43 protein-coding genes (1 of these 43 running past the window's edge) are annotated in these 46778 nt (G+C 56.5%); 28 read left to right on the forward strand and 15 right to left on the reverse strand.

Annotated features, from left to right (window positions below):
- Window positions 1-294: the start of an OapA family protein gene (locus USH94_RS18510; protein WP_111965383.1), read on the reverse strand. Its footprint begins 351 nt before the window's first position; the window shows 294 of its 645 coding nt (coding positions 1-294); the start codon lies at window positions 292-294; the stop codon falls past the left edge of the window.
- Window positions 295-527: 233 nt separating this feature from the next.
- Here USH94_RS18510 and fklB point away from each other — a divergent pair, with 233 nt between their 5' ends.
- Together fklB and cycA are read left to right on the forward strand one after the other, a co-directional pair.
- Complete coding sequence (gene fklB / locus USH94_RS18515) at window positions 528-1148, forward strand: FKBP-type peptidyl-prolyl cis-trans isomerase (protein WP_008502892.1); 621 nt, start codon at window positions 528-530, stop codon at window positions 1146-1148.
- 311 nt (window positions 1149-1459) lie between these two features.
- Window positions 1460-2869, forward strand: coding sequence for a D-serine/D-alanine/glycine transporter (cycA, locus tag USH94_RS18520; RefSeq protein WP_111965382.1), 1410 nt, complete (start codon window positions 1460-1462; stop codon window positions 2867-2869).
- A 95-nt stretch (window positions 2870-2964) separates the two neighbouring features.
- Here the strand turns inward: cycA and ytfE are convergent, their stop codons facing one another.
- Complete coding sequence (ytfE, locus tag USH94_RS18525) at window positions 2965-3627, reverse strand: iron-sulfur cluster repair protein YtfE (protein WP_111965381.1); 663 nt, start codon at window positions 3625-3627, stop codon at window positions 2965-2967.
- Window positions 3628-3871: 244 nt separating this feature from the next.
- On the opposite strand from ytfE, the gene USH94_RS18530 reads away from it, so the two are divergent.
- Window positions 3872-5521: a methyl-accepting chemotaxis protein gene (locus USH94_RS18530; protein ID WP_111965380.1), complete on the forward strand. Its 1650-nt coding sequence runs from the start codon at window positions 3872-3874 to the stop codon at window positions 5519-5521.
- A gap of 79 nt (window positions 5522-5600) precedes the next feature.
- Here USH94_RS18530 and USH94_RS18535 read toward each other — a convergent pair whose 3' ends face one another.
- The 3 genes from USH94_RS18535 to USH94_RS18545 all read right to left on the reverse strand — a co-directional run bounded on the left by USH94_RS18535 (window position 5601) and on the right by USH94_RS18545 (window position 8558).
- On the reverse strand, window positions 5601-6566 hold the full coding sequence (locus tag USH94_RS18535; RefSeq protein WP_111965379.1) for a DMT family transporter: 966 nt from the start codon (window positions 6564-6566) through the stop codon (window positions 5601-5603).
- 75 nt (window positions 6567-6641) lie between these two features.
- Window positions 6642-7466, reverse strand: a complete 825-nt coding sequence (locus USH94_RS18540; protein ID WP_111965378.1) for an AraC family transcriptional regulator — start codon at window positions 7464-7466, stop codon at window positions 6642-6644.
- A gap of 48 nt (window positions 7467-7514) precedes the next feature.
- A complete protein-coding gene (locus USH94_RS18545) occupies window positions 7515-8558 on the reverse strand; it encodes a GlxA family transcriptional regulator (protein ID WP_258525057.1) in 1044 nt (347 codons plus the stop codon).
- Between the two features lie 254 nt (window positions 8559-8812).
- On the opposite strand from USH94_RS18545, the gene USH94_RS18550 reads away from it, so the two are divergent.
- Window positions 8813-10630 carry a beta-ketoacyl synthase gene (locus USH94_RS18550; protein WP_258525056.1) on the forward strand — a complete coding sequence of 606 codons (1818 nt, stop codon included), beginning with the start codon at window positions 8813-8815 and terminating at the stop codon, window positions 10628-10630.
- An 85-nt stretch (window positions 10631-10715) separates the two neighbouring features.
- On the opposite strand, the gene USH94_RS18555 is transcribed toward USH94_RS18550, so the two are convergent.
- Entirely contained in the window at window positions 10716-11564 is an 849-nt protein-coding gene (locus tag USH94_RS18555; RefSeq protein ID WP_111965376.1) for an SDR family oxidoreductase, read from the reverse strand.
- An 84-nt stretch (window positions 11565-11648) separates the two neighbouring features.
- On the opposite strand from USH94_RS18555, the gene USH94_RS18560 reads away from it, so the two are divergent.
- The gene (locus USH94_RS18560) at window positions 11649-12035 is read left to right on the forward strand and encodes a winged helix-turn-helix transcriptional regulator (protein ID WP_111965375.1); all 387 of its coding nucleotides are present in this window, start codon (window positions 11649-11651) and stop codon (window positions 12033-12035) included.
- A gap of 97 nt (window positions 12036-12132) precedes the next feature.
- Here the strand turns inward: USH94_RS18560 and USH94_RS18565 are convergent, their stop codons facing one another.
- A complete protein-coding gene (locus tag USH94_RS18565) occupies window positions 12133-14076 on the reverse strand; it encodes a bifunctional 2',3'-cyclic-nucleotide 2'-phosphodiesterase/3'-nucleotidase (protein WP_111965374.1) in 1944 nt (647 codons plus the stop codon).
- 190 nt (window positions 14077-14266) lie between these two features.
- Between USH94_RS18565 and cysQ the strand changes: the two genes are divergently transcribed.
- Window positions 14267-15007 (forward strand): 3'(2'),5'-bisphosphate nucleotidase CysQ, encoded by a 741-nt coding sequence (cysQ, locus tag USH94_RS18570; protein ID WP_111965373.1) that lies wholly within the window; start codon window positions 14267-14269, stop codon window positions 15005-15007.
- Here cysQ and USH94_RS18575 read toward each other — a convergent pair.
- The gene (locus tag USH94_RS18575; RefSeq protein ID WP_111965372.1) at window positions 15001-15558 is read right to left on the reverse strand and encodes a YtfJ family protein; all 558 of its coding nucleotides are present in this window, start codon (window positions 15556-15558) and stop codon (window positions 15001-15003) included. The genes cysQ and USH94_RS18575 overlap by 7 nt on opposite strands.
- A 323-nt stretch (window positions 15559-15881) precedes the next feature.
- Here USH94_RS18575 and USH94_RS18580 point away from each other — a divergent pair, with 323 nt between their 5' ends.
- On the forward strand, window positions 15882-16088 hold the full coding sequence (locus USH94_RS18580) for a DUF1107 domain-containing protein (protein WP_008501430.1): 207 nt from the start codon (window positions 15882-15884) through the stop codon (window positions 16086-16088).
- Between the two features lie 71 nt (window positions 16089-16159).
- On the opposite strand, the gene USH94_RS18585 is transcribed toward USH94_RS18580, so the two are convergent.
- On the reverse strand, window positions 16160-17497 hold the full coding sequence (locus USH94_RS18585) for a hemolysin family protein (RefSeq protein ID WP_023310162.1): 1338 nt from the start codon (window positions 17495-17497) through the stop codon (window positions 16160-16162).
- A gap of 254 nt (window positions 17498-17751) precedes the next feature.
- Window positions 17752-18393 carry a peptide-methionine (S)-S-oxide reductase MsrA gene (gene msrA, locus USH94_RS18590; RefSeq protein WP_023310171.1) on the reverse strand — a complete coding sequence of 214 codons (642 nt, stop codon included), beginning with the start codon at window positions 18391-18393 and terminating at the stop codon, window positions 17752-17754.
- A gap of 223 nt (window positions 18394-18616) precedes the next feature.
- Here msrA and tamA point away from each other — a divergent pair, with 223 nt between their 5' ends.
- The 3 genes from tamA to USH94_RS18605 are packed head-to-tail and all read left to right on the forward strand — an operon-like array spanning window position 18617 to window position 24470.
- Entirely contained in the window at window positions 18617-20350 is a 1734-nt protein-coding gene (gene tamA, locus USH94_RS18595; protein WP_111965371.1) for an autotransporter assembly complex protein TamA, read from the forward strand.
- The gene (gene tamB, locus USH94_RS18600; protein ID WP_111965370.1) at window positions 20347-24123 is read left to right on the forward strand and encodes an autotransporter assembly complex protein TamB; all 3777 of its coding nucleotides are present in this window, start codon (window positions 20347-20349) and stop codon (window positions 24121-24123) included. The genes tamA and tamB overlap by 4 nt, the downstream gene beginning before the upstream one ends.
- Before the next feature lie 2 nt (window positions 24124-24125).
- Window positions 24126-24470, forward strand: coding sequence for a gamma-glutamylcyclotransferase (locus USH94_RS18605; RefSeq protein WP_111965369.1), 345 nt, complete (start codon window positions 24126-24128; stop codon window positions 24468-24470).
- A 157-nt stretch (window positions 24471-24627) separates the two neighbouring features.
- Here USH94_RS18605 and ppa read toward each other — a convergent pair whose 3' ends face one another.
- Entirely contained in the window at window positions 24628-25158 is a 531-nt protein-coding gene (gene ppa / locus USH94_RS18610; protein ID WP_111965368.1) for an inorganic diphosphatase, read from the reverse strand.
- 309 nt (window positions 25159-25467) lie between these two features.
- Between ppa and ytfQ the strand changes: the two genes are divergently transcribed.
- The 5 genes from ytfQ to USH94_RS18635 all read left to right on the forward strand — a co-directional run bounded on the left by ytfQ (window position 25468) and on the right by USH94_RS18635 (window position 31733).
- The gene (ytfQ, locus tag USH94_RS18615) at window positions 25468-26424 is read left to right on the forward strand and encodes a galactofuranose ABC transporter substrate-binding protein YtfQ (RefSeq protein ID WP_014882271.1); all 957 of its coding nucleotides are present in this window, start codon (window positions 25468-25470) and stop codon (window positions 26422-26424) included.
- Between the two features lie 117 nt (window positions 26425-26541).
- Complete coding sequence (ytfR, locus tag USH94_RS18620; protein WP_008501421.1) at window positions 26542-28044, forward strand: galactofuranose ABC transporter, ATP-binding protein YtfR; 1503 nt, start codon at window positions 26542-26544, stop codon at window positions 28042-28044.
- A 10-nt stretch (window positions 28045-28054) separates the two neighbouring features.
- Entirely contained in the window at window positions 28055-29080 is a 1026-nt protein-coding gene (gene ytfT / locus USH94_RS18625; protein WP_181574041.1) for a galactofuranose ABC transporter, ATP-binding protein YtfT, read from the forward strand.
- Entirely contained in the window at window positions 29067-30068 is a 1002-nt protein-coding gene (gene yjfF, locus USH94_RS18630) for a galactofuranose ABC transporter, permease protein YjfF (RefSeq protein WP_023293434.1), read from the forward strand. The genes ytfT and yjfF overlap by 14 nt, the downstream gene beginning before the upstream one ends.
- A 93-nt stretch (window positions 30069-30161) precedes the next feature.
- Window positions 30162-31733: a methyl-accepting chemotaxis protein gene (locus USH94_RS18635; protein ID WP_111965366.1), complete on the forward strand. Its 1572-nt coding sequence runs from the start codon at window positions 30162-30164 to the stop codon at window positions 31731-31733.
- Here the strand turns inward: USH94_RS18635 and USH94_RS18640 are convergent.
- Both USH94_RS18640 and fbp read right to left on the reverse strand, forming a co-directional pair.
- Window positions 31705-32061 (reverse strand): helix-turn-helix domain-containing protein, encoded by a 357-nt coding sequence (locus USH94_RS18640; protein WP_111965365.1) that lies wholly within the window; start codon window positions 32059-32061, stop codon window positions 31705-31707. The genes USH94_RS18635 and USH94_RS18640 overlap by 29 nt on opposite strands.
- A gap of 149 nt (window positions 32062-32210) precedes the next feature.
- Window positions 32211-33209: a class 1 fructose-bisphosphatase gene (fbp, locus tag USH94_RS18645; protein WP_023310178.1), complete on the reverse strand. Its 999-nt coding sequence runs from the start codon at window positions 33207-33209 to the stop codon at window positions 32211-32213.
- Between the two features lie 197 nt (window positions 33210-33406).
- Between fbp and mpl the strand changes: the two genes are divergently transcribed.
- Complete coding sequence (gene mpl, locus USH94_RS18650; RefSeq protein ID WP_111965364.1) at window positions 33407-34786, forward strand: UDP-N-acetylmuramate:L-alanyl-gamma-D-glutamyl-meso-diaminopimelate ligase; 1380 nt, start codon at window positions 33407-33409, stop codon at window positions 34784-34786.
- Between the two features lie 77 nt (window positions 34787-34863).
- Here mpl and yjgA read toward each other — a convergent pair whose 3' ends face one another.
- A complete protein-coding gene (yjgA, locus tag USH94_RS18655) occupies window positions 34864-35415 on the reverse strand; it encodes a ribosome biogenesis factor YjgA (RefSeq protein WP_008501414.1) in 552 nt (183 codons plus the stop codon).
- 95 nt (window positions 35416-35510) lie between these two features.
- On the opposite strand from yjgA, the gene pmbA reads away from it, so the two are divergent.
- The 12 genes from pmbA to USH94_RS18715 all read left to right on the forward strand — a co-directional run bounded on the left by pmbA (window position 35511) and on the right by USH94_RS18715 (window position 46189).
- Window positions 35511-36863 carry a metalloprotease PmbA gene (gene pmbA, locus USH94_RS18660; RefSeq protein WP_111965363.1) on the forward strand — a complete coding sequence of 451 codons (1353 nt, stop codon included), beginning with the start codon at window positions 35511-35513 and terminating at the stop codon, window positions 36861-36863.
- A 38-nt stretch (window positions 36864-36901) separates the two neighbouring features.
- Window positions 36902-37288, forward strand: coding sequence for a cytochrome b562 (gene cybC, locus USH94_RS18665; protein ID WP_008501412.1), 387 nt, complete (start codon window positions 36902-36904; stop codon window positions 37286-37288).
- 315 nt (window positions 37289-37603) lie between these two features.
- Entirely contained in the window at window positions 37604-37942 is a 339-nt protein-coding gene (locus USH94_RS18670) for a glycine dehydrogenase (RefSeq protein ID WP_111965362.1), read from the forward strand.
- A 10-nt stretch (window positions 37943-37952) separates the two neighbouring features.
- Window positions 37953-38315 (forward strand): SFCGS family glycine-rich protein, encoded by a 363-nt coding sequence (locus USH94_RS18675; RefSeq protein ID WP_010427372.1) that lies wholly within the window; start codon window positions 37953-37955, stop codon window positions 38313-38315.
- A gap of 2 nt (window positions 38316-38317) precedes the next feature.
- Entirely contained in the window at window positions 38318-38617 is a 300-nt protein-coding gene (locus USH94_RS18680; RefSeq protein ID WP_006810338.1) for a DUF4312 family protein, read from the forward strand.
- Window positions 38618-38639: 22 nt separating this feature from the next.
- Window positions 38640-39416 (forward strand): DUF4311 domain-containing protein, encoded by a 777-nt coding sequence (locus USH94_RS18685; protein WP_024907277.1) that lies wholly within the window; start codon window positions 38640-38642, stop codon window positions 39414-39416.
- 13 nt (window positions 39417-39429) lie between these two features.
- The gene (locus tag USH94_RS18690; RefSeq protein WP_003856081.1) at window positions 39430-40071 is read left to right on the forward strand and encodes a DUF4310 family protein; all 642 of its coding nucleotides are present in this window, start codon (window positions 39430-39432) and stop codon (window positions 40069-40071) included.
- Window positions 40072-40113: 42 nt separating this feature from the next.
- Entirely contained in the window at window positions 40114-41247 is a 1134-nt protein-coding gene (locus tag USH94_RS18695) for an amidohydrolase/deacetylase family metallohydrolase (RefSeq protein WP_111965361.1), read from the forward strand.
- On the forward strand, window positions 41231-42349 hold the full coding sequence (locus USH94_RS18700; RefSeq protein WP_111965360.1) for a DgaE family pyridoxal phosphate-dependent ammonia lyase: 1119 nt from the start codon (window positions 41231-41233) through the stop codon (window positions 42347-42349). The genes USH94_RS18695 and USH94_RS18700 overlap by 17 nt, the downstream gene beginning before the upstream one ends.
- Window positions 42346-43086 (forward strand): 2-dehydro-3-deoxy-phosphogluconate aldolase, encoded by a 741-nt coding sequence (dagF, locus tag USH94_RS18705; protein ID WP_111965359.1) that lies wholly within the window; start codon window positions 42346-42348, stop codon window positions 43084-43086. The genes USH94_RS18700 and dagF overlap by 4 nt, the downstream gene beginning before the upstream one ends.
- A 36-nt stretch (window positions 43087-43122) precedes the next feature.
- The gene (locus tag USH94_RS18710) at window positions 43123-44259 is read left to right on the forward strand and encodes a lactonase family protein (protein ID WP_111965358.1); all 1137 of its coding nucleotides are present in this window, start codon (window positions 43123-43125) and stop codon (window positions 44257-44259) included.
- Window positions 44260-44278: 19 nt separating this feature from the next.
- Window positions 44279-46189 carry a BglG family transcription antiterminator gene (locus USH94_RS18715; protein ID WP_111965357.1) on the forward strand — a complete coding sequence of 637 codons (1911 nt, stop codon included), beginning with the start codon at window positions 44279-44281 and terminating at the stop codon, window positions 46187-46189.
- A gap of 32 nt (window positions 46190-46221) precedes the next feature.
- Here the strand turns inward: USH94_RS18715 and nrdG are convergent, their stop codons facing one another.
- A complete protein-coding gene (nrdG, locus tag USH94_RS18720; protein ID WP_111965356.1) occupies window positions 46222-46686 on the reverse strand; it encodes an anaerobic ribonucleoside-triphosphate reductase-activating protein in 465 nt (154 codons plus the stop codon).
- Window positions 46687-46778: the final 92 nt, after the last annotated feature.

The raw sequence follows: 46778 nt of genomic DNA on the forward strand, positions 1-46778 counted from the left end.
AACCGGTGCAACCTGACCCGGATCGTTAGACGGGGTGACAAGCTGCGTTTGCATCGGCTGTGCGTCAGGCTGCGGTCGCGTCTGCGACTGAATGTCCAGTTGGGCATTCCGGGTAACGGGTACGGTATCGACATCATCGCTCCCGGAAGGAAGCAGGAAGCCCACGATCACCATCAGCGCGCCAATGATGATCCCTCTGCGATGCAGAGGAGGCAGCGGGTCCATGATGCGAAAATTGTCCGGCGCCTGCCAGATTTTCGCCAGGGTAGGTTTCAGTTCAAATCGCCCGGGCATGGCACTCCTCCTGCTCCGCGTCTTTTTTATCCTGTGTTCCGAAGTATAGTTTGCTAACTGCCTGAACGGCGTAGCAAACCCGACATCCGTGACATCAGTTCGGGATTAATCCTGGTTATCTCTATTGTTTCTGTTTCGTCGCGGTTTGTCACCTTAACTTCAGACAAAGTTTTACCCATAAGGGCATGGCTGATATGCTGCCCGCTACTTTAAATGTGATGGAAGGAAAACCCATGACCACCCCGACTTTTGACACTATCGAAGCGCAGGCAAGTTACGGTATCGGCTTGCAGGTAGGACAGCAGCTGAGCGAATCCGGCCTGGAAGGTCTGTTACCAGAAGCGCTGGTGGCGGGTATCGCTGACGCACTGGAAGGCAAACAGCCTGCCGTTCCGGTTGACGTTGTGCACCGTGCGCTGCGTGAAATCCACGAACGTGCTGACGCCGTGCGTCGTGCGCGCTTCGAAGAGATGGCCGCCGAAGGTGTGAAATATCTGGAAGAGAACCGTGAGCGTGAAGGCGTGAACAGCACCGAGTCTGGTCTGCAGTTCCGCGTGATCAATCAGGGTGACGGCGCAATCCCGGCGCGTACCGACCACGTTCGCGTACACTACACCGGTAAGCTGATCGACGGTACCGTGTTCGACAGCTCCGTGGCGCGCGGCGAACCGGCTGAGTTCCCGGTGAACGGCGTTATCGCAGGCTGGATTGAAGCGCTGACCCTGATGCCAGTCGGTTCCAAATGGGAACTGACTATTCCGCATAACCTGGCCTACGGCGAGCGCGGCGCTGGCGCGTCCATCCCTCCATTCAGCACCCTGGTCTTTGAAGTCGAGCTGCTGGAAATTCTGTAATCGACTTTTCTTATTTCCTCTCTCCGGTTGGGGAGAGGAAAATAGTGTTAAAACCTATAGTTATGGTGCAATCAACATTTTATCTTGCAAACGAAACTGTTGCGTGTATTTTTGTGAGCTGTTTCGCGCTGCATGAGTGATATGACACTCACTTTCAACATATTATTAACATAATATCTAAATCATAGTATTCATCCCGCCGATTCTTACCTAATATCGATTAGCCCTTACAAGGGAACGTCATCTTTTGACGTATTTAAAGGCCAGAAGAGCCTTAACAACACAGACAGGCATAAACAGGAAAATATCACATGGTAGATCAGGTTAAAGTCGTCGCCGACGAAGGGGCGTCGTCTGAACAGTCGCTACGACGCAATCTCACAAACCGTCATATTCAGCTCATTGCCATCGGGGGTGCCATCGGTACCGGGCTGTTTATGGGGTCAGGCAAAACTATTAGTCTCGCCGGGCCGTCAATCATATTCGTTTATATGATTATCGGTTTTATGCTGTTCTTCGTGATGCGTGCAATGGGTGAACTGCTGCTCTCGAACCTCGAATACAAATCCTTTAGCGACTTCGCTTCTGACCTGCTCGGGCCGTGGGCGGGCTATTTCACCGGCTGGACCTACTGGTTCTGCTGGGTTGTCACCGGTATGGCGGACGTCGTGGCGATTACCGCCTACGCGCAGTTCTGGTTCCCGGGTCTGTCGGACTGGGTCGCCTCGCTGGCGGTTATTGTTCTGCTGCTGAGCCTGAACCTCGCCACCGTTAAAATGTTCGGTGAGATGGAGTTCTGGTTCGCGATGATCAAAATCGTGGCCATTGTCGGGCTCATCGTGGTGGGCCTGGTGATGGTGCTCACCCACTTCCAGTCACCAACGGGCGTTCAGGCGTCGTTTACCCATCTGTGGAATGACGGCGGCTGGTTCCCGAAAGGCATCAGCGGCTTCTTTGCCGGCTTCCAGATCGCGGTGTTCGCGTTTGTGGGAATTGAGCTGGTCGGAACGACCGCTGCGGAAACCAAAGATCCGGAGAAGTCCCTGCCGCGCGCCATCAACTCCATTCCGGTGCGTATCATCATGTTCTACGTCTTCGCGCTGATCATCATTATGTCCGTGACGCCATGGAGCTCGGTGGTGCCAAGCAAGAGCCCGTTCGTTGAGCTGTTCGTGCTGGTAGGCCTGCCTGCTGCCGCGAGCCTGATTAACTTCGTGGTGCTGACCTCTGCGGCATCTTCCGCGAACAGCGGCGTGTTCTCCACCAGCCGTATGCTGTTTGGCCTGGCGCAGGAAGGCGTGGCGCCGAGCGCGTTCGCCAAGCTCTCTAAGCGTGCCGTACCGGCAAAAGGGCTGACCTTCTCCTGCATGTGCCTGCTGGGCGGCGTGGTGATGCTCTACGTGAACCCAAGCGTGATTGGCGCGTTCACCATGATCACCACAGTCTCAGCGATCCTGTTTATGTTCGTCTGGACCATCATCCTCTGTTCATATCTGGTGTACCGCAAGCAGCGCCCACATCTGCATGAGAAATCGATCTACAAGATGCCGCTGGGCAAGCTGATGTGCTGGGTGTGCATGGCGTTCTTCGTCTTCGTGCTGGTTCTGCTGACGCTGGAAGATGATACCCGTCAGGCACTCATCGTCACGCCGCTGTGGTTTATCGCGCTGGGGCTGGGCTGGGTGTTTATCGGTAAGAAACGTATGGCAGGCGTACGGTAAAAGCAAAACGGCAACTTCGGTTGCCGTTTTTAGTTTTTGCACCCTCTCCCGTGGCAGAGGGGCGGGGTGGGGGCATCAGGCCGCAGCGGCCTTTTTTATTCCCCCGCTAATGCCCGCGGGAACAGAACGTTGTTCTCGAGACTGATGTGTTCCATCAGGTCGTCAATCATCTCGTTAATGCCGTTGTACATCGCTTTCCACGTTGTGCACGCTTCTGGCGGCGGCGTAACGTTGTGGGTGGTGTGTTTGATCACTTCCAGCAGTTCGCCCGCGTCATCATGCTCGCTTTCCATCACGTTGATGGGCCCCATCGCCTGGCTTCCCATACCCTGTTTAATCATCGGGAAGAGGATCTGCTCTTCCTTCATCATGTGGCTTGAAAGCTCTTCGTGCAGCAGGGTCAGGTACTTTGCCAGACCGCGCGGTACGGAAGGTTTGTCGGCATGGACGCGCTCGACTTTGGTCGCCTGAAGAATCAGTTCCGGCAGTTGCTCACGGTGACGGTCATGATAACGCACGATGATATGGTCGATGATTTCCGCGAGCGGAGCGGTTCGCCAGTCTTTGTCGACGGGCTGCTCGGCCAGCTGCGCCAGCTCTGCTTCAATAACCTCAACGTCCAGCTCTTTGCGTGAGGCCGCCCGCTCCAGTGTTTGCTTACCGCCGCAGCAGTAGTCCATATCGTATTTACGGAACAGCGCAGAAGCGCGAGGAATGGAGAGCGCCAGCTCGCCAAGGGGTTGGTCGCGAAAGGCCATAGCAGTTACCTCGTCATCAATAATATAAAGTGCATATTAAATGCATCTTTAGGCCAGCGCTATAACCCTTTAGAGGGAAGGGGTAAAGTGAGATGTGGATCACAAAAAAATCCCACTTTTAACTCTCTGAATGGGCTCAGGAAAGTGGTTTCGAAACTTTTTAAAGGTGGAGGAACAGTAAACAACCCGCCGCGCCTGCCGATATATCCACGTCAGACAAACCTGCATAAAACAAAGGCAACGCATGTTTAAACGTATAAAAGTCATTACCCTTCTGATTTCGGTGCTGCTTGTGCTCGGCATCATGCAAGTGATTTCCGCCGGTATCTTTATCAACGCCCTGAATAACGATAAAGACAACTTCACCGTGTCGCAGCTCTCCAGCAAGAACGTGGCGGAGTTTACCGATGCGTGGATCAGTCTGAACCAGGCTCGCGTCACCCTGAACCGCGGGATGCTGCGCCTGCAAAGCAGCATGGCCTCTCAAATTAACGGCGGTCAGCTGAATGAGCTGGTGACCACGGCGAAAAATCTGCTGACTGAAGCGCAGGTTCATTACGATAAATACTATGCCCTGCCGAACACGCCAGGCCTGGATGAGAACCTGACCAACCAACTCGAAGAGCAGTACCGCATTTACTCTGCAACGCTGACGCAAATGAACGTTCTGCTGAGCCAGGGCAATCTGGAAGATATGTTCAAGCAGAATGCCGAACAGAAACAAAACGCGATGCAGACGGTTTATCGTGAATGGCGCGAAGCGCAGGCAATGCTTACCGATAAAGGCATCCAGGACAATGAAAGCGACTACAAGCGCATCCTGTGGATCCTTTCTGCGGTTATGCTGCTGGTGATTGTGGTGATTATCTCCAGCTGGATCGCCATGCGCCGCGTGCTGCTGCTGCCTCTTGAAGAGGTGATTAACCATATTCGCGCTATTGCGGCAGGCGATCTCACCCAGCCGATTCAGGCAGACGGTAATAATGAAATGGCCATCCTGGCGCGCAACGTGCAGGAGATGCAAACTTCGCTGGCAAACACCGTGGGCGTGGTGCGTGAAGGCGCAGATACCATTTACACCGGTGCAGGCGAAATCTCCGCTGGCAGTAACGACCTCTCTTCCCGTACCGAGCAGCAGGCCGCGTCTCTGGAAGAGACGGCAGCCAGCATGGAACAGCTGACGGCGACCGTGAAGCAGAACGCCGATAACGCGCGTCAGGCTTCCCGTCTGGCACTGGACGCCTCCTCAACGGCGAAGAAGGGCGGTAACGTGGTTGAAGGCGTCGTGCGGACGATGGACGAAATCGCCACCAGCTCCAGCAAAATTGCTCAAATTACTAACGTGATCGACGGCATTGCCTTCCAGACGAATATCCTGGCGTTAAACGCGGCGGTGGAAGCCGCGCGTGCGGGCGAGCAGGGCCGTGGTTTTGCGGTTGTTGCAGGCGAAGTGCGTACTCTTGCCCAGCGTAGCGCCCAGGCGGCGAAAGAGATTAAAGCGCTGATCGACGATTCCGGTGAACGCGTGAACGCGGGCTCTCAGCTGGTTAACGAAGCCGGGGAGACGATGGCAGAGATCGTTAATGCGGTTACCCGCGTCACCGACATTATGGGCGAAATTGCTTCGGCCTCTGACGAGCAGAGCCGTGGTATTGACCAGGTGGGCCAGGCGGTAGCCGAGATGGACCGCGTGACCCAGCAGAACGCCTCGCTGGTGGAGGAGTCTGCGGCCGCGGCGGCGGCGCTGGAAGATCAGGCTGCACGCCTGAACGAAGCGGTGGCGGTGTTCAAAATTACCCGCAACCAGGCGGTAAAAGCGGCGCCGGTAAAAACCTATGTGCCAAAAGCGCAGCCTGTCGCGGCGGCGTCTGAAGGGAACTGGGAAACGTTTTAAGGGCTTGCCCGGTGGCGGCTACGCCTTACCGGGCCTACGGTTTTGTAGGCCCTGCAAGCGCAGCGCCGCCGGGCAATACTCACATCTCCGATGCCGGAACAACCCTCGGTTTTTCCGGCTTCGCTCTCACCGCCATCACTACCCCCACCACCAACAGCACGATCCCACAGGTCGTGAACAGCGGCGGTACGCTCTGGCGCATCAGAAAGGTATAAAGCAGTCCGGCCAGGGTTTCGAAGACAATCAGCGGCCCTAATATCACCGTCGGCAGCTTCTGGCTGGCAATATTCCAGCACAGCGCGCCCACCCATGAACACAGCACGGCGATCGCAACCATCAGCCCAATAAATACCCACGGTCTTGGCCCGAAGGGCTGGGCGAAGTCCGGCTGCTGATGGCCCAGCCAGAGGCATGCGCCGAGATATCCCACGACGGATACGGGCAACGTGACCAGCGCCTGCGCCGTGGCCCACATCATCGGATGTTTGTCCGGATTCTCCCGCAGCCAGCGCGCGTTGCGCAGGGCATACCATGCCCAGCACGCCACGGAAATGAACGCCAGCACAATGCCAGAACCGTAACGCCACAGGTCAACATCCGCCTGCCCATGACGCAGCTCGGCAATATTGACGCATACCAACCCCAGGGCGGTGCATATCAGCGCCGGCGCCATTTTAGACCACGCCAGTTTGCCATCGCGCTGGCTGTAGAGCAGGTTAGCAAAGACGGGGATGACGACCGGCAGCGTGCCGATAATCATGGTTGATACCGGCGCACCGGTACGCTGAATGGCGCTCGCCAGGCAAACGTAATAGAGAAGATTGCCCATCATGGTCAGCGCCAGCGCGGTGGCCCAGTCCTGACGGCTGAGCTGACGCAAGCGCGCGCGTCCCAGCCACGCCAGAGGCAGGGCAATCAGCCCCAGAGCCAGATAACGTCCGGTCGACTGCAATATTGCCGGATACTCGGGCACGATCAGCGGGCCGACGAAAATCAGCCCCCACATCATCCCGGCCAGCAGGGCATACAACACTCCACTAATCATTTTTCCATCCACAGGTATTTACGCTGTATGCAGTGTAGGAGGGGAAAATACGCGCGTATTGTATGAGATTGCGCATTAGCGCCGGATGACCTGCTTCTGGTAGCGCACGGGCGTAATGCCGTAGCGGCGGGTAAACGCGCGGGTGAGATGCGACTGATCGGTCAGCCCGGTTGCGGCGGCGACCTCTGCGGCGGGCATGCCGTGCGTGAGGAATGCTTTGGCGCGCCAGAGGCGAATGGCCATCAGCATCTGATGTGGCGTCACGTGAAAATGGGCTTTAAACTGGCGCTGAAAATGATACGGGCTGAGTGAAACGACGCTGGCCAACTCGTCCAGCGTCAGGGGGTGCATGTAGTTTTCGTGCAGGTACTCGCGTACGCGTTCGAAGCGGTGCGCGCCCTCCTGAATCACCGGCGCGTGATGGGCCAGAGGCTGGAAGGTCTCAATCAGATCCAGCAGTAATCCTTTTTGCGCAAGCGGATCGTCCGTGTGCCACAGGCCGTAAATCAGCCTGCCGATTTGCTGTGAGCGCAACGGGTCATGGCGGGTCACGTCGCTAAACCACCAGTGCCTGAGGCCGGTCACCTCTTCAAGCAGATCGGGTTCGATATAGACCATCCGGTAGCGCCAGCCGCCCTCGGTGGCGGATTCACCGGTGTGGATCTCGTCCGGGTTCATGGTGACGACGGATTTTTCCGCCGCGAGATGCTGGGTACCGCGATAGCGAAAGCGTTCGGCACCGGTTTCAATCGTGCCGATCCCGAAGGCTTCATGGGTGTGAGGCTCAAAGGCGTAGTCAGAAATGTGCGCGTGATACAGTTCCAGTCCCGGCAGCTGCGCCAGATGGCGAAAGCGCGCGCTGTCTCTTTCATCATTAAACTGTTCCGGTACGCCTTGCACGTTGAGCCTCCTCGTGGTCATCTTTTCATTATCAGAGATGACCGGAGTTTATGCACTAAACATCTTTGCCCGGACGGTCTTACGGTAATCCCCCGGTGAAACCGTGGTTTTATGCTTAAACTGGCGATTAAAGTGCGCAATATCCTGATATCCCACCGCATTCGCGATCTCCTGAATGCACAGATTGGTGGATTGCAGCATTGTCATGGCGGATTCCATTCTGGCGGTTAATAAATACTGCAGCGGGGACATGTCGGTGGCATTTTTAAAGCGACGGTTGAAGTTGCGCAAACTCATGCCAGCCATAGCGGCAAGATTCTGCATGGATATATCCGAGGCGCAGTTGGCTTTTATCCAGGTTTGAATTTGAACAATATCTTCATCCGGGTGGGGTTTGTTTTCTTCACTGTAACACTGGCGATCAAACTGACTACGAATTTCATGGAAAAATGTTCGTTGTGTATGCGTGGCTACACGTTTCCCGTATATCGTTTCGATAAAATGAATAGTCAGATCTGACAGGGCCTTAACGCTGGCGGCACAGTAAATATTATCGGCCTGCGTGAGAAAATGTTTGGTTTGTAATTTTACGCTGGGGTAGTCGCGCGAGAATTGTTTGAAGTAGTGCCAGTGGGTGGTGGCGGGCTTTCCGTTGAGCAATCCCGACTCCGCCAGAAAACAGCAGCCCGTTCCGACGGCGGCGATACGGGTTCCTCGCGCAGCCTGCTCGGTCAACCATTTCAGAAGTTCAGGCTGTTGTCTGACCACTGCTCGAGGGTTGCGCCACAGGGCAGGAAGATAGATAACGTCATAGTGCCTGTCTGCGGCAAGCGTGGTATCGGCGGTAATGCTAAACCCACTTTGCGTCAGGATAGGCTCGTTATTTATGCCAATAGTATGAACTTTCAGTATATTCTCCGGACGACAGAGCCTGAACGTAGATGTCTCCGTTTTGTGCTTTTCTGCGTGGGATGTTGTTTTTTGCTCGGCTAAATAGCTGCTGGCTGCGGCTTTCCACATTTCAATCGGCAGACTGAGACCGGAACTTAGCATGCGTTCACATAACACAAATCCAATTTGTGTATTTGTCATTTTCGATTAATACCTGTTTTGACTATTATTTTTGGTGACTCATAGTTGCCCTGGCCAAAAAAGTCAGCATTTTGGCTGGATTTTCATATTAGCTTTTGTCGGTAATTTGTAAACTAATATCTGAAATTATCGCACTTGCACAAAATAAGTCTACGACCACTACAGGATGAATTATGGTGAAATTACCCGTAATAACGGCTTTTGGCGGCTATAGTCCAGCTGGTCGTAGTTCTTTTCATCATGCATTTCGCCGAATGATTATTGATTCATTATCGGAAGAGGAAAGGCAGGAGACGTTATTATCGTTAGCTATTCTGATGGGCGTGCTTAAATATGATGAAGGTGGGTATTGCGACATTTCAGGTAAAAGATTTACGCCCGCTCAGGCTGCCGCGCAGATAAAAGACGAGACGCTGGAAGGAACCCTTATCAGAATAATTACGCGCGACTATTTTGATGTCGATGCTATCACCAGCCATGCAAAATTGAATATGGTTTCTGGCGAAGAAGGATTCAGCTTTAATATCTCAGCCAGACAATTACCGCATCCCTTACCGGCGGGATGGCAGGTTGAGGAATTACCGGATCGGCGCGTGCGTATTACCGTTCAGGGAGAGATGGACTGTAAAATTGAGGCGTTGTTGCGCACGGAGGTTCAGGCTGCAGGTTTGCTGCCGCAGGGATTCCGGCCGGGTGACCATTACAATTCGCAGTTCCATCCGCGGGCGCTACAAATGGCGATTGTCGGGGCATCGGACGCCATCAACGCTCTGGGGATCCCGTGGCGCGAGATACAGGCAGCGATCGCGCCGGATCAGCTCGGGGTCTATTCGGGCAATATCATGGGACAGCTCGACGATTATGGCTTTGGCGGTATGCTCCAGTCGCGCCTGAAAGGCCAGCGCGTCAGCGCCAAACAGTGTCCGCTGGGCCTGAACAGCATGTGCGCTGATTTCCTCAATGCGTATGTGCTGGGTAGCGTTGGCCATACCAGCGCCACGCTGGGGGCGTGCGCCACGTTTCTGTATAACCTCAATGCGGCAGTCGAAGATATAAAAGCGGGACGCATTCGCGTGGCCGTTGTGGGCAGCGCCGAAGCGCCGGTCATCTCCGAAGTGATTGAAGGATTCGACGCCATGGGCGCCCTGGCAACGGAGAGCAAGCTCAAGCATATTGATGAAACGGAAACGCCCGACTGGCCCAACAGCAGCCGCCCGTTTGGCAACAGCTGTGGTTTTGTGATCGCAGAATCCAGCCAGTATGTCGTGTTAATGGACGACGAGCTGGCGCTGCAGCTTGGGGCAGAGATCCATGGTTCGGTGGGGAATGTCTTTATCAACGCTGACGGCTTTAAGCGTTCTATTGCGTCACCAGGGCCGGGGAACTACATCACCATGGCGAAAGCCGTGGCTTCGGCAGTGTCGATGGTCGGAATGGAGGCGGTGCAAAAGGGATCGTTTATTCAGGCGCACGGTTCAAGCACGCCGAAGAATTGCGTCTCCGAAGCGGATATTTTTGACCGCGTTGCGCAAGCCTTTGCGATCCGCGACTGGCCGGTGACGGCGGTGAAATCGTATCTCGGTCACTCCCTGGGACCCGCAAGCGGCGACCAGCTCATCAGCTGCCTCGGCGTCTTCCGCTATGGCATTTTACCGGGAATTAAAAGCGTAACCCAGATCGCGCCGCAGGTGAATAACGCACGCTTATCCATTCCTCTTCAGGACTACAAATTAGAGGAAGGCCAGGGGCAAATTGCCTTTATTAATTCAAAAGGCTTTGGCGGTAATAATGCCACGGGGGTGGTTTACTCGCCAAAGCTTACCCATCAATGGTTGCGCAAACGCTACGGGGACGCGGTATTTGCGGATTATCAGCAGCGTAACCGCGAGGTGCGACATCAGGCGAACGCGTACGACGAGTCGGCTTCGCAGGGTGAACTCAACGTTATTTATCTGTTTGGCCAGCAGGGGATAAATGAGGAAGATATTAAGATTGCCAGGGATGGCATCACCATTCCCGGATTTGAAAAACCGATAATGTACGCGACGGAAAAAGAATACCCGGACTTTTAATCGTTATATCTGTTTTTATTATTAATCAATATGTGTGGGCCGGGTAAGGGAAATCACCCGGCCGCAGGAAAGAACGGTGACACCGTTAAAGAACGGCTTTAATGCTCTGCGCCAGCGGTGTCGTTGCGCGCCCGATCAGTTTGCTCAGCGTATGGCTATCGTCAAACAGTCCCCCTTTGGACGCGCCAACATCGGAATCCGCCAGCATATCAGCCAGACCGGCAGGCAGACCGACGCTTTTAAGCGCGGCGGCAAAATCTGCTTCACTGAGATTCTGATAGGTTACCGGTTTCCCGCTCTGTTTGCTGAGTTCAGCCGCCAGTTCGCTCAGCGTCCAGCCGTGGTCGCCCGCCAGTTCATACACTTTGCCCGCATGGCCCTCTTCAGCGATCACTTTGGCTGCCGCCGCGGCATAGTCTGCGCGGGTAGCAGAGGCAATTTTGCCATCGCCTGCCGCACCGATAAACACGCCGTGCTCCAGCGCAGGCGGCGCGCTCGCCAGGTAGTTTTCGGTATACCAGCCGTTGCGCAGCAGGGCATAAGGAATGCCGGACGCCGCCAGGGCTTTTTCAGTCGCAACGTGTTCAACGTGCAGACCGAGCGGCGATGTATCCGCATGCAGCAGGCTGGTGTAGGCGATAAATTTCACGCCTGCCGTTTTAGCGGCGTTAATCACGTTCTGGTGCTGGGTCGCGCGCTGTCCGACTTCGCTGGAGGAGATCAGCAGAAGCTTTTCCACGCCGCTCAGCGCGGCGGCGAAGGTGGCTTCATCCGTGTAGTCTGCCTGACGCACCACAATACCCTGCTGGCTTAAGGCTTGCGCTTTCGCCGGGTTACGTACGATGGCCACAATCTGGCTGGCCGGTACGGTTTTCAGCAGCTGTTCAATAACGAGATGGCCAAGCTGGCCGGTAGCGCCGGTAATCGCGATCATGATGAATCTCCTTCGTGTTTGTCTGATGTTGTGGCACACTAGCACCATAGCTAACTTTTAGTAAGTACGTACAAAAAGGTAAGTATGAAAACAATGATACCGACGCTCAGCGAACAAATGCGCGATGGCAATCTTTTCGCGGAGCAGTGCCCTTCACGAGAGGTGCTCAAACACGTAACCAGCCGCTGGGGGGTACTGATTCTGCTGGCGCTGCGCCAGGGAACGCATCGCTTTAGCGATCTGCGCCGCAAAATGGGCGGGGTGAGCGAAAAGATGCTGTCCCAGTCGCTTCAGGCGCTGGAGCAGGACGGGTTTGTCGATCGCGTATCGTATCCGGTCGTGCCGCCGCACGTAGAGTATAGCCTGACGCCGATGGGTATTGAGGTCAGCGAGAAAGTTGCCGCGCTTGCTGACTGGATTGAGGTGAATACGCCGAAGGTGATGGCGAATCGGGACGATCGCGCGGCGTAAAAGCCGGGCATGTGCGGCCCGATGCCCTCACCCTGACCCACTCCAACGGGGAGAGGGAACAAACACCAAAAGCGGCAACGTGTGTTGCCGTTTTGTTTTACTTACTCAAATCCACCTGATAAATCGCGAACCCAATATCATCCGTCGCGACCTGTTTCATCGGATACTGCGCCTTCTCCTTGATAAACGTGGCTGCCTTGTCGGATGGCGACGTTTCAAAGCGAATATCCAGTTTCGTATCGCTGTGGATCGGTGCCAGACGCCAGTTGTTATCCACCGCAGGATGAATTTCGCCCGCCTTCTTCGACTCCGCGCTGATCCACGCCGCAAGCACCGAGCGGTTCTCGTCCGGCGAGGCAAAGGCGATATGGCTATCTCCCGTACCGGCAAACTTACCGCCGTAGGCACGGTAGTTATTGGTCGCCACCAGGAAGGTGGCATTCGGGTCGATCGCCTTGCCGTTGAAGGTCAGGTTTTTGATGCGCTCCGCCTGCGGGTTAATCATCTGGCACTCGCCGTCATATTTCGCCGGCTGGGTGACGTCAATCTGGTAGTTCACGCCGTCGATCACGTCGAAGTTATAGGTACGGAAGCCGTCCCAGTTAATCAGCGACTGCGGCTTACTGCTGTTAGGGTCAATCTGGTTAAACTGTCCGGCAGAACACTCAAGCCACTCTTTTACCTCTTTCCCGGTGGCTTTAACCACCACCAGCGTGTTCGGGTAGAGGTAGAGGTCGGCGGCGTTACGGAAGGTCAGCTGGCCCTTTTCGACTTCAACATAGCTGGCCGGGTCATTCTTACGCCCGCCCACTTTGAATGGCGCAGCGGCTGACAGGACCGGCAGTTTTGCCAGATCCGGATCGCCCTGCACAAAGTGTTCGGCATAGGCTTTCTGCGCCATGTTGACGACCTGAACGGTCGGGTCGTCCTGCACCAGCGCCAGGAAGCTGTACATGTTATCGGCGGATTTGCCGATCGGCTTGCTGACGAATTCGCGCGTGGCGTCGTGATCGTGCTTCAGCACGTTGACCAGTTTTTTATCTTCAGCCGCCAGAGATTTTTTCGCTGCAGCGTCGTAAATCGGGCGCGCTTCGGCTTTTGACTGCGTCACCTTCCAGCTGCCACCGTCGTTATTCAGCACCAGATCCACTACGCCAAGATGGTCGCCCCACATGCCCGGCATCACCGACGGCACGCCGTTAAGCGTCCCTTTCTCAATGTCCGCGCCTTTGATGCTGGCGAAATCTTTGCCCGGGAAGACCGCGTGGGCGTGGCCGAACAGGATCGCGTCGACGCCCGGAACTTCACTCAGATAGTAAACGGAGTTTTCTGCCATGGCTTGATACGGATCGGCGGAGAGGCCCGAGTGGGCGACAACGACGACCAGATCGGCGCCTTTTTCGCGCATTTCCGGCACGTATTTGCGCGCGGTTTCGGTGATGTCGTTGACGGTCACCTTACCGTCGAGGTTGGCCTTATCCCACGTCATGATCTGCGGCGGGACAAAACCGATATAGCCGATTTTGAGCGTTTGTTTTTTCCCGTCCCGATCGACAACCTCGGTATTTTTAATCAGGTATGGGGTAAAGAGCGGCTTTTGCGTTTTAACGTCGATGATATTGGCGTTAACGTACGGGAATTTCGCGCCGGCCAGGGCATCGTGAAGGTATTTCAAACCGTAGTTGAATTCGTGGTTGCCGAGGTTGCCGACGGTGTAATCCAGGGTGTTCATCGCTTTATAGACAGGATGGATCTCGCCTTTTTTCAACCCCCTGGTCGCCATGTAGTCCCCAAGCGGGCTGCCCTGAATGAGATCGCCATTGTCGACCAGCACGCTGTTTTTCACTTCGCCACGCGCCGCATCGATCAGGCTTGCCGTGCGTACCAGTCCGAATTTTTCCGTCGGGGTATCTTTGTAGTAATCGAAGTCCATCATGTTGCTGTGCAGATCGGTCGTTTCCAGAATACGCAGATCTATCGTCTCCGCCTGCACGCTCGCTGCAATCAGCGTCGCCAGAAGCGTTGCACTAAACTTAATCATCAGAGGAGTCCTTTTTTCGATGCAGACCACAAAAGAGTATGTATCTATAGCTTGTTGCTTACAGAAATGTGAATCCTGACAGAAAAAAGTAACCTGAAACCGGAATTGCTTCACAGATAGCGGAATTGTTCACATTACGATATAACTAAAACAAAGAGTTAACCTCACTGCGTTAACAAAGAGGTGGAAAATGCTAGAAAAAATTTGTCAGCTCGCACGGGATGCGGGAGATGCCATCATGCAGGTGTATGACGGTATTAAACCTATGGAGGTTGTCAGCAAAGCCGACGATTCTCCGGTCACGGCGGCGGATATTGCCGCGCATAAGGTGATCCTCAAAGGGTTACAGGCCTTAACGCCGGACATCCCCGTCCTGTCAGAAGAAGCGCCGCAAAGCTGGGACGAGCGCCAGCACTGGCAGCGCTACTGGCTGGTCGATCCGCTGGACGGGACGAAAGAGTTCATCAAGCGCAACGGTGAATTCACCGTCAATATCGCCCTGATTGAGAAAGGGAAAGCGGTGCTGGGTGTGGTTTACGCGCCGGTAATGAAGGTGATGTACAGCGCCGCAGAAGGGAAGGCGTGGAAGGAAGAGTGCGGCGTGCGCAAGCAGATCCAGGTGCGCGATGCGCGTCCGCCGCTGGTGGTAATTAGCCGCTCGCACAGCGACAGCGAACTGCAGGAGTACCTGCAGCAGCTGGGTGAACACCAGACCACCTCGATCGGCTCGTCGCTGAAATTCTGCCTGGTGGCGGAAGGCCATGCGCAGCTGTACCCTCGCTTTGGGCCAACCAATATCTGGGATACCGCCGCCGGGCATGCCGTTGCTGCGGCCGCCGGGGCGCATGTTCATGACTGGCAGGGCAAACCGCTGGACTACACCCCGCGCGAATCCTTCCTTAACCCCGGCTTCCGCGTCTCTATTTATTGAGCCAGCAGCTTATGCAGCAGGTCGACAACCTGCTGCACCTCTTCCTGGGTCAGCGCCCCGTCTTTCACCCACTGCACGCGACCTTCCTTATCCAACACAATAATCGCTGAGCTTTCTTCCTCCAGCTGCCAGGCCTTACGGGTGACGCCGTTGCTGTCGACGATAAACTGCGACCACGGATAGAGCTTTTTATTGCTCTCAAGGCTTGAGCGCACAAACATCCCGGAGCCCGGAATGGCGTCATCGGTATTAACAATAGTGGTCGTCTGGTAGCGGTCGTGCGGGAATTTCGCGGCCTTGATCGCTTCCACCAGGTTGGCATTTTTCTCTTTTGCGGATGTACGACCGGCAATATGTTGTACAACTCTCACTTTGCCCGCGAGCTGCGCGCTATTCCAGGGTTTGTAGCTAAACTTATCATTGTCGAGAATCAATTCTCCCCGGTCAGCAATGCCGACTGGCGGTACACGTTGTCCTTTTTCAATGTTGTGAGCGGAAGCCCACAGAGGCAGCAGCAGGCAGGCTGCTGCAAGGATATTACGTAGGGTCATGGCGTTTCCTTATTGTTTGCAGGTGATCCGACCACTTGGTCTTACGCTTTAATCATAAGTGCGATCAATGTGGTTTTCCCGCAATCCCGATGCCAGTTTGCGGGTGAACGCACATATCCATGAAAAAACGACGGCTTATACTGCGCCCGGTCACGCTTTGCAAAGATTATTCTGAATAATTGTAATCAAACGGTAAATAAACTTATGCACACTGGGTAACACCGTAGTTCTGGTCTATAGTCATTGGGCATTAAAATTTGCGCTCAGGACAGTCGGGCCGATTGTGGCACCGCAAGAGCGTATGATTCGCAGGAGATACAAGAATGAAAATTTTCCAACGCTACAACCCGCTTCAGGTGGCGAAGTACGTGAAGATCCTGTTCCGTGGACGGTTGTATATCAAGGATGTTGGCGCTTTTGAGTTTGATAAGGGCAAGATCCTTGTCCCAAAAGTGAAGGACAAACAGCACCTGTCTGTGATGTCCGAAGTCAACCGTCAGGTTATGCGTCTGCAAACTGAGATGGCTTAACCAACGTGCTATGCAGTAGTTAAAAAAACGGCTCCCAATGGGAGCCGTTGATGTTTGTGGAGGCTGGAACCTTACGCCGATACCTTCTCTTCCGCATCCGGCAGCTTCGGAACCAGTACGGTCGGTTTGTTGTCGATGCGCGTCACCAGCAGCTGGTCGATGCGGTAGTTATCAATATCCACCACCTCAAACTTGTAGCCGGAGAACTTCACCGAGTCGGTACGTTTCGGGATTTTACGCAGCATAAACATCATAAAGCCGCCGATGGTCTCGTAGTTACCGGACTGCGGGAACTCGTCGATATCCAGCACGCGCATCACGTCTTCAATCGGCGTGCCGCCATCAATCAGCCATGAATTATCGTCACGCTGAACAATCTGCTCTTCCAGCCCCTGGCCAACCAGGTCGCCCATCAGCGTGGTCATCACGTCGTTCAGGGTGATAATACCCACCACCAGGGCGTATTCGTTCATGATAACCGCGAAGTCTTCCCCGGCGGTTTTGAAACTTTCCAGCGCTTCTGAGAGCGTCAGAGTGTCCGGCACAATCAGGGTGTTGCGGATCTGCACGCCGCTGTTGAGCGCCAGGCTCTGGTTTGCCAGTACGCGGTTCAGCAGGTCTTTGGAGTCGACGTAACCGATGATGTGGTCGATATCTTCATTACAGACAAGGAACTTAGAGTGTGGATGCTGCGCCACTTTGTTCTTCAGGCTCTGCTCATCTTCATGTAAATCGAACCAGATAATGCTTTCACGGCCCGTCATGGAAGACGGTACGGTACGGGATTCCAGTTCGAACACGTTCTCAATCAGCTCGTGTTCCTGCTTGCGCAGCACCCCGGCCAGCGCGCCGGCTTCCACTACCGCATAGATGTCGTCAGACGTGATGTCGTCTTTACGCACCATAGGCAGCTTAAAGATGCGGAAAATCACGTTCGCCAGGCCGTTGAAGAACCACACCAGTGGACGAAACACGTACAGACAGAAGCGCATCGGGTTGATGATACGCAAAGCCACAGCTTCTGGCGCAATCATACCGATGCGTTTCGGGGTCAGGTCTGCAAAGAGTATGAACAGGCCGGTTACCAGCGAGAAGGAGAGGATAAAGCTGAGCTGTTCGGCCAGTTCAACGGACATGTACTTAACAAACAGGCTATAAAAGGCCGGAGAAAACGCCGCATCACCCACGATACCGCCGAGTATAGCGACCGCGTTGAGGCCAATCTGCACCACGGTGAAGAACATGCCAGGGTTTTCCTGCATTTTCAGGATGCGGGTGGCATTGATGTTGCCTTCATCGGCAAGCAGCTTCAGTTTGATTTTACGGGACGCGGCCAGCGAGATCTCAGATATCGAGAAAAATGCGCTGACGGCAATCAGACAAAGTATTACTAAAATACTGTTTAACATAGTTTATCCGGCTTCTCGCCAGATCCTCAGAAGGGGAGTTGATACCATTTGTGTGAAAACACATTGAACACCAGCTCGTAGCGTTGAGCCGATTATTTCAGCGGGTAGTATAGCGTAAAGAGATGTAAATCTGCCAGAGGTCACATTTTGGCGAAGATAGCCGGAGGGGGCGGCCAACTCGTGGTGGTTAGGTTATGAGACAACGCTGTCGCTGCCGTGTGCGCCACGCTGCTCGCGTGGCGCTGGATCGGAAATCAGGCAAGCTGTGGCGGCAGGCAGACGCCGATGCCCCCGATACCGCAGTAGCCGTACGGGTTTTTATGCAGATACTGCTGGTGATCGTCTTCCGCATAGTAGAATGGTTTCGCGGTTGTGATTTCCGTCGTCACCTCGCGCGTGTCGCCCGCTTCACGCATGGCCTGCTGGAAACGCTCAAGGCTGGCGCGCGCTGCGGCATCCTGCTCCGGCGTGAGCGGATAAATGGCCGAGCGATACTGTGTGCCGTGGTCGTTGCCCTGACGCATGCCCTGCGCCGGGTCGTGGTTCTCCCAGAAGACCTGCAGCAGCTGTTCGTAGCTGATTACCGCAGGGTCATAGACCACGCGCACCGCTTCCGCATGCCCGGTTTCGCCGGAGCAGACTTCGCGATAGGTAGGATTCGGCGTGTAACCGCCCGTATAGCCAGCCGCCGTGCTGTAAACGCCGGGGAGTTGCCAGAAGAGGCGCTCAACGCCCCAGAAACAGCCCATGGCGAACAGGGCGATTTCCATTCCCTCCGGCACGTTGGTCATGGAATGGTTATTGACGGCGTGTAAGGTCGCCACAGGCATAGGGGTGTTGCGTCCCGGTAATGCATCAGCTTGTGAAACCAGATGCTTTTTGTCGAATAAACTCACGATGGGGCCTCCCGGGGTGCGATGTTTCAGTTAAGGTTGTCACGAAGCGTTTAATTGAACACAATAAATGCGCTGAATCAGTCTAGATTTAATCATAAGAAATATTTGGGTGTTACACCCATTTTCAACCCGCGATTCGGGTTTTTGGCCACAGGCCGTATTTTGCCGCGGAGCGGCACTTCATTTGCTTCCAGGGTGGAAACAGGGATATTCAGGAGAAAACGTGACAAAAATCCGCCAGTTATGTTTAGTCAGTGTGTTGCTGACAAGCGGGATTGCCAGCGCGGCGAATGTCCGTTTGCAGGTTGAGGGGTTATCCGGGGCGCTACAAAAAAACGTGCGTGCGCAGTTGTCGACCATCCAGAGTGATGAGGTGACGCCGGACCGGCGTTTTCGCGCGCGCGTAGATGATGCGATCCGTGAAGGGCTGAAAGCGCTGGGGTATTACGAACCCACTATTGATTTTGACCTCCGTCCGCCGCCAAAGAAGGGGCGCCAGGTCCTTATTGCCCGCGTTTCGCCGGGTGAGCCGGTACTGATTGGCGGTACGAACGTCATCCTGCGCGGCGGTGCGCGTACCGACCGGGATTATCTGGACCTGCTCAGTACGCGGCCGAAAATCGGTACCGTGCTTAACCACGGTGACTACGACCATTTCAAAAAAGAGCTGACGAATGTTTCCCTGCGTAAGGGCTACTTTGACAGCCAGTTCAATAAAAGCCAGCTGGGCATTGCGCTGGAGAGACGTCAGGCCTTCTGGGATATCGACTACGACAGTGGAGAGCGCTACCGCTTTGGCGACGTGACGTTTGAAGGTTCGCAAATTCGCGAAGAGTACCTGCAAAACCTTGTGCCTTTCAAAAAAGGGGATTACTACCAGTCGAGCGATCTCGGAGAGCTGAACCGACGCCTCTCCGCTACCGGCTGGTTTAACTCCGTAGTTGTCGCACCGGAATTTGAGAAGTCTCGCAAAACCAAGGTGTTGCCGCTGCATGGCGTAGTCTCGCCGCGCACCGAGAACACCATTGAGACCGGTGTTGGCTACTCGACGGATGTCGGACCACGCGTGAAAACCTCGTGGAAAAAACCGTGGATGAACTCGTACGGTCACAGCCTGACCACCAGCCTGAGCCTCTCTGCGCCCGAGCAGCAGCTGGATTTCAGCTACAAAATGCCGCTGCTGAAAAATCCGCTTGAGCAATATTACCTTCTGCAGGGCGGTTTTAAGCGCACCGATTTAAACGACACAAAGCAGGACTCTACGACGCTTGCGGTCTCCCGCTTCTGGGATCTCTCCAGCGGCTGGCAGCGAGCCATTAACCTGCGCTGGAGCCTGGACCACTTTACCCAGGCCAACGTCACCAATACCACCATGCTGCTTTATCCGGGCGTGATGATCAGCCGCACCCGCTCGCGTGGGGGCCTGATGCCGACCTGGGGCGACTCACAGCGCTACTCGATCGATTATTCCAACTCCGCCTGGGGCTCCGACGTGGACTTCTCCGTCCTGCAGGCGCAAAACGTCTGGATCCGCACGCTGTATGACAAACACCGCTTTGTGATGCGCGGCAATCTCGGCTGGATTGAAACCGGAGACTTCGAGCGCGTTCCGCCGGATCTGCGCTTCTTCGCCGGGGGCGACCGCAGCATTCGTGGATATAAGTACAAATCGATCTCACCTGAGAACGAAAAGGGCCAGCTAACCGGTGCGTCAAAACTGGCGACGGGATCGCTGGAGTATCAGTACAACGTCAGCGGAAAGTGGTGGGGCGCCATGTTTGTTGACGGCGGTGAAGCGGTGAACGATATCCGCCGCAGCGACTTCAAAACCGGCGCGGGCGTGGGCGTACGCTGGCAGTCGCCAGTCGGACCCATCAAGCTCGACTTCGCCGTGCCTGTCGGCGACAAAGATGAACACGGATTACAGTTTTACATCGGTCTGGGGCCTGAATTATGAGTTTATGGAAGAAAATAAGCCTCGGGGTGCTGATTTTTATCGTGCTGCTGCTCGGTACGGTGGCGTTTCTGGTTGGAACGACGACCGGGCTGCATCTGCTGTTTAACGCCGCGAACCGCTGGGTGCCGGGGCTGGAGATTGGTCAGGTGACGGGCGGCTGGCGCGATCTGCGCCTGAAGAACATCCGCTATGAGCAGCCGGGCGTGGCGGTGAACGCCGGGGAGTTTCACCTGGCGGTGAAGCTGGGCTGTCTGCGTGACAGCAAGCTCTGCGTCAACGATTTGTCGCTAAAAGACGTCAACGTGGCGATAGATTCGAAGAAAATGCCGAAGTCTGCGCCGGTAGAGGAAGAGGACAGCGGTCCGCTGAATCTCTCCACGCCGTACCCGATCGCGCTTTATCGGGTGGCGCTTGATAACGTCAATGTCAAAATCGACGACACCACCGTGTCCGTGATGGATTTCACCTCCGGCCTGCGCTGGCAGGAGAAAAACCTCACCCTGACGCCAACGTCCCTGCAGGGCTTATTGATCGCGCTGCCGAAAGTGGCCGACGTGGCGCAGGAAGAGATCGTCGAGCCGAAGATCCAGAACCCGAAGCCGGAAGAGAAGCCGCTGGGCGAAACGCTGAAAGATCTCTTCTCGAAGCCTGTCCTGCCGGAAATGACCGACGTTCACCTGCCGCTGAACCTCAATATTGAAGAGTTCAAAGGGGAGCAGCTGCGCCTGACCGGCGATACCGATCTGACGGTCTACAATATGCTGCTGAAAGTCAGCAGCATTGACGGCAGCATGAAGCTCGACGCGCTGGATATCGACACTAACCAGGGATCGGTGAATGCGTCAGGGACTGCCCTGCTGCGCGATAACTGGCCGGTAGATATTACGCTGAACAGTGCCCTCAACATCGATCCGCTGAAAGGCGAAAAGGTGAAGGTTAAAGTGGGCGGAGCGCTCCGCGACAAGCTGGATGTCGGGGTCAATCTCTCCGGCCCTGTGGACATGGTCCTGCGCGCGCAAACCCAGCTGGCGGAAGCCGGGCTGCCGCTCAATCTTGAGGTGGTCAGCAAGCAGCTTTCCTGGCCGTTCACCGGCGAAAAACAGTTCCAGGCCGATGACCTGAAGCTGAAGCTGAGCGGAAAGATGACCGACTACACGCTCTCGTTCCGCACCGCGGTGAAGGGGCAGGGCGTGCCGCCCGCGAACATTACGCTGGATGCGAAGGGCAACGAACAGCAGGTCAACCTCGACAAGCTGACCGTCGCGGCGCTTGAAGGCAAAACCGAGCTGACCGCGCTGCTCGACTGGCAGCAGGCGATCAGCTGGCGCGGCGAGCTGAAGCTGACGGGCATTAATACCGCCAAAGAGGTGCCGGACTGGCCGTCAAAACTGGATGGCCTGATCAAAACCCGCGGCAGCCTGTACGGCGGTACGTGGCAGATGGACGTGCCGGAAATTAAGCTCACCGGGAACGTGAAGCAGAACAAGGTTAACGTTGAAGGCTCGGTGAAAGGCAACAGCTATCTGCAGTGGGTTATCCCAGGGCTGCACGTGGCGCTGGGCCGCAACACGGCGGATATCAAGGGCGAGCTGGGGGTGAAAGATCTCAATCTGGACGCCACCATCGACGCGCCGAATCTGGATAACGCCCTGCCGGGGCTTGGCGGCACGGCGAAAGGACTCGTGAAGGTGCGCGGCACGGTAGACGCGCCGCAGCTGCTGGCGGACATTACCGCCAATAACCTGCGCTGGCAGGAGCTGAGCATTGCCCGGGTACGTGTGGAAGGGGATGTGAAATCCACCGATCAGATCGGCGGTAACCTCAACCTGCGCGTGGAGCGCATTTCTCAGCCGGACGTGAACATTAGCCTGGTCACCCTGGATGCCAAAGGGAACGAGAAGCAGCACGATCTCCAGCTGCGCGTGCAGGGCGAGCCGGTCTCCGGCCAGCTTCACCTCACCGGCAGCTTTGACCGCAAAGAGGAGCGCTGGAAAGGTACGCTGGATAACACCCGTTTCAATACGCCGGTCGGGCCGCTTGCGCTCTCGCGCTCCATCGCCCTGGACTACCGCAACGCCGAGCAGAAGATCAGCATTGGGCCACACTGCTGGACCAATCCGAATGCGGAGCTGTGCGTGCCGCAGACCATCGATGCGGGCGCGGAAGGGCGGGCGCAGATCAACCTCAACCGCTTCGATCTGGCGATGCTAAAGCCGTTTATGCCGGATACAACACAGGCGAGCGGTGTCTTCAGCGGAAAAGCCGATGTCGCCTGGGATACCACCAAAGAGGGGCTGCCGCAGGGCAGCGTCACGCTGTCCGGGCGTAACGTTAAGGTGACGCAGGAGGTCAACAACGCGCCCCTTCCGGTGGCGTTCGATACTCTGAACCTGAGTGCCGATCTGCATAACAATCGCGCACAGCTGGGGTGGACAATCCGCCTGACCAACAACGGCCAGTTGGATGGGCAGGTCCAGATTACCGATCCGCAGGGACGGCGTAATCTGGGCGGTAACGTCAACATCCGTAACTTCAACCTGGCGATGGTGAACCCGATTTTCGCCCGCGGGGAAAAAGCCGAGGGCATGCTGAACGCTAACCTGCGCCTGGCCGGCAACGCGCAAAGTCCGCAGCTGTTCGGTCAGATGCGGCTTAGCGGCGTGGATATTGACGGCAACTTTATGCCGTTTGACATGCAGCCCAGCCAGATCGCGATGAACTTCAACGGCATGAGCTCGACGCTGAGCGGCTCGGTACTGACGCAGCAAGGGCAAATCAACCTGAGCGGCGACGCGGACTGGAGCCAGCTCGATAACTGGCGCGCGCGTATTGCCGCGAAAGGCAGCAAGGTGCGCATCACCGTACCGCCAATGGTACGCCTGGACGTCTCGCCTGATGTGGTCTTTGAAGCCACGCCAAGCCTCTTCACGCTTGACGGACGCGTCGACGTGCCGTGGGCGCGCATCGTGGTTCACGACGTGCCGGAAAGCGCGGTCGGCGTCTCAAGTGATGAAGTTATGCTCAATGAAAATCTGAAACCTGTCGAACAGAAGAGCGCGGGCATACCGATTAATAGTAATCTTATCGTGCACGTGGGGAATAACGTGCGGTTGAATGCGTTTGGGCTGAAGGCGAGGCTCACGGGCGACCTGAAGGTGGCGCAGGATAAACAAGGGCTTGGCCTGAACGGGCAAATTAATATTCCTGAAGGGCGTTTCCATGCGTATGGTCAGGATCTGATCGTCCGTAAAGGCGAGCTGCTATTCTCCGGTCCACCGGATCAGCCTCTGTTGAACATCGAAGCGATTCGTAACCCTGAAGCGACGGAAAACGACGTTATTGCTGGCGTACGCGTTACCGGTTCCGCCGACGAACCGAAGGCGGAGATCTTCTCTGACCCGGCGATGTCGCAGCAGGAAGCCCTCTCTTATCTGCTGCGTGGACAAGGTCTGGACAGCGGTCAGAGCGACAGCGCGGCGATGACCTCGATGTTAGTGGGTCTGGGGGTTGCACAAAGTGGGCAGGTTGTGGGTAAAATCGGCGAGACGTTCGGCGTAAGCAATCTGGCGCTGGACACCCAGGGCGTGGGTGACTCCTCGCAGGTGGTGGTCAGCGGCTATGTACTGCCGGGTCTGCAGGTAAAATATGGTGTGGGGATCTTTGACTCACTGGCAACACTCACGTTACGCTATCGCCTGATGCCTAAGCTATATCTGGAAGCAGTGTCCGGCGTAGACCAGGCACTTGATCTGCTCTATCAGTTTGAGTTTTAGCAATGCGAATATTTGTCTACGGCAGTTTACGAACCAGGCAAGGCAACAGTCACTGGATGACCAATGCCCAGCTACTGGGGAATTACGATATCGAGAACTACCAGTTGTACAGCCTGGGCCACTATCCAGGCGCGGTTCCGGGCGAAGGAACAGTACAGGGTGAAGTTTATCGTATTGATAACGCGACACTTGCCGAACTTGATGCCTTGCGCACCAGGGGCGGTGAATACGCACGCCAGTTGATCCAGACGCCGTACGGAAGCGCGTGGATGTATGTCTACCAGCGTCCGGTCGAAGGGTTAACGCGGATTGTAAGCGGTAACTGGTTAGACAGAGACCAGTACTGAAAAAAAAACAGCGCCACCGTGAGGTGGCGTTGTTTTTTTACGCCTCTTGCCGGGTGGCGCTACGCTTACCCGGCCTACATGTTCACTGTAGGCCCAGCTGCGCGCCCGCCACAAAAAAAGCCCCGACGTGCGGGGCCTTCATTAACAGCGGTAAGAATTACTTCTTAGCAGCGCGTTCGAAAGAGGAGATGATTTCCGCTTTCGCTGCTTCTGCGTTGTCCCAGCCGTCAACTTTAACCCACTTGCCTTTTTCGAGGTCTTTGTAGTGCTCGAAGAAGTGAGTGATCTGCGCTTTCAGCAGCTCTGGCAGGTCGTTCACATCTTTGATGTGATCGTACTCTTTGCTCAGCTTGGTGTGCGGTACCGCAACCAGCTTCGCATCTTCACCGGATTCGTCGGTCATTTTCAGCACGCCAACTGGACGGCAGCGAATGACGGAGCCTGGCTCCAGTGGGTATGGCGTTGGGACCAGCACGTCAACCGGGTCACCGTCCAGAGACAGGGTATGGTTGATGTAACCGTAGTTGCACGGATAGAACATCGCGGTAGACATGAAACGGTCTACGAACAGGGCGCCGCTCTCTTTGTCCACTTCGTATTTGATAGGATCTGCGTTAGCCGGGATTTCGATAACTACGTAGATGTCTTCTGGCAGTTCTTTACCCGCTGGGACGTTGAGTAAGCTCATGTCGGTGTCCTTTAAAATGGATGGTAAACAAGTGGCAGGTATTATAGCCAACTCGCGCTGAATGTCTCCGCCTGTTTTCGCCTTCTCTCCACGTTCTTCCCACTTTTCAGACCGATTCCATGACAGAAAAATCCATAAACTCAGCCGCATTTTTCATGGAGAAATGAAAGCGATTACAAACTTGTGATTAACGTTTTATTCACTTTTCTGAAGTGTGATGTAACGCAATTCGTTACATATTTCATGGGCTATAGTCATTCCGCAGAACATCTTTTAACCAACAATAACTCACCCTACGAGGACGTTCATATGTGGAAGCGCTTACTCCTGGTCACAGCAGTTTCGGCAGCCATGTCGTCTATGGCGATGGCCGCTCCCTTAACCGTAGGTTTTTCGCAGGTCGGCTCTGAATCTGGCTGGCGAGCGGCAGAAACCAACGTGGCGAAAAGCGAAGCTCAGAAACGCGGTATTACCCTGAAAATCGCCGATGGTCAGCAAAAACAAGAGAATCAGATCAAAGCCGTGCGCTCCTTTATCGCCCAGGGCGTGGATGCCATCTTTATTGCACCCGTCGTGGCAACCGGCTGGGAACCCGTCCTGAAGGAAGCGAAAGACGCTGAGATCCCGGTCTTCCTGCTCGACCGTTCCATCGACGTCAAAGACAAATCCCTTTATATGACAACCGTCACCGCTAACAACGTGCTTGAAGGGCAGTTGATTGGCGACTGGCTGGTGAAACAGGTCGACGGCAAGCCGTGTAACGTCGTTGAGCTGCAGGGCACCGTCGGCGCGAGCGTGGCCATCGACCGTAAAAAAGGCTTTGCTGAAGCCATCGCGAAAGCGCCAAACATCAAGATCATCCGCTCTCAGTCCGGCGACTTTACCCGTAGTAAAGGTAAAGAGGTCATGGAGAGCTTCATTAAGGCTGAAAACAACGGCAAGAATATCTGCATGGTTTACGCCCACAACGATGACATGGTAATCGGCGCGATTCAGGCAATTAAAGAAGCGGGCCTGAAGCCGGGCAAAGATATCCTCACCGGCTCTATCGACGGCGTGCCGGATATCTACAAAGCGATGATTGACGGCGAAGCCAACGCCAGCGTGGAGCTGACGCCAAACATGGCGGGCCCGGCATTCGACGCGCTGGAGAAATTCAAGAAAGACGGCACGATGCCGGAGAAAGTGACGGTTACCAAATCCACGCTCTACCTGCCTGACACGGCGAAAGAAGAGTTAGAGAAGAAGAAAAATATGGGCTACTAAGCCCCTCGCCCCAGGCCTCTCCCCGGAGGGGAGAGGGAAGAGGGCGGTTTGGGCAGAAATTAAAGACAGGCACGCATAGTCCCCTCTCCCCTCCGGGGAGAGGGTGAGGGGGAAACCATGACCACTGAACAACACCAGGAAATCCTCCGCACAGAGGGCTTGAGCAAATTCTTCCCCGGCGTAAAAGCGCTGGATAACGTTGATTTTAGCCTGCGGCGTGGGGAGATCATGGCGCTGCTGGGCGAGAACGGCGCGGGAAAATCGACGCTGATTAAATCCCTGACCGGCGTTTATCACGCCGACCGCGGCACCATCTGGCTGGAAGGCAACGCCATTTCGCCAAAAAATACCGCCCATGCCCAACAGCTGGGGATCGGGACGGTCTATCAGGAAGTGAACCTGCTGCCGAATATGTCGGTGGCGGATAATCTGTTTATTGGCCGTGAGCCGCGACGCTTTGGCCTGCTGCGCCGCAAAGAGATGGAGGCGCGGGCGACAAAGCTGATGGAATCCTACGGCTTCTCCCTCGACGTCCGCGAGCCGCTGAACCGCTTTTCCGTGGCGATGCAGCAGATCGTTGCCATCTGTCGCGCGATCGATCTCTCCGCGAAGGTACTCATCCTGGACGAACCCACCGCCAGCCTCGATACCCAGGAAGTGGAGATGCTCTTTACCCTGATGCGCCAGCTGCGCGATCAGGGCGTAAGCCTGATCTTCGTTACCCACTTCCTCGATCAGGTATATGAGGTGAGCGATCGCATTACGGTGCTGCGCAACGGCAGCTTTGTTGGCTGCCGCGAAACCCGCGAGCTGCCGCAGATCGAGCTGGTGAAAATGATGCTGGGTCGTGAGCTGGAAACCAACGCCCTCCAGCGCGCAGGGCGCACGCTGCTGAGCGAGAAACCGGTCGCCGCGTTCAGCGATTACGGCAAAAAAGGAGTGATATCGCCGTTTAACCTTGAGGTGCGGCCGGGCGAAATTGTCGGGCTGGCGGGCCTGCTAGGCTCGGGCCGAACCGAAACCGCCGAGGTGATCTTCGGGATCAAGCCCGCGGACAGCGGCAGCGCGCTGATCAAGGGCAAACCGCAAACCCTGCGATCGCCGCATCAGGCCTCCTGTCTGGGCGTTGGATTCTGCCCGGAAGATCGGAAAACGGACGGTATCATTGCCGCGGCCTCGGTGCGGGAGAATATCATTCTGGCGCTGCAAGCCCAGCGCGGCTGGCTGCGCCCGATCCCCCGTAAAGAGCAAAATGCCATAGCCGAGCGCTTTATCCGCCAGCTCGGCATCCGCACCCCGAGCGCGGAACAGCCGATCGAGTTCCTCTCCGGCGGCAACCAGCAGAAGGTGCTGCTGTCTCGCTGGCTGCTGACCAAACCCCAGTTCCTGATCCTCGACGAACCGACCCGCGGCATTGACGTGGGGGCGCACGCCGAAATTATCCGACTTATCGAAACCCTGTGTGCAGACGGTCTGGCCCTGCTCGTCATTTCGTCCGAGCTGGAGGAGCTGGTAGGTTATGCCGATCGCGTCATTATCATGCGCGATCGCAAGCAGGTGGCAGAGATCCCGCTGGATAAGCTGTCCGTTCCGGCGATCATGAATGCCATTGCGGCATAAGGAGTGAATCGTGATGTCCCGTTCGCTTTCGCAAACCGGTGAGTCAAAGCGCCGCTTCAGCTGGCCAACCGGCACGCCGCAAATCGCGGCGCTGCTGGTGGTACTGATGGTTGACAGCCTTGTCGCACCGCATTTCTTCCAGATTATCGTGCAGGATGGTCGCCTGTTTGGCAGCCCGATAGACATCCTGAACCGTGCTGCGCCCGTGGCGCTGCTGGCCATCGGGATGACGCTGGTCATTGCCACCGGCGGGATTGATCTCTCCGTCGGTGCGGTGATGGCTATCGCCGGGGCCACTGCAGCCTCCATGACCGTGGCCGGGCATAGCCTGCCGGTGGTACTGCTGGCGGCCTTAGGCACCGGCGTGCTGGCCGGATTATGGAACGGCATTCTGGTGGCGGTGCTGAAAATTCAGCCTTTTGTCGCCACGCTTATCTTAATGGTGGCCGGGCGTGGGGTGGCGCAGCTGATTACCTCCGGCCAGATTGTCACCTTTAACTCCCCGAGCCTGGCGTGGCTTGGTAGCGGCAACCTTCTGTTCTTCCCGACGCCGGTGATTATTGCCCTGGCCACGCTCGTTGTCTTTTGGCTCTTCACCCGTAAAACGGCGCTCGGCATGTTCATTGAAGCGGTTGGGATCAACATTCGCGCCGCGCGCAACGCCGGGGTCAACACGCGGCTGATGGTGATGCTGACCTACGTGCTGAGCGGTATCTGCGCCGCCATCGCAGGGGTGATCGTCGCGGCGGATATCCGCGGAGCCGATGCCAACAACGCCGGGCTTTGGCTGGAGCTGGACGCAATCCTGGCTGTGGTCATCGGCGGCGGGTCGCTGATGGGCGGGCGCTTTAACCTGCTGCTCTCGGTGATCGGCGCGCTGATCATTCAGGGCATGAACACCGGGATCCTGCTCTCCGGTTTTCAGCCGGAACTCAACCAGGTTGTGAAAGCGGTGGTCGTACTCTGCGTGCTGATCGTCCAGTCGCCGCGCTTTGTCAGCATCATTAAGGGGATCCGTGGCCATGATAAAACGTAATTTACCGTTGATGATCACGCTGGGCGTATTTGTGCTGGGGTATCTCTACTGCCTCACCCAATTCCCCGGCTTTGCCTCGACGCGCGTGATCTGCAATATCCTGACCGATAACGCCTTTTTAGGCATCATCGCCGTCGGGATGACCTTTGTGATCCTCTCCGGCGGGATCGATCTCTCCGTCGGCTCGGTGATCGCGTTTACGGGCGTGTTCCTCGCGAAGGCGATCGGCTTCTGGGGGATCTCTCCGCTGGTGGCGTTTCCGCTGGTGCTGGCGATGGGCTGCGCGTTTGGTGCCTTTATGGGGCTGCTGATCGACGCGCTGAAAATTCCTGCCTTTATCATCACCCTCGCCGGGATGTTCTTCCTGCGCGGCGTGAGCTATCTGGTGTCGGAAGAGTCGATTCCCATTAACCATCCGGTGTACGACACGCTCTCCAGCCTGGCGTGGAAAATTCCCGGCGGCGGTCGCCTGAGCGCGATGGGGCTGCTGATGCTGGGCGTTGTGGTGATCGGCATCTTCCTCGCCCACCGTACCCGGTTTGGCAATCAGGTTTACGCCATCGGCGGTAACGCTACGTCGGCAAACCTGATGGGGATTTCGACCCGCAGCACTACCATCCGCATCTATATGCTCTCGACAGGCCTGGCGACGCTGGCGGGTATCGTCTTCTCGGTGTATACCCAGGCGGGCTATGCCCTTGCAGGCGTTGGCGTTGAGCTGGATGCGATTGCTTCTGTGGTCATCGGCGGTACGCTGCTTAGCGGCGGCGTGGGTACGGTGCTGGGGACGCTGTTCGGCGTGGCGATTCAGGGACTGATACAAACCTATATCAACTTTGACGGCACGCTCAGCTCGTGGTGGACGAAGATCGCCATCGGCATTCTGCTGTTTATTTTTATTGCCCTGCAGCGTGGCCTGACGGTGCTCTGGGAGAACCGTCAAAGCTCACCTGTTACCCGCGTAAACACATCGGTAACAGAGCGATAACACGCTGAATTTGCTTAAAGTCTAAACATTTTCCGGTAGCGGCCGATACTCTTTTTTTATGCCCAGAAATATCTCGCTACCGGAAATAATATCATGCTTAAAACGCTATCGATTCGTACCGGCTTGCTCTCTTTACTGGCCGTTATGACCCTTTTGCTGCTGATTGTCAGCGGCATTGGCATTTATGCCCTCACACAGAGTTCTTCTTCGCTGCAGCGCATTAATCACCTTCAGGGTGAGCAGATGGTGCAGCTAAATTCAGGCTATACGCTGATCCTGCGCGCCCGCAATGAAGCGGGTCAGGCCGTCCGCATGATGGAAATCGGCATGCTGGACGATGCGGCCAAAGCGGTAAATAACATCAATCAGGAAGTTGCCCTGGCCCAGAAAACGCTGAAAGGCGTGATCGACGGCGGCGTGGCTGACGAGCAGGGGCAACAGCTGCTCGACAAAGTGTCAGCCAGCCTGGCGATGTATAGCCAGCAGGGGATTAACCCGATGTTGAAAACCCTGAACGACCAGAGCGCGGACGGGTATTACGATCTGCTGGAGAAGACGCTGATCCCGGTGGCAAAACAGTTTGATAACGATATGCAGGCGTTTCAGAAATGGAGCGAAGCGCGTGGTCAGGCGGAAGTGAGTGCCGTGCAGGCGAGTAAAACCCGCGTGCTGATCCTGATTATCGTCGCCGCGCTGCTGACGGCGGGCATTATCGTGCTCGCGTGGCTGGTGCTGCGCCATATGCTGCTCCAGCCGCTCTCGGCCTCCATTGCTCAGCTGGAGAACGTGGCGGCGGGGGATTTAACCCATACGCTTGCCGCGCCCGCGAGTCAGGAGTTTAACCGCCTCAACGCGGTGATAGAGGAGATGCGACAGTCGCTGATGAACTCGGTAATGCGGGTACGCGATGCCAGCTCGCAAATTGACACCGGCAGCCGCGAACTGACCCTGGGAAACCGCGATCTTGCAGAGCGTACGGAATCCACCGCCACGTCGCTGGAGCAGACGGCGGCCAGCATGGAACAAATCACCGCGACGGTGAAACTCAACGCGGATAACGCCGAGCAGGCGCACCAGCTGGCGAAGTCGGTGTCCGATACGGCCGATCACGGCAGCGAAATGGTCTGCTACGTGATTGAAAAAATGCGCGATATCTCCGGCAGCTCGGCGCGCATCGCCGACATCCTGAGCGTGATCGACGGTATTGCCTTCCAGACCAATATTCTGGCGCTTAACGCCTCCGTGGAAGCGGCGCGCGCGGGCGAGCAGGGGCGTGGGTTTGCCGTCGTCGCGGGCGAAGTGCGAAACCTTGCCAGCCGCAGCGCCGACGCGGCGAAAGAGATCCGATCGCTTATCAGTGATTCGCAGACCCACGTTAACGAGGGCAGCGAGCTGGCTCAGCAGGCTGGCGAAACGATGGATGAGATCGCAACAGAAGTGCTGCGCATGACCAAACTGATGCGTGAGATTGCGACCGCGTCCCAGGAACAGAGCCGCGGCATTGAGCAGGTGAATATTGCGGTGAATCAGATGGACGAAACCGCGCAGCAGAATGCGGCGCTGGTGCAGCAATCCTCCGCTGCGACCCGCTCCCTTGAGGAGCAGTCGCGTCAGCTTATGGAAGCGATGTCATCATTCAAAGTGACGACTCAGACCGCTGCATAATATTACTCAACCCCGGTACGTTCTGTGCCGGGGTTTTATTTCCCCCGGAATTAACTGCCGCAATATTATCGTGAATTTCACCCATTAATATTTCCAGCGAGCTGGTTAAGGCTAACGCTTTTTCCGTCGGTTCAAGATATAAACCTTTTCGGAAAAATAATGGTTCATCAAAGAGTTGATTAAAACGCTTTAAGGCCAGACTCACCGCGGGGCGTGACATCTCCAGACGCAAAGAGGCTTTTGCCATGCTGCCGCAGCGGACGATTTCAATAAATACAGGGATAAGATTTAAATCAATGCCGGTATTAGCACGGGAATAATTGTTCATTGCGATTTTGCTCCACGAAATATCTGTCAAACTGTTATGGAAATAATGCAGGAGCAGTGGTGAATATTAAAGCATGTTTTTTATAAACACTTATACGGTAAAATATATAAATGACAGGGGAGCCAGAACGGCTCCCCTGAAGAGAGATATTACGCGTCCGGGTACTCACGGATAAAACGTTCAACGTCTTCAACCATGTGGTTGTTGCCGACGAAGAATGAACGGCGCTGGTGAAGACTTTCCGGCACGATATCCAGAATACGCTCTTTACCGTCGCTCGCCTTGCCGCCCGCCTGTTCGGCGAGGAATGCCATCGGGTTGCACTCGTACAGCAGACGCAGTTTCCCGTCCGGATGGCTGGCGGTGCTTGGGTAGAGGTAGATACCGCCCTTCAGCAGGTTACGGTGGAAATCCGCGACCAGAGAGCCGATATAGCGGGACGTGTAAGGGCGCTGAGTCGCTTTATCTTCTTCCTGGCAGAATTTAATGTACTTCTTCACGCCGTTCGGGAATCGGATGTAGTTGCCTTCGTTGATGGAGTAGGTGTTGCCCTTTTCCGGGAAGCGCATGCGTTCCTGGCTCAGACAGAAAACGCCCAGTGAAGGATCGTACGTAAAGGCGTGAACCCCGCATCCGGTGGTATACACCAGCATGGTGGACGAGCCATAAACGACGTAACCGGCAGCAACCTGATTAATGCCAGGCTGCAGGAAATCTTCTTCGGTCACCGGCGTGCCAACAGGCGTGACGCGGCGATAGATGGAGAAAATGGTACCGACAGAAACGTTAACGTCGATGTTTGAGGAACCGTCGAGCGGATCCATCAGAACAACGTATTTAGCGTGTTCACACCCTTCGAAAACAACAATTTCATCTTCTTCTTCAGAGGCGATACCCGCAACGATGTCGCGCGCGCGCAGTGCAGCTTTCAGTTTTTCATTTGCGAACAGATCGAGTTTCTGTTGAACCTCGCCCTGAACGTTCTCGGCACCGCTGGCACCCAGGATATCGACCAGACCGGCCTTGTTGATATCACGGTGGATGATCTTAGCGCCCAGCTTTATTGCCGACAGCAAAGCAGTGAGTTCACCGGTAGCATGAGAGAACTCGTGCTGCTTTTCGACAATAAATTCACCTAACGTTTTCATAACACTTTCCCTGCATCTTTGTGAGTAGAGCGATTGTATGTTCACTAAAACGACTAAAGCCCAACAATCTTAACAAATATTCAAATAGTAGCGCAGAGGTGAATCGCGCCAGCAACATACGGATTTACCTGAAATGCGTTTCACAGCCGCTAACATGTGAGTAAAATGTGCGCCACATTGAAGAAGGATAGTGACGTATGCGCATTCATATATTGGGGATTTGTGGCACTTTCATGGGCGGACTGGCAATGCTGGCGCGCTCGCTGGGCCATGAAGTGACAGGTTCGGACGCCAATGTGTATCCGCCAATGAGCACACTTCTGGAAAAACAGGGCATCTCTTTAATTCAGGGCTACGATGCCAGCCAGCTGGATCCCGAGCCGGACCTGGTGATCGTTGGTAACGCGATGACCCGCGGCAATCCGTGCGTCGAGGCGGTACTGGAACGCAATATTCCGTTCATGTCCGGCCCGCAGTGGCTGCATGACTTCGTCCTGCGCGACCGCTGGGTGGTTGCCGTTGCCGGTACTCATGGCAAAACCACGACCGCGGGCATGGCAACCTGGATCCTCGAAGCCTGCGGCTATAAGCCGGGCTTCGTGATCGGCGGCGTACCGGGTAATTTCGACGTTTCTGCGCGTCTGGGTGACAGCCCGTTCTTCGTGATCGAAGCCGACGAATACGACTGCGCGTTCTTCGACAAGCGCTCCAAGTTCGTGCATTACTGCCCGCGCACCCTGATCCTCAACAACCTTGAGTTCGACCACGCGGATATTTTTGACGATCTGAAAGCGATTCAGAAACAGTTCCACCATCTGGTGCGCATTGTTCCGGGTCAGGGGCGCATCATCCTGCCGGAGAACGATATCAACCTGAAGCAGACTCTGGCGATGGGCTGCTGGAGCGAGCAGGAGCTGGTGGGCGAGCAGGGCCACTGGCAGGCGAAGAAACTCAACGCCGATGCCTCCGAGTGGGAAGTGCTGCTCGACGGTGAAAAAGTGGGTGAGGTGAAGTGGGGCCTTGTGGGCGAGCACAACATGCACAACGGCCTGATGGCCATTGCTGCGGCGCGTCACGTCGGCGTTCTGCCTGCGGATGCAGCCAACGCGCTGGGCTCGTTTATCAATGCCCGCCGCCGTCTGGAACTGCGCGGTGAAGCCCACGGCGTTACCGTGTATGACGATTTCGCGCACCACCCAACGGCCATTCTGGCAACGCTCGCCGCCCTGCGTGGCAAGGTCGGCGGTACCGCGCGCATTCTGGCGGTGCTGGAACCGCGTTCGAACACCATGAAGATGGGCATCTGCAAAGACGATCTGGCGCCGTCGTTAGGGCGTGCCGATGAGGTCTTCCTGCTGCAGCCGCAGCATATTCCGTGGCAGGTGGCTGAAGTAGCCGATGCCTGCATTCAGCCTGCGCACTGGAGTGCGGACGTGGATGCGCTCGCGGATATGGTGGTGAAAGCCGCTCAGCCCGGCGACCATATTCTGGTGATGAGCAACGGCGGGTTCGGTGGGATCCATCAGAAGCTGCTGGACGGTCTGGCGAAGAAAGCGGAAGCGGCAGCCGACGCGTAAAAAAAAGCCCGGTGGCGCTCGCGCTTACCGGGCCTACGTTCTTTTCTCCCTCGCCCCTTCGGGGTGAGGGGAACGAATTACTCTTCGTTCTCAGACAGCTCGCGCAGATACTGGAAAATCAGGCGCGCGGACTTCGGCGGCTTATTCCCTTCTTTCTCTTTCTTCGCGTTGCGGATCAAGGAACGCAGCTGCTGGCGGTCGGCATCCGGCCACAGGTTCAGCACTTCCGGCACGGCATCATCACCCTGTTCAATCAGACGATCGCGGATCTGCTCCAGCTTATGAAACAGCGCAACCTGCTGATTGTGGCGGTTTTTCAGCTTGTCCAGCGCCTGGCGGATCGGATCGACGTCGCGCTGACGCAGCATTTTCCCGATAAGCTGAAGCTGGCGACGACGGCCTTCTTTTTTGATTTTCTGTGCCAGTTCAATGGCATCGCGCAGATCCTGGTCGAGCGGGATCTTGTCCAGCGCGTTTTTGCCCAGTTCTACCATTTCCGCGCCAAGCTGTTTTAACTCTTCGGCGTCACGTTTAATTTCACTTTTACTGACCCAGATGATCTCATCATCTTCGTCTTCGATGTCATCACCGGGAACGTCGTCGAGCCAGTCTTCGGGCTGCTTAGTCATGTCAGGCTCCTTAAAAAAAGAGGCTAATGTTACCAGTTAAGACGCGCACTGAAAAACGGTTCTCTGTTAGACTTCAGATAACTCTCTCTTACAGTATGGCATTTGCGATGAAAGTAACCTCACAAGTTGAAGCGCAGCGTAAGATTCTTGAAGAAGCCGTCTCCACCGCGCTGATGCTTGCTTCAGAAAAATCAGATGGCGCCGAAGTGGCGGTCAGCAAAACCACCGGCATCAGCGTGAGTACCCGCTATGGTGAAGTGGAGAACGTAGAATTCAACAGCGATGGCGCGCTTGGGATCACGGTGTATCACCAGAATCGCAAAGGCAGCGCGTCATCCACCGATCTCAGCCCGGATGCCATTGCCCGTACGGTGCAGGCGGCGCTGGATATTGCCCGTTACACCTCTGCGGATCCTTACGCAGGCGTGGCGGATAAAGATCTGCTGGCGTTTGACGCGCCGGATCTCGATCTGTTCCACCCGGCGGAAGTGACCCCGGACGAAGCGATCGAGCTTGCCGCGCGCGCCGAGCAGGCTTCCCTGCAGGCCGACAAGCGCATCACCAATACCGAAGGCGGCAGCTTTAACAGCCACTACGGCATCAAAGTCTTCGGCAACAGTCACGGCATGCTGCAGGGCTACTGCTCTACCCGCCACTCGCTCTCCAGCTGCGTCATCGCCGAAGAGAACGGTGACATGGAGCGCGACTACGCCTATACCATTGGCCGCGCGCTGGGGGATTTGCAGTCTCCGGAGTGGGTGGGTAAAGAGTGCGCCGAACGCACGCTGTCTCGCCTGTCGCCGCGTAAACTCTCCACCATGAAAGCGCCGGTTATCTTTGCCAACGAAGTGGCGACCGGTCTGTTTGGCCATCTGGTGGGCGCTATCGCGGGCGGCTCCGTTTACCGTAAATCGACCTTCCTGCTCGACTCGCTGGGCAAGCAGATCCTGCCGGAATGGCTGACCATCGAAGAGCATCCGCACCTGCTGAAAGGCCTGGCCTCCACGCCGTTCGACAGCGAAGGCGTGCGCACGGAGCGTCGTGACATAGTGAAGGACGGCATTCTGACCCAGTGGCTTCTGACCAACTACTCCGCGCGCAAGCTGGGGCTGAAAAGCACCGGGCACGCGGGCGGCATTCACAACTGGCGCATTGCCGGGCAGGGCCTCAACTTTGAGCAGATGCTGAAAGAGATGGGCACCGGTCTGGTGGTGACCGAGCTGATGGGCCAGGGCGTCAGCGGCATCACGGGAGACTACTCTCGCGGCGCGGCGGGCTTCTGGGTGGAAAATGGCGAAATCCAGTATCCGGTGAGCGAAATTACCATCGCCGGCAACCTGAAGGACATGTGGCGCAATATCGTTACTGTCGGTAACGATATTGAAACACGCAGCAATATACAGTGTGGTTCTGTATTACTCCCGGAAATGAAAATCGCCGGACAATAGAGATAGCGTTTTGTTAATAATAAAAAAGGAAGTGAGCAATGCGTAAACATCTGTTAGCGATCGTCGCGGCTTCAACGCTGGTTCTTGGCTCTTCTGCGTTTGCTGCCGATCTTGAAGACGACATGGGCATCCTCGGGCAAAACCTGAAGGTGGTGCAGAAAACCGACAATGCGGCGGAAATGAAAGACGCGCTGACCAAAATGCGTGAAGCGGCGCTGGACGCACAAAAAGCGACGCCTCCAAAGCTGGAAAGCAAAGCGGCAGACAGTGCAGAGATGAAAGACTACCGCCACGGCTTTGACGTGCTGGTCGGCCAGATCGACGGCGCGCTGAAGCTGGCTAACGAAGGCAAAGTGAAGGAAGCCCAGGCGGCAGCCGAGCAGTTTGTGACGACCCGTAACACGTATCACAAGAAATACCGTTAACCGATCGCGCATCTGACAAACAACCAGCGGGGGCCAGCGGCCCCCGTTTTTTTTACGCGGTAATAAGTAAACCCTATCGCCATCACATTTTTGCGTCACCACGCCTGAACGTTTCGTTTCCCCGACGCGCGTTTTGCCGCTGGAATACGTGATATTCATCACGCAAATACCGTCATTAATTCAGATTCACCGCATTTATGTGGCACAGATCACTGCTGCGGCTCGCCTTTCCACTTCGAAGTGGAAAACAACTCGCTACAAACAATTCCCCCCCAACGTTAGTTTTATTCCAGAGCTATTAACGGGGTAAGACCAGTGATTAACGGAGCGGTAATGAACGACGTTGGGGAACAGGCGGAGCAAACAGAACAGCTCGCGAACACCATGCTGCAGCAGGTTTATGCCCTGCTGTCCCGGAACAACATCACCCCCAATGCGGTACAGGAGCAGATGCTCACTTCCCACGTGCGCGCCATGGCGCACCGGTCCGTGACCGGCGAGCCGCTGCCGGAGGTTGAAGCAGAGCTGTTTGACGAAATTTCACCGGATTCAATGCGGCTTGCCCGTGAAGTGGTCGCGCAGTTTGGCAACCTTCCTGATGAAGAAGCCTGGCTGCTCTCCGTTCACTTTGAAGTCGCGAAAGACAACCTTTAAGGAGCAACACATGGAACAGATTACAGTCGTGATTGGCGATCGCCTAGGTAAAGGTCAGAAAGTGGCTGCCGGTGTGGAAAAAGCAGGTGGACGCGCGGTTGTCGTACCGGGCATGGCGGCAGACATGAAGCTCGGCGACATGATGAAAGCGGAAAACGCCACCTTCGGCATCTCCTTTTGCGGCAGCGGCGGTGCGGGTGCCATCACCGCCCAGACCAAATACGGCTACAAGGCCAAATACGGCATGCGTTCCGTGGAAGAGGGCGTGACCGCCATCAACGAAGGCTGCAACGTGCTGGGCTTTGGCTTTATGGATAAAGAAGAGCTGGGCGAGCGTCTGGTGCAGGCGTGGCAGAAGAAATACGGCGCATAAGCATGAAAGAACAGTTCACAACCACGGTGAGAGTGAAGGGGAAGGGCGACGCCAAAGCGCGCGCCTTTGCCGACGCGCTCAACCACGTTCAGGCCGCGGTGATGAAAGCCTCACCGCATATCTTACTGCGTATTGAGCCACAGGATGTGCAGGTCGTTCAGGCGCAAGAAGCGGTGCGTAAAGAAGCGTTTCTGTTCTTCTTTCTGCGCCGGGAAAGACGCACCTACAGCGTGGAGCTGGATGTGACCGTCAACGTGACCGCTATCAATCTTGACCAAGTGGATTTCGTCACGCAACGCTGATTATTCATAAAAGGGCAGACTGATGTTCTTAATTATATTAATAAAATCGCTCATCATTGGCGGCCTGGTTGGCGTCGGTGTCGGAGCCGGGGCTGCACGCATGTTTCATGCGCCTACCACTCAGGGTATGGGCGCGTTTCGTACGTTGGGGGAACTGAACTCCTGTGAAGGGGATCCGGCGTCCCACTTCTCCTTTGGGTTAGGTTTCTTCTTTAACGCCTGGGCCTCTTCCGTGGCCGCAGGTGCCTTCACACAGGACGTTGACCACCGCATCATCCCGAACTGGGGTGCTGCTGCACTGATGATCAAAAACCGTAACGTCGGCGAAACGCTGCACGACCCGCGCAAAATGGCGATTGCCTGCGGCCTGATCGGCATGATTGTCGTGACCTTCCTTAACCTTACCGCCTCCTCCGTGCCGGCTGCCCTTCAGGTCACCGCCGTGAAGGTGCTGGTGCCGGCGGCAAACCTGCTGGTGAACACCGTGATGCCGGTGATCTTCTGGCTGGCGGCTATCGATGCGGGTAAAAAATCGGGCTTCTGGGCCACCATTTTTGGCGGCGCGGCGCAGCTGATTATGGGGAACGCCGTACCGGGCCTGGTGCTGGGGATCCTGATCGGTAAAGGCGTAGAAGAGAGCGGCTGGAACCACGTCACCAAAGTGATGATGGCGGCTATCGTCCTGCTCTTCGTGCTGAGCGGCTTCTTCCGCGGCTTCGACATGAAGATGATTGAATCCTTCCATCTGACCGTGCCGAACTGGCTCGACATGATCCACAACTCGCTCAGCGGTAAATAACAGGAGCCTCTACATGGAACAGAATAAAGGTTTTTGGTATGCCGACTGGTCGTTCCCGATCTTCGTTGGCCTGCTCTCCTCCGGCGTGTTTGCCGGGACGCACATGTACTACCTCTACGGCATCGGCGCGTTTAACGAAGTGGCCTTCGTGGCGATGCTGAAAGCGGGCATTGATACCGGCGTTTACGGCGCGGTGGCGGCGTTTGGCGCGAGCTTCCTGTTCGCCCGTATTATCGAAGGCTCGCTGGTCGGTATTCTCGACATCGGTGGCGCGATCCAGACCGGCGTGGGCCTTGGCGTTCCGGCGCTGCTGCTGGGCGCGGGGATCATGTTCCCGGTGACCAACTTCATTGCTTCGCTGATCACCGGCCTGGTGATTGGCCTGGCGATTGGCTACGTCATCATCCTGGCGCGTAAGTTCACTATCAACCAGAGCAACTCCACCTACGGCGCAGACGTGATGATGGGGGCTGGCAACGCCTCCGGCCGCTTCCTCGGGCCGTTGATTATTCTCAGCGCCATGACCGCCTCCATTCCAATCGGCGTCGGTTCGCTGGTGGGTGCGCTGCTGTTCTACATCTGGCAGAAGCCGATTACCGGTGGCGCTATCCTCGGCGCGATGATTCTGGGCTGGCTGTTCCCGGTCGCCCTTTAATACCCGCGGGCGCTCCGGCGCCCGCCTTTTCAGGAGATCCTCATGTTTGATTTACTCCTGCGCCGCGCGCGCCTCGCCGACGATACCCTGACCGATATCGCGATTCAGGACGGGAAGATTGCCGCGACGGGCGACATTGACGCTCCCGCTCGCAAGACGGTTGATCTTAACGGTGACGTGTTCGTCAGCGCAGGCTGGATTGACTCCCACGTACACTGCTATCCGAATTCCCCGATTTACCACGACGAGCCGGACAGCGTGGGCATTGCCACCGGCGTCACCACCGTAGTGGACGCGGGCAGTACCGGGGCCGACGACGTGGACGATTTCTATGCGATCACCCGCAGGGCCTCCACCGAGGTCTTTGCCCTGCTGAACATCTCCCGCGTGGGGCTGATTGCCCAGAACGAGCTGGCCAACATGGCCAATATTGACGCCGACGAGGTGAAGCAGGCGGTGACGCGCCACCCTGATTTTATCGTCGGCCTGAAGGCGCGCATGAGCAGCAGCGTGGTCGGTGAAAACGGCATCACGCCGCTGGAGCGTGCCAAAGCCATTCAGAAAGAGAACGGCGACCTGCCGCTGATGGTTCATATTGGCAACAACCCGCCGAACCTCGACGAGATTGCCGAGCTGCTGAGCTCCGGCGACATTATCACCCACTGCTATAACGGCAAGCCTAACCGCATTCTGACGCCGTCCGGCGAGCTGCGCGCCTCCATCACCTCAGCCCTGAAGCGCGGCGTGCGTCTGGACGTCGGGCACGGTACGGCGAGCTTTAGCTTTGAGGTGGCGAAACGCGCGATCGCGATGGGCATTCTGCCGCACACCATCAGCTCGGATATCTACTGCCGCAACCGCATCAACGGCCCGGTGGGCTCGCTGGCAAGCGTGATGTCGAAGTTTCTCGCCATCGGCATGTCCTTACCGCAGGTGATTGACTGCGTCACAGCGAACGCCGCCGACGGCCTGCGCCTGGCGCGCAAAGGCCGCATTCAGCCGGGTCTCGACGCCGACCTGACGCTGTTTACCCTCAAGCGCCAGCCAACGGTGCTGACGGATGCCGAAAACGACAGCCTGCAGGCTGAACACATTCTGGTGCCGCTTGCCGCGATCCGCGCGGGCAAGGGCTACATGACCGAACAAGGGAGCACGGAACATGCCTTCGATTTATGAGAAGTACCATTTAAAGCAGGTTATCAACACCTCTGGCCGCATGACGGCGCTCGGCGTTTCCACGCCGCGCCCGGAAGTCGTGCAGGCGGCGATGGACGGCATGAATCACTATTTCGAGATGAAGGATCTGGTCAATAAAACCGGGGATTACATCGCGAAGCTGCTGGACGTGGAAGGGGCGACGGTGGTTTCCTGCGCGTCGGCGGGCATTGCCCAGTCCGTGGCCGCGGTGCTGGTAAAAGACAGCGACTGGCTGCTGAAAAACCTGCACGTCACACCGATTGAAAATAACGAAATCGTCCTGCCGAAAGGCCACAACGTGAACTTTGGCGCGCCGGTGGGCACCATGGTGGCGTTGGGCGGCGGCAGGCTGGTGGAAGCGGGCTACGCCAACGAATGTTCCGCCGATCAGCTGGCGGCGGCAATCACGCCGCGTACGGCGGCGATCATGTACATCAAATCTCACCACTGCGTGCAGAAAAGCATGCTCAGCGTCGAGCAGGCGGCGGTTGTCGCACGTAAACACGACTTGCCGCTCATCGTGGATGCCGCGGCGGAAGAGGATCTGCACGCGTACTACCGTTCCGGCGCGGACCTGGTGATCTACAGCGGCGCGAAGGCGATCGAAGGCCCAACCAGCGGTCTGGTGATCGGCAAAACCCAGTACGTTGAGTGGGTTAAGCGCCAGACGGCGGGCATTGGCCGCGCGATGAAGGTCGGCAAAGAGGGCATTCTCGGCCTGACCTGCGCCATCGAACACTACCTGACGGCCACTAAAGAGAGCGGCGCCGAGATGGTGGCGAAAATGACGCCGTTTATCGAGGCGCTCAACACCCTGAACGGCGTTACCGCACGCGTGGTCTGGGACAGCGCCGGACGCGACATCGCCCGCACTGAGATTAAGTTCGACGAAGTCACGACCGGCGTCGGCACGGGCGATCTGGTGGCGAAGCTGAAGCAGGGCGAATACGCCATTTACTTCCGTGGCTACAAGGCCAACGAAGGGATAATCGAAGCGGACGTGCGCAGCGTAAATGCTGACCAGCTGAACATCGTGTACCGCCGCATTAGCGAAGTATTAGGACAGGAGAAAAACGCATGAAACTGACCCCCAACTTTTACCGTGACCGCGTCTGCCTGAACGTGCTGGCTGGCTCAAAGGCCAACGCCAGCGCCATCTACGAGGCGGCGGAAGGCCACGTGCTGGTGGGCGTGCTCTCCAAAAACTACCCGGACGTGGCGAGCGCTGTTGCCGATATGCGCGAATACGCGAAGCTGATTGATAACGCGCTGTCTGTTGGGCTGGGCGCGGGCGACCCAAACCAGTCGGCGATGGTGAGTGAAATCTCCCGCCAGGTGCAGCCGCAGCACGTTAACCAGGTCTTTACCGGCGTGGCCACCAGCCGCGCGCTGCTGGGGCAGAATGAGTCCGTGGTCAACGGTCTGGTCTCTCCGACAGGCACCGTTGGCATGGTAAAAATCTCCACCGGCCCGCTGAGCAGCAAAGCGCCGGACGGTATCGTGCCGGTTGATACCGCGATTGCCCTGCTGAAAGATTTCGGCGGCAGCTCCATCAAATACTTCCCGATGGGCGGCCTCAAGTGCCGTGACGAGTACAAGGCGGTAGCGGAAGCCTGCGCCCGCCACGACTTCTGGCTGGAGCCGACCGGAGGTATCGATCTGGAAAACTATGAGGAGATCCTGCAGATCGCCCTCGACGCGGGCGTGAGCAAAATCATCCCGCATATCTACAGCTCGATTATCGACAAAGCCAGCGGCGATACGCGTCCGGAAGACGTGCGTACGCTGCTGGCGATGACGAAGAAGCTGGTTAGATAAAACAAAACTAAACCGCACATACCTGAAGGAGCCACCATGCACACCCGTACCCTGCTTGTCGCTTCACTCTCAATGTTCGCCACTGCCGCTGTCGCCCAGACGCAATACGCCTGGGTGGGCACCTATAATCCGAACGGTGAAGGGCTGTACCGTTTTACTGTTAACCCGCAAACCGGCGCGCTGAAAGATAAAACGCTGGTGAGCAAACTGCCGAATGCGGCGCAGTTGACCCTTTCACAAGACGGCAAAACGCTGTATCTGGCAAGTGAAGTAGAGCAGGGCGTGGTGCAGGCGCTGCGCGTCGGCGATAACGGTGAGCTGAGCGAGCTTAATCAGGTGGCCTCCGGCGGTGCGGGGCCGGTTTACCTTTCGCTGACGCCGAACGGCAAGCATCTTCTGGTGGCGAACTACGTCAGCGGATCGATTGCCATTTTACCCGTCAACGCAGACGGCAGCCTGGGTGAAGCCACGGACACACATCAGGATCAAGGCGAACCGGGCGCGGCGAAGCCGGAAGCTGCCGTCGAGGGCAGTTTCGCGATCAGCGATCATAACGGCCCGCATGCGCACATGATCGCCGCCGATCCGAGCGGGAAATACGTGTTTTCGACCGATCTTGGGCTGGATCGCATCTATCAGTACCGCTTTGACGATCGGACAGGAAAGCTGACGCCGAACGATCCGCCGTTTATCAGCGCCTCCTCAAAAGGGGCCGGGCCGCGCCACTTTGTCTTTACGCCGAAGGGCGATGCCCTGTGGTTGATTAACGAAGAGGCGTCTACGCTCACCCATTATACCGTGAACGCCAACGGCACCTTAAAAGAGGGCAAAACGCTTTCAGCCCTGCCTGAAGGTTACAAAGGCACCAGCTTTGCTGCCGGTCTGGCGTTAAGCGATGATGGCAAACAGCTGTATGTGGCTAACCGTTTGCATAACAGCATCGGGCACTTTACCGTAACGGCGGAGGGCACGCTGACGCATCAGGATGACGTATGGACCCGTGGTGATTACCCGCGCACCCTGACGCTTGATAAGCAGGGACGCTGGCTGTACGTCATGAACCAGCGCAGCGACAACATTACCCGTTTCCGCGTGGCGCAGGACGGGAAATTGAGCTTCGAACCGGACTATACCCCGGTCGGCAGCCCATCCCAGATGGTCATTTCACCTTAAGCCGTAAGAGGACAACGACGTGCGATTTCCGAACCAACGTTTAGCGCAACTTTTCGAACTGTTGCAAAACGAGACGCTGCCGCAGGACGAACTGGCGCAGCGGCTGTCGGTTTCCACGCGAACCGTCCGTGCCGATATCACCGCCCTGAACGCGCTGCTGGCAAGCCACGGCGCGCAGTTTATCTTGAGCCGGGGCAACGGCTATCAGCTCAAAATAGATGATGCCCAGCGCTACCAGCAGCTACAGGCATCCCACCCGCGCGCGCTGCGTATCCCGCGGACCGGTCCGGAGCGCGTGCATTATCTGGTGGTGCGTTTTTTGACCTCGGCATTTTCTCTTAAGCTGGAGGATCTGGCGGACGAGTGGTTTGTCAGCCGCGCCACGCTGCAAAGCGACATGGCCGAAGTCCGCGAGTGGTTCCATCGCTATAACCTGACGCTGGAAACGCGTCCGCGCCACGGCATGAAGCTGTTTGGCAGCGAGATGTCGACCCGCGCGTGCCTGACCGATCTGCTCTGGGAGCTGGCGCAGCAGGACAGCCTGAACCCGCTGGTGACCGACGTGGCGCTAAATGCGGGTGTGGCGGAGCAGATGGTGCCGGTGCTGCACGACGCCCTGACGCGTCACCACATTCGCCTGACCGATGAAGGCGAGCTGTTCCTGCGCCTGTACTGCGCGGTGTCGGTACGGCGCATCAGCGAGGGCTATCCGCTGCCGGAATTCCACGCCGAAGACGTGGAAGAGAACGTGCGCGAGGCGGCTAAGGATATCGCCGTCACCATCCAGCAGCTGGCGGGCAAGGCGCTTTCGCCATCAGAGGAGAGCTGGCTGTGCGTGCACATTGCGGCGCGGCAGATTCAGGAGATCGCGCCTAGCGCCATTAACGCTGACGACGACGAGGCGCTGGTCAACTACATCCTGCGCTATATCAACACTCACTATAACTACAACCTGCTCAGCGACGCGCAGCTGCACGCGGATCTGCTCACGCACATCAAAACCATGATCACCCGCGTGCGGTATCAAATTATGATCCCCAATCCGCTGCTGGATAACATCAAGCAGCACTACCCGATGGCGTGGGATATGACGCTGGCGGCGGTGTCGAGCTGGGGCAAATACACGCCGTATGCGATCAGCGAAAACGAGATTGGCTTCCTGGTGCTGCACATTGGCGTCGGGCTGGAGCGCCACTACAACATCGGCTACCAGCGCCAGCCGCGCGTGCTGCTGGTATGCGACGCCGGTAACGCGATGGTCCGCATGATTGAGGCGGTGCTGCAGCGTAAATATCCGCAGATTGAGGTGACGCGCACGCTCACCCTGCGCGAGTACGAGGTTGCGGAAACCATTGGCGAAGACTTTGTGATAGCCACCGCACGCGTCAGCGAAAAGTCGAAACCGGTAGTAACGATCGCCCCGTTCCCGACCGACTATCAGTTAGAACAGATTGGCAAACTGGTGCTCGTGGACCGCACCCGCCCGTGGATGCTGGATAAATACTTCGATGCAGCCCATTTCCGCATTATCGACAAGCCAATCGATCAGCAGACGCTCTTCCGCGAGCTGTGTGAACAGCTTGAGGCAGAAGGCTTTGTCGGCGCGGAGTTTCTGGATTCGGTTGTTGAGCGTGAAGCCATCGTCAGCACCATGCTCGGCGACGGCATTGCGCTCCCGCACTCCCTCGGCCTGCTGGCGCAGAAAACGGTGGTCTACACCGTGCTCGCCCCGCAAGGCGTTCAGTGGGGCGACGAAACCGCGCACGTTATCTTCCTGCTCGCCATCAGCAAAAGCGAGTACGAAGAGGCGATGGCGATTTACGATATCTTCGTCACCTTCCTGCGCGAGCGGGCGATGTCGCGGCTCTCTAGCTGCGGAGATTTTGCCGGGTTTAAGGCGGTGGCTATGGAGAGTTTGAGTCGGTTTTGAGGTAAGGGCGGACGGATAACATCCGCCTTTGCTCAACGCAGATGATGCACTACCTGGTTACTGCTGCCGCGCCAGATCAAAGACGGGTCTTTTAAATCCTGCACGAACTTGCCGTCGACCAGCACGTTAATCAGATCCACCACTTCCATCTGCTGCGTATTCAGTTCATCCAGCCTGTAGCCTGTCCAGACCCAGATATCTTTTCCCGCACACTCTGCACGAATGCGCTTCACCAGCTTCAGAATATCCGGCACGTTTTGCGGGTGCAGCGGATCGCCGCCGGAGAGTGAAATCCCCTGGCGGTGAATACGCGTGTCATTCAGGTCGCTGATGATTTTATCTTCAATCTCCGCGGTGAACGGCATGCCAGAATTGAGTCGCCAGGTGCTTTTGTTGTAGCAGCCGGGGCATTCATGGACGCAGCCTGAAACAAACAGGGTGCAGCGGGTGCCGGGGCCGTTGACGATGTCGACAGGGTAGTACTGGTGATAGTTCATAGCGAATAACCACGCCGGGTGGGGGGGGGGGGGAGCACCGCGACGCAAAAAAAAGGGGGCGGGAGGCCCGGCACGACCCCCCCCCCCCCCCG

It is taken from the genome of Enterobacter sp. 148H3, assembly GCF_034107425.1.
In the GTDB taxonomy this organism is placed as follows: Bacteria; Pseudomonadota; Gammaproteobacteria; order Enterobacterales; family Enterobacteriaceae; genus Enterobacter; species Enterobacter vonholyi.

What these genes read in the sequence shown, in the direction of transcription:
- fklB (WP_008502892.1), top strand. Translation starts at nt 528, where the DNA reads ATGACCACCCCGACTTTTGACACTATCGAAGCGCAGGCAAGTTACGGT.
- cycA (WP_111965382.1), top strand. Translation starts at nt 1,460, where the DNA reads ATGGTAGATCAGGTTAAAGTCGTCGCCGACGAAGGGGCGTCGTCTGAA.
- ytfE (WP_111965381.1), bottom strand. Translation starts at nt 3,627, where the DNA reads ATGGCCTTTCGCGACCAACCCCTTGGCGAGCTGGCGCTCTCCATTCCT.
- USH94_RS18530 (WP_111965380.1), top strand. Translation starts at nt 3,872, where the DNA reads ATGTTTAAACGTATAAAAGTCATTACCCTTCTGATTTCGGTGCTGCTT.
- USH94_RS18535 (WP_111965379.1), bottom strand. Translation starts at nt 6,566, where the DNA reads ATGATTAGTGGAGTGTTGTATGCCCTGCTGGCCGGGATGATGTGGGGG.
- USH94_RS18545 (WP_258525057.1), bottom strand. Translation starts at nt 8,558, where the DNA reads ATGACAAATACACAAATTGGATTTGTGTTATGTGAACGCATGCTAAGT.
- USH94_RS18550 (WP_258525056.1), top strand. Translation starts at nt 8,813, where the DNA reads ATGATTATTGATTCATTATCGGAAGAGGAAAGGCAGGAGACGTTATTA.
- USH94_RS18555 (WP_111965376.1), bottom strand. Translation starts at nt 11,564, where the DNA reads ATGATCGCGATTACCGGCGCTACCGGCCAGCTTGGCCATCTCGTTATT.
- USH94_RS18560 (WP_111965375.1), top strand. Translation starts at nt 11,649, where the DNA reads ATGAAAACAATGATACCGACGCTCAGCGAACAAATGCGCGATGGCAAT.
- USH94_RS18565 (WP_111965374.1), bottom strand. Translation starts at nt 14,076, where the DNA reads ATGATTAAGTTTAGTGCAACGCTTCTGGCGACGCTGATTGCAGCGAGC.
- cysQ (WP_111965373.1), top strand. Translation starts at nt 14,267, where the DNA reads ATGCTAGAAAAAATTTGTCAGCTCGCACGGGATGCGGGAGATGCCATC.
- USH94_RS18575 (WP_111965372.1), bottom strand. Translation starts at nt 15,558, where the DNA reads ATGACCCTACGTAATATCCTTGCAGCAGCCTGCCTGCTGCTGCCTCTG.
- USH94_RS18580 (WP_008501430.1), top strand. Translation starts at nt 15,882, where the DNA reads ATGAAAATTTTCCAACGCTACAACCCGCTTCAGGTGGCGAAGTACGTG.
- USH94_RS18585 (WP_023310162.1), bottom strand. Translation starts at nt 17,497, where the DNA reads ATGTTAAACAGTATTTTAGTAATACTTTGTCTGATTGCCGTCAGCGCA.
- tamB (WP_111965370.1), top strand. Translation starts at nt 20,347, where the DNA reads ATGAGTTTATGGAAGAAAATAAGCCTCGGGGTGCTGATTTTTATCGTG.
- USH94_RS18605 (WP_111965369.1), top strand. Translation starts at nt 24,126, where the DNA reads ATGCGAATATTTGTCTACGGCAGTTTACGAACCAGGCAAGGCAACAGT.
- ppa (WP_111965368.1), bottom strand. Translation starts at nt 25,158, where the DNA reads ATGAGCTTACTCAACGTCCCAGCGGGTAAAGAACTGCCAGAAGACATC.
- ytfQ (WP_014882271.1), top strand. Translation starts at nt 25,468, where the DNA reads ATGTGGAAGCGCTTACTCCTGGTCACAGCAGTTTCGGCAGCCATGTCG.
- ytfR (WP_008501421.1), top strand. Translation starts at nt 26,542, where the DNA reads ATGACCACTGAACAACACCAGGAAATCCTCCGCACAGAGGGCTTGAGC.
- yjfF (WP_023293434.1), top strand. Translation starts at nt 29,067, where the DNA reads ATGATAAAACGTAATTTACCGTTGATGATCACGCTGGGCGTATTTGTG.
- USH94_RS18635 (WP_111965366.1), top strand. Translation starts at nt 30,162, where the DNA reads ATGCTTAAAACGCTATCGATTCGTACCGGCTTGCTCTCTTTACTGGCC.
- USH94_RS18640 (WP_111965365.1), bottom strand. Translation starts at nt 32,061, where the DNA reads ATGAACAATTATTCCCGTGCTAATACCGGCATTGATTTAAATCTTATC.
- fbp (WP_023310178.1), bottom strand. Translation starts at nt 33,209, where the DNA reads ATGAAAACGTTAGGTGAATTTATTGTCGAAAAGCAGCACGAGTTCTCT.
- mpl (WP_111965364.1), top strand. Translation starts at nt 33,407, where the DNA reads ATGCGCATTCATATATTGGGGATTTGTGGCACTTTCATGGGCGGACTG.
- yjgA (WP_008501414.1), bottom strand. Translation starts at nt 35,415, where the DNA reads ATGACTAAGCAGCCCGAAGACTGGCTCGACGACGTTCCCGGTGATGAC.
- pmbA (WP_111965363.1), top strand. Translation starts at nt 35,511, where the DNA reads ATGGCATTTGCGATGAAAGTAACCTCACAAGTTGAAGCGCAGCGTAAG.
- cybC (WP_008501412.1), top strand. Translation starts at nt 36,902, where the DNA reads ATGCGTAAACATCTGTTAGCGATCGTCGCGGCTTCAACGCTGGTTCTT.
- USH94_RS18675 (WP_010427372.1), top strand. Translation starts at nt 37,953, where the DNA reads ATGGAACAGATTACAGTCGTGATTGGCGATCGCCTAGGTAAAGGTCAG.
- USH94_RS18680 (WP_006810338.1), top strand. Translation starts at nt 38,318, where the DNA reads ATGAAAGAACAGTTCACAACCACGGTGAGAGTGAAGGGGAAGGGCGAC.
- USH94_RS18685 (WP_024907277.1), top strand. Translation starts at nt 38,640, where the DNA reads ATGTTCTTAATTATATTAATAAAATCGCTCATCATTGGCGGCCTGGTT.
- USH94_RS18690 (WP_003856081.1), top strand. Translation starts at nt 39,430, where the DNA reads ATGGAACAGAATAAAGGTTTTTGGTATGCCGACTGGTCGTTCCCGATC.
- USH94_RS18695 (WP_111965361.1), top strand. Translation starts at nt 40,114, where the DNA reads ATGTTTGATTTACTCCTGCGCCGCGCGCGCCTCGCCGACGATACCCTG.
- USH94_RS18700 (WP_111965360.1), top strand. Translation starts at nt 41,231, where the DNA reads ATGCCTTCGATTTATGAGAAGTACCATTTAAAGCAGGTTATCAACACC.
- dagF (WP_111965359.1), top strand. Translation starts at nt 42,346, where the DNA reads ATGAAACTGACCCCCAACTTTTACCGTGACCGCGTCTGCCTGAACGTG.
- USH94_RS18710 (WP_111965358.1), top strand. Translation starts at nt 43,123, where the DNA reads ATGCACACCCGTACCCTGCTTGTCGCTTCACTCTCAATGTTCGCCACT.
- nrdG (WP_111965356.1), bottom strand. Translation starts at nt 46,686, where the DNA reads ATGAACTATCACCAGTACTACCCTGTCGACATCGTCAACGGCCCCGGC.